The sequence below is a fragment of the Paenibacillus sp. Marseille-Q4541 genome, assembly GCF_018310695.1.
GTDB lineage: Bacteria > Bacillota > Bacilli > Paenibacillales > Paenibacillaceae > Paenibacillus.
In genome coordinates this window covers 17,671-75,341 of sequence record NZ_JAGXCY010000008.1, presented here as the reverse complement: position 1 = coordinate 75,341, position 57,671 = coordinate 17,671, and the positions used below count along the sequence as shown (strand labels likewise).

General features: G+C 44.8%; 49 protein-coding genes (1 of these 49 running past the window's edge). 15 read left to right on the top strand and 34 right to left on the bottom strand.

All coding sequences use genetic code 11. From position 1 onward, the window contains the following. Nucleotides 1-111 carry the 3' end of a hypothetical protein gene (locus KFT32_RS11505; RefSeq protein ID WP_211747350.1) on the top strand. Its footprint begins 171 nt before the window's first position, so 111 of the gene's 282 nt are visible here — the last part of the coding sequence; its start codon lies off the left edge, out of view; the stop codon is at nucleotides 109-111. 84 nt (nucleotides 112-195) lie between these two features. Here KFT32_RS11505 and KFT32_RS11500 read toward each other — a convergent pair whose 3' ends face one another. The 17 genes from KFT32_RS11500 to KFT32_RS11420 form a co-directional block, all read right to left on the bottom strand. After that, nucleotides 196-1,467, bottom strand: a complete 1,272-nt coding sequence (locus KFT32_RS11500) for a Gfo/Idh/MocA family protein (protein ID WP_211747349.1) — start codon at nucleotides 1,465-1,467, stop codon at nucleotides 196-198. Nucleotides 1,468-1,500: 33 nt separating this feature from the next. After that, the gene (locus tag KFT32_RS11495; protein WP_211747348.1) at nucleotides 1,501-3,114 is read right to left on the bottom strand and encodes an extracellular solute-binding protein; all 1,614 of its coding nucleotides are present in this window, start codon (nucleotides 3,112-3,114) and stop codon (nucleotides 1,501-1,503) included. 44 nt (nucleotides 3,115-3,158) lie between these two features. Further along, nucleotides 3,159-4,043 carry a carbohydrate ABC transporter permease gene (locus KFT32_RS11490; protein ID WP_211747347.1) on the bottom strand — a complete coding sequence of 295 codons (885 nt, stop codon included), beginning with the start codon at nucleotides 4,041-4,043 and terminating at the stop codon, nucleotides 3,159-3,161. Nucleotides 4,044-4,058: 15 nt separating this feature from the next. Continuing rightward, a complete protein-coding gene (locus KFT32_RS11485; protein WP_211747346.1) occupies nucleotides 4,059-5,018 on the bottom strand; it encodes an ABC transporter permease in 960 nt (319 codons plus the stop codon). A gap of 681 nt (nucleotides 5,019-5,699) precedes the next feature. Next, a complete protein-coding gene (locus KFT32_RS11480; protein WP_211747345.1) occupies nucleotides 5,700-6,734 on the bottom strand; it encodes a LacI family DNA-binding transcriptional regulator in 1,035 nt (344 codons plus the stop codon). Between the two features lie 132 nt (nucleotides 6,735-6,866). Next, on the bottom strand, nucleotides 6,867-7,493 hold the full coding sequence (locus KFT32_RS11475) for a nitroreductase family protein (protein WP_211747344.1): 627 nt from the start codon (nucleotides 7,491-7,493) through the stop codon (nucleotides 6,867-6,869). 250 nt (nucleotides 7,494-7,743) lie between these two features. After that, complete coding sequence (locus tag KFT32_RS11470) at nucleotides 7,744-8,814, bottom strand: ABC transporter substrate-binding protein (RefSeq protein WP_211747343.1); 1,071 nt, start codon at nucleotides 8,812-8,814, stop codon at nucleotides 7,744-7,746. Beyond that, nucleotides 8,811-9,614, bottom strand: a complete 804-nt coding sequence (locus KFT32_RS11465; RefSeq protein ID WP_211747342.1) for an ABC transporter permease — start codon at nucleotides 9,612-9,614, stop codon at nucleotides 8,811-8,813. The genes KFT32_RS11470 and KFT32_RS11465 overlap by 4 nt, the downstream gene beginning before the upstream one ends. Further along, nucleotides 9,601-10,422, bottom strand: a complete 822-nt coding sequence (locus KFT32_RS11460; protein WP_249435823.1) for an ABC transporter permease — start codon at nucleotides 10,420-10,422, stop codon at nucleotides 9,601-9,603. The genes KFT32_RS11465 and KFT32_RS11460 overlap by 14 nt, the downstream gene beginning before the upstream one ends. Further along, nucleotides 10,412-11,566 (bottom strand): ABC transporter ATP-binding protein, encoded by a 1,155-nt coding sequence (locus KFT32_RS11455; RefSeq protein WP_211747341.1) that lies wholly within the window; start codon nucleotides 11,564-11,566, stop codon nucleotides 10,412-10,414. The genes KFT32_RS11460 and KFT32_RS11455 overlap by 11 nt, the downstream gene beginning before the upstream one ends. A 374-nt stretch (nucleotides 11,567-11,940) precedes the next feature. Continuing rightward, a complete protein-coding gene (locus tag KFT32_RS11450) occupies nucleotides 11,941-13,122 on the bottom strand; it encodes a nitric oxide synthase oxygenase (RefSeq protein ID WP_211747340.1) in 1,182 nt (393 codons plus the stop codon). A 159-nt stretch (nucleotides 13,123-13,281) separates the two neighbouring features. Next, complete coding sequence (locus KFT32_RS11445) at nucleotides 13,282-13,758, bottom strand: Dps family protein (protein WP_211747339.1); 477 nt, start codon at nucleotides 13,756-13,758, stop codon at nucleotides 13,282-13,284. Between the two features lie 304 nt (nucleotides 13,759-14,062). Continuing rightward, nucleotides 14,063-14,800 carry an HAD family hydrolase gene (locus tag KFT32_RS11440; RefSeq protein WP_211747338.1) on the bottom strand — a complete coding sequence of 246 codons (738 nt, stop codon included), beginning with the start codon at nucleotides 14,798-14,800 and terminating at the stop codon, nucleotides 14,063-14,065. A gap of 10 nt (nucleotides 14,801-14,810) precedes the next feature. Then, the gene (locus KFT32_RS11435; protein WP_211747337.1) at nucleotides 14,811-15,533 is read right to left on the bottom strand and encodes a hypothetical protein; all 723 of its coding nucleotides are present in this window, start codon (nucleotides 15,531-15,533) and stop codon (nucleotides 14,811-14,813) included. Between the two features lie 153 nt (nucleotides 15,534-15,686). Beyond that, nucleotides 15,687-16,637 carry a nucleoside hydrolase gene (locus KFT32_RS11430; RefSeq protein ID WP_211747336.1) on the bottom strand — a complete coding sequence of 317 codons (951 nt, stop codon included), beginning with the start codon at nucleotides 16,635-16,637 and terminating at the stop codon, nucleotides 15,687-15,689. Nucleotides 16,638-16,821: 184 nt separating this feature from the next. Then, nucleotides 16,822-19,050, bottom strand: a complete 2,229-nt coding sequence (locus tag KFT32_RS11425) for an MMPL family transporter (protein WP_211747335.1) — start codon at nucleotides 19,048-19,050, stop codon at nucleotides 16,822-16,824. A gap of 244 nt (nucleotides 19,051-19,294) precedes the next feature. Next, nucleotides 19,295-20,194 carry a diacylglycerol/lipid kinase family protein gene (locus tag KFT32_RS11420; RefSeq protein WP_211747334.1) on the bottom strand — a complete coding sequence of 300 codons (900 nt, stop codon included), beginning with the start codon at nucleotides 20,192-20,194 and terminating at the stop codon, nucleotides 19,295-19,297. Nucleotides 20,195-20,482: 288 nt separating this feature from the next. On the opposite strand from KFT32_RS11420, the gene KFT32_RS11415 reads away from it, so the two are divergent. Then, nucleotides 20,483-21,064 (top strand): hypothetical protein, encoded by a 582-nt coding sequence (locus tag KFT32_RS11415; RefSeq protein ID WP_211747333.1) that lies wholly within the window; start codon nucleotides 20,483-20,485, stop codon nucleotides 21,062-21,064. Nucleotides 21,065-21,163: 99 nt separating this feature from the next. Here the strand turns inward: KFT32_RS11415 and KFT32_RS11410 are convergent, their stop codons facing one another. The 4 genes from KFT32_RS11410 to uxaC all read right to left on the bottom strand — a co-directional run bounded on the left by KFT32_RS11410 (nucleotide 21,164) and on the right by uxaC (nucleotide 27,035). Further along, nucleotides 21,164-23,017, bottom strand: a complete 1,854-nt coding sequence (locus KFT32_RS11410; RefSeq protein WP_211747332.1) for an ABC transporter ATP-binding protein — start codon at nucleotides 23,015-23,017, stop codon at nucleotides 21,164-21,166. Then, on the bottom strand, nucleotides 23,014-24,741 hold the full coding sequence (locus KFT32_RS11405; RefSeq protein ID WP_211747331.1) for an ABC transporter ATP-binding protein: 1,728 nt from the start codon (nucleotides 24,739-24,741) through the stop codon (nucleotides 23,014-23,016). Before KFT32_RS11405 ends, KFT32_RS11410 begins: the two co-directional genes overlap by 4 nt. Further along, nucleotides 24,735-25,301: a MarR family winged helix-turn-helix transcriptional regulator gene (locus tag KFT32_RS11400; RefSeq protein ID WP_211747330.1), complete on the bottom strand. Its 567-nt coding sequence runs from the start codon at nucleotides 25,299-25,301 to the stop codon at nucleotides 24,735-24,737. The genes KFT32_RS11405 and KFT32_RS11400 overlap by 7 nt, the downstream gene beginning before the upstream one ends. Before the next feature lie 303 nt (nucleotides 25,302-25,604). Further along, on the bottom strand, nucleotides 25,605-27,035 hold the full coding sequence (gene uxaC, locus KFT32_RS11395; RefSeq protein WP_211747449.1) for a glucuronate isomerase: 1,431 nt from the start codon (nucleotides 27,033-27,035) through the stop codon (nucleotides 25,605-25,607). Between the two features lie 291 nt (nucleotides 27,036-27,326). Here uxaC and KFT32_RS11390 point away from each other — a divergent pair, with 291 nt between their 5' ends. The 3 genes from KFT32_RS11390 to KFT32_RS11380 all read left to right on the top strand — a co-directional run bounded on the left by KFT32_RS11390 (nucleotide 27,327) and on the right by KFT32_RS11380 (nucleotide 29,821). Further along, the gene (locus KFT32_RS11390) at nucleotides 27,327-28,019 is read left to right on the top strand and encodes a dihydroorotate dehydrogenase electron transfer subunit (protein WP_211747329.1); all 693 of its coding nucleotides are present in this window, start codon (nucleotides 27,327-27,329) and stop codon (nucleotides 28,017-28,019) included. After that, nucleotides 28,016-28,951 (top strand): dihydroorotate dehydrogenase, encoded by a 936-nt coding sequence (locus KFT32_RS11385; RefSeq protein WP_211747328.1) that lies wholly within the window; start codon nucleotides 28,016-28,018, stop codon nucleotides 28,949-28,951. Before KFT32_RS11390 ends, KFT32_RS11385 begins: the two co-directional genes overlap by 4 nt. Nucleotides 28,952-29,080: 129 nt before the next feature. Beyond that, a complete protein-coding gene (locus KFT32_RS11380; RefSeq protein WP_211747327.1) occupies nucleotides 29,081-29,821 on the top strand; it encodes an MBL fold metallo-hydrolase in 741 nt (246 codons plus the stop codon). A 290-nt stretch (nucleotides 29,822-30,111) separates the two neighbouring features. On the opposite strand, the gene KFT32_RS11375 is transcribed toward KFT32_RS11380, so the two are convergent. Further along, on the bottom strand, nucleotides 30,112-32,436 hold the full coding sequence (locus KFT32_RS11375; RefSeq protein WP_211747326.1) for an ATP-dependent DNA helicase: 2,325 nt from the start codon (nucleotides 32,434-32,436) through the stop codon (nucleotides 30,112-30,114). Between the two features lie 224 nt (nucleotides 32,437-32,660). Here KFT32_RS11375 and KFT32_RS11370 point away from each other — a divergent pair, with 224 nt between their 5' ends. Continuing rightward, nucleotides 32,661-33,149, top strand: coding sequence for an antibiotic biosynthesis monooxygenase family protein (locus tag KFT32_RS11370; RefSeq protein ID WP_211747325.1), 489 nt, complete (start codon nucleotides 32,661-32,663; stop codon nucleotides 33,147-33,149). Between the two features lie 345 nt (nucleotides 33,150-33,494). Next, nucleotides 33,495-35,375, top strand: coding sequence for an LTA synthase family protein (locus KFT32_RS11365; protein ID WP_211747448.1), 1,881 nt, complete (start codon nucleotides 33,495-33,497; stop codon nucleotides 35,373-35,375). Nucleotides 35,376-35,504: 129 nt separating this feature from the next. Here KFT32_RS11365 and KFT32_RS11360 read toward each other — a convergent pair whose 3' ends face one another. The 4 genes from KFT32_RS11360 to cidR form a co-directional block, all read right to left on the bottom strand. Continuing rightward, nucleotides 35,505-36,176, bottom strand: coding sequence for a GNAT family N-acetyltransferase (locus KFT32_RS11360; RefSeq protein WP_211747324.1), 672 nt, complete (start codon nucleotides 36,174-36,176; stop codon nucleotides 35,505-35,507). A 23-nt stretch (nucleotides 36,177-36,199) separates the two neighbouring features. Then, nucleotides 36,200-36,853 (bottom strand): GNAT family N-acetyltransferase, encoded by a 654-nt coding sequence (locus KFT32_RS11355; RefSeq protein ID WP_211747447.1) that lies wholly within the window; start codon nucleotides 36,851-36,853, stop codon nucleotides 36,200-36,202. A 48-nt stretch (nucleotides 36,854-36,901) separates the two neighbouring features. Beyond that, a complete protein-coding gene (locus KFT32_RS11350; protein ID WP_211747323.1) occupies nucleotides 36,902-37,765 on the bottom strand; it encodes a carbon-nitrogen hydrolase family protein in 864 nt (287 codons plus the stop codon). A gap of 75 nt (nucleotides 37,766-37,840) precedes the next feature. Then, nucleotides 37,841-38,728 (bottom strand): cidABC operon transcriptional activator CidR, encoded by an 888-nt coding sequence (cidR, locus tag KFT32_RS11345; protein ID WP_211747322.1) that lies wholly within the window; start codon nucleotides 38,726-38,728, stop codon nucleotides 37,841-37,843. Between the two features lie 174 nt (nucleotides 38,729-38,902). Here cidR and KFT32_RS11340 point away from each other — a divergent pair, with 174 nt between their 5' ends. The 3 genes from KFT32_RS11340 to KFT32_RS11330 all read left to right on the top strand — a co-directional run bounded on the left by KFT32_RS11340 (nucleotide 38,903) and on the right by KFT32_RS11330 (nucleotide 40,591). Beyond that, nucleotides 38,903-39,334, top strand: coding sequence for a CidA/LrgA family protein (locus KFT32_RS11340; RefSeq protein ID WP_211747321.1), 432 nt, complete (start codon nucleotides 38,903-38,905; stop codon nucleotides 39,332-39,334). Further along, nucleotides 39,270-39,950, top strand: coding sequence for a CidB/LrgB family autolysis modulator (locus KFT32_RS11335; RefSeq protein ID WP_211747320.1), 681 nt, complete (start codon nucleotides 39,270-39,272; stop codon nucleotides 39,948-39,950). Before KFT32_RS11340 ends, KFT32_RS11335 begins: the two co-directional genes overlap by 65 nt. A gap of 104 nt (nucleotides 39,951-40,054) precedes the next feature. Further along, nucleotides 40,055-40,591: an AbrB/MazE/SpoVT family DNA-binding domain-containing protein gene (locus KFT32_RS11330; protein WP_211747319.1), complete on the top strand. Its 537-nt coding sequence runs from the start codon at nucleotides 40,055-40,057 to the stop codon at nucleotides 40,589-40,591. Between the two features lie 174 nt (nucleotides 40,592-40,765). On the opposite strand, the gene KFT32_RS11325 is transcribed toward KFT32_RS11330, so the two are convergent. The 4 genes from KFT32_RS11325 to KFT32_RS11310 all read right to left on the bottom strand — a co-directional run bounded on the left by KFT32_RS11325 (nucleotide 40,766) and on the right by KFT32_RS11310 (nucleotide 45,756). Continuing rightward, on the bottom strand, nucleotides 40,766-41,758 hold the full coding sequence (locus KFT32_RS11325; RefSeq protein ID WP_211747318.1) for a Gfo/Idh/MocA family protein: 993 nt from the start codon (nucleotides 41,756-41,758) through the stop codon (nucleotides 40,766-40,768). 36 nt (nucleotides 41,759-41,794) lie between these two features. Continuing rightward, nucleotides 41,795-43,459: a glycerol-3-phosphate dehydrogenase/oxidase gene (locus KFT32_RS11320; protein ID WP_211747317.1), complete on the bottom strand. Its 1,665-nt coding sequence runs from the start codon at nucleotides 43,457-43,459 to the stop codon at nucleotides 41,795-41,797. A gap of 211 nt (nucleotides 43,460-43,670) precedes the next feature. Continuing rightward, nucleotides 43,671-45,164, bottom strand: a complete 1,494-nt coding sequence (glpK, locus tag KFT32_RS11315) for a glycerol kinase GlpK (protein ID WP_211747316.1) — start codon at nucleotides 45,162-45,164, stop codon at nucleotides 43,671-43,673. A 37-nt stretch (nucleotides 45,165-45,201) separates the two neighbouring features. Continuing rightward, complete coding sequence (locus KFT32_RS11310) at nucleotides 45,202-45,756, bottom strand: glycerol-3-phosphate responsive antiterminator (RefSeq protein WP_211747315.1); 555 nt, start codon at nucleotides 45,754-45,756, stop codon at nucleotides 45,202-45,204. 265 nt (nucleotides 45,757-46,021) lie between these two features. Here KFT32_RS11310 and nagE point away from each other — a divergent pair, with 265 nt between their 5' ends. The 5 genes from nagE (at nucleotide 46,022) to gntK (ending at nucleotide 52,502) form a co-directional block, all read left to right on the top strand. After that, nucleotides 46,022-47,485: an N-acetylglucosamine-specific PTS transporter subunit IIBC gene (gene nagE, locus KFT32_RS11305; RefSeq protein WP_211747314.1), complete on the top strand. Its 1,464-nt coding sequence runs from the start codon at nucleotides 46,022-46,024 to the stop codon at nucleotides 47,483-47,485. A 184-nt stretch (nucleotides 47,486-47,669) separates the two neighbouring features. Further along, a complete protein-coding gene (locus KFT32_RS11300) occupies nucleotides 47,670-48,929 on the top strand; it encodes an ABC transporter substrate-binding protein (protein ID WP_211747313.1) in 1,260 nt (419 codons plus the stop codon). Between the two features lie 61 nt (nucleotides 48,930-48,990). Further along, nucleotides 48,991-49,935, top strand: coding sequence for a carbohydrate ABC transporter permease (locus KFT32_RS11295; protein WP_211747312.1), 945 nt, complete (start codon nucleotides 48,991-48,993; stop codon nucleotides 49,933-49,935). 14 nt (nucleotides 49,936-49,949) lie between these two features. Then, on the top strand, nucleotides 49,950-50,777 hold the full coding sequence (locus tag KFT32_RS11290; protein WP_211747311.1) for a carbohydrate ABC transporter permease: 828 nt from the start codon (nucleotides 49,950-49,952) through the stop codon (nucleotides 50,775-50,777). A 156-nt stretch (nucleotides 50,778-50,933) separates the two neighbouring features. Next, nucleotides 50,934-52,502, top strand: coding sequence for a gluconokinase (gene gntK, locus KFT32_RS11285; RefSeq protein ID WP_211747310.1), 1,569 nt, complete (start codon nucleotides 50,934-50,936; stop codon nucleotides 52,500-52,502). Between the two features lie 58 nt (nucleotides 52,503-52,560). Here the strand turns inward: gntK and KFT32_RS11280 are convergent, their stop codons facing one another. From KFT32_RS11280 to KFT32_RS11265, 4 genes are read right to left on the bottom strand one after another with little or no spacing between them, the layout of a single operon-like run. Then, nucleotides 52,561-54,150 (bottom strand): FAD-dependent oxidoreductase, encoded by a 1,590-nt coding sequence (locus tag KFT32_RS11280; RefSeq protein WP_211747309.1) that lies wholly within the window; start codon nucleotides 54,148-54,150, stop codon nucleotides 52,561-52,563. A gap of 49 nt (nucleotides 54,151-54,199) precedes the next feature. Then, nucleotides 54,200-55,024, bottom strand: a complete 825-nt coding sequence (locus tag KFT32_RS11275) for a MurR/RpiR family transcriptional regulator (RefSeq protein WP_211747308.1) — start codon at nucleotides 55,022-55,024, stop codon at nucleotides 54,200-54,202. Next, complete coding sequence (locus KFT32_RS11270) at nucleotides 55,011-55,715, bottom strand: N-acetylmannosamine-6-phosphate 2-epimerase (protein ID WP_211747307.1); 705 nt, start codon at nucleotides 55,713-55,715, stop codon at nucleotides 55,011-55,013. The genes KFT32_RS11275 and KFT32_RS11270 overlap by 14 nt, the downstream gene beginning before the upstream one ends. A 55-nt stretch (nucleotides 55,716-55,770) precedes the next feature. Then, nucleotides 55,771-57,294, bottom strand: coding sequence for a DUF4127 family protein (locus KFT32_RS11265; protein WP_211747306.1), 1,524 nt, complete (start codon nucleotides 57,292-57,294; stop codon nucleotides 55,771-55,773). Between the last annotated feature and the right edge of the window lie 377 nt (nucleotides 57,295-57,671).

The window sequence follows — 57,671 nt, the reverse complement described above, 5'->3', positions numbered from 1 at the left end:
GGGAGTCCCGGTGTCAGTACTGGAACGAGTACTCTTTATGAGATTTACGTCAAGAAAATTGATTATTCCCATGCAGAGCTTGCCATGAACACAACAGCACATCGATCATAAAACAGCCGATCAGGGTCATCCCTGATCGGCTGTTTCCTAATTATTCCTACATATAATAACGAAATTCTTAATCTCATACTCGATTTAATTTACACTCTCTTCTTTTGCCATCAGTTCCTGGGCGTATTCATTCAGGTTAATGGATTGCCCCTTATTTAAACGTGACTTTTCAGCCGCGAACGCAATGAGATGGCTTCGTACGGAGGCACTGGCCGAGGTTAGACTCTCCTGACCAGTGTAGTTACGGACCTCATTCAGGAAGCTAGCTACAATACCACTGTCTCCCCCACCATGTCCGCTTGCTTGCGATGGAATGGAAATCTCCGTTTTTTGACCAGTTAAGAAATCAAATATCGTGATTTTACCTTCCTCTCCCCGAAGCTCTCCGCCGGTCCCCATGATCTGAATTCTGCGCTCCTGCTCATACGTAAACCCACACATGCTGAACATCGCTGTAGCGCCGCCCTCGAACTCCATACTCACGACCTGATGATCGACCACATTATTATCGCTGCGATACACACAGCGACCATAATCTGTTTCGCGAAGACCTTGAATAATATTCGGCTTGGTCAGCTCCTGAGTAAAGTGACCCGCCCATCCTTTATATTGATCGCTTAAATAAAATCGGGGTGCCGAGTAGGCGCAGGTAGATTCCACTTTGCAGTCTAGACAGCGATCAGCTGATCCTTCAGGTGCCTGCTCCTCACGGAAATGCATCAGGGAGCCGAAAGAGCTGACTTGTGTACATTGCCTATCCATTAACCAAGACAAAACATCCATATCATGACATGATTTAGCCAAAATCATCGGACTTGCCTTTTCTGAATTGTTCCAATTCCCTCTTACAAAGCTGTGAGCAATATGCCAATACCCCACATTCTCGTTCAGCTGGATCGAAGCAACCTCTCCAATGGTTCCCTCCTGTATCAACCGTTTGATCGTACTCCAAAAAGGGGTATACCTCAGAACATGGCATATGGTGAGCAACCGATTATTTTGGATAGCCGCTTGCTCCATTTCTAAACATTCCTTCGGATCTGGAGACATTGGCTTCTCCAAAAGCACATGGTACTTTTGCTTTAAAGCCTGCATCGTTGGACCATAATGCATCCGATCCTGCGTACAAATGACGGCAATATCGGCAATCCGCGTCTCTGCCAGTAGCGGTTCCCAAGTTTCATAACACCGTTCAGGTGGAATACCATGCTTCTCGGCAAATCGACTTCTCCGAATAGGATCAGCCTCGGCTACGGCTACAAAGGTAAGCTCATGCGGGTAATCGAGCGCATAAGGTGCATATCCCCCAGCACCACGTGCTCCTGCCCCAATCAATATGGCATTCATTTGAGTCATCTCTTATCACTCCCTTATGTCGAACACTAATCATTATTTCGCGTATCGTTCAGCCGCTGACTGGTAAATAGCTAGGTACCGTTCCAATCCCATCTTTTGGAGAGTGGCTACATACTGGTCCCAATTATCAAAGGACTCATTGCCTGAAATAAATTTATCTCTCATCTCATCTACGTATGTGTTTATATCTGTCTGAATACTGGTAAGCTCGGACTGTTCATCAGCCGTAAAGTTAAACGGTGGCCAGATCTTATCTGCGGGCACCACATATGGCTCGGCTTTTTTTGCATTTTCTACAGACGTTGGGAGTCCTTCTGCTCCTTTAAAATACTTCTGTGTTACAAAGCCTGGATAGTATCCTCCTGGCCAAATGAGATATTGCCCAACAGCTTGATCTAGACTAAGCCCGTCCGGATTGTTCTTGATATCATCCACATAATCGACGTTGCCGTCCGCATCTTCCTTATACGTGTCATCTTTCCAGCCCATAAAGAACATTCGGACGCCTTCGTCACTGTAGAAATAATCCATCCAACGTATCATCGCTTCCGGGTTCTTCGCTTTATCCGTCAGGACAAACATCCCAATATTGCCAAGCGGAGATCCAGTAGCGCTGAACATCTGATCTCCGTGTGGTCCCTTAAGTACCGGTAGTCCAACATAACCCTTTTGGTTGTAGATGGCGATCGGATCCACGCTATCAATCACACCTAGCAGTCCTTCCACCCCTTTGGCGTCAATCTCGGTGCTCTTAACGGACATGATGTCTTGTTCCAGCAAACCATCTTTATACAACTTGTTAACGTACTGGAGAAGTTCTTTGTAACGTGGGTCGGACGCTATGAAGCGAACTTTTCCGCTTGCCGGATCGGTATCGACGTTAATATTTGCGGTTCCGTTATAGTTAAGACCAAATGAACCGCGCAAATAGTTCACAATACCGGCAGTTCCAACGCTACCCCAGGCGTATTCATCCTTCTGTCCGTTCCCGTTTGGATCCTTCTCTTTAAATGCTTTTAACATGTTATAAAAATCATCCAGCGTCTGCGGCTCTGAAAGACCAAGCTTATCAAGCCACTCTTCCTTCACCCATGGCGTTCCATAAAACACCGATTTGAATTCCGGATCATACAGCGTCGGGAGACCATATATATTACCGTCCGGCATCGTAATCCCCTTTTCTATAACCGGGTACTTCTCCATCAACGCTTTAAAATTCGGCGCGTATTTATCAATCAGATCATTAAGGGAGATAAATGCACCCTGTTTCCCATACTTGAGTAAGTCCGCTCTAGGAAATGCAGAAGCATAGAACAACTCCGGATAATCTCCACCGGCAAGTAGTAGATTACGTTTCTCCGCTAGACTGTCTTTCTGAACTGTATCCCACTGGACATGGATGTTCGTCATTTTTTCATATTCCTGCCAAATCTTAATGTTGTTCCAGTCGGCGTTGGCAAAAAGCTTGCCGGCAAAACCCGTGATGGTAATTTTGTCATTCACAATTGGAAATCCCGTCTCGTTAATCTTGGCTTCTCCTGATGAATCTGTATCATTTCCCTCTGAACCTTTTGAACTGCACCCGGCTATCAGTGATACCGACAAAACACTGATTAATAGAAGACTCCCCCATTGTTTCAGCTTCATCCGATTCCCTCCCCTTTTTGTATTCACTATATCCATACAAGGAATTATCCTTTGATGGCCCCAATCATAACGCCTTTGACAAAATACCTTTGTAGGAACGGATAGAGTACAAGCACCGGGATATTGGCTACAACGAGCACCGCGTATTTAATGCCCTCCACTTCCCTTTGCTGTTTAATGGCAGATTCCGTTGACATCTTGACCATGTCACTCGTTTGCCCTTGAATCAGGATTTCGCGAAGGACAAGTTGCAACGGAAACTTTTCTTTATCTGACAGATATAACAATGCATTAAAAAACGCATTCCAATGACCGACTGCATAAAACAAGATGGTCACCGCGATAATTGGCATGGATAAAGGTAAGATAATTCGAGTCAGCGTTTTTATATTTGAGCAACCGTCAATCGTCGCTGCCTCCTGCAGCTCGCCTGGTATAGACTGCTGGAAGAAAGTCCGCATAATGATGATGTTCCAGATGGATACTGCGTTCGGAATAATCATGACCCACATCGAATTTAACATCCCAAGGTTCTTGATCAGTAAATACGTTGGAATCAAGCCACCGCTGAAGAACATAGTGAAAACAAACAGAGCCATAAAGGCATTGCGCCCGACAAAATCTTTCCGGGACAGCGGATAAGCTGCCAGAATTGTCATCACGAGGTTAATAAATGTACCTAGCGATGTATATAACAGCGTGTTCGTAAATCCATTAATGATATCCTTGTTCTGAAAAATCTTTACGTAAGAGTTCACATTGATTCCCTTTGGCCACAGCAGCATTTCCCCGCGGAGAACCGCCTGCGGATCGCTAAACGATGCACTGAGCACAAAGAGCAGCGGATAAATGACGACGATGGTGACCAAGATCAGAATCGAATAATTAACAATGTTAAAAATCCGGTCGCCTCTAGATTCAATTTGCATGACTCAAGCTCCCCCTTACCAAAGACTTGTCTGGCTCACACGCCTGGAAATAAAGTTCACACTAACCAGCAGGACAAAATTGATCACCGAATTAAATAATCCGATCGCTGCCGAGAAACTATATTCGGCATTCTGAATCCCCATTCGGTACACATAAGTCGCAATAATGTCAGAGCTCTCCATGTTTAGGTTGTTCTGCATCAGGAGCACTTTTTCGAAACCTACCCCCATGATGCTACCTATATTCAAAATCAAAAGGATAATAATCGTAGGCATAATGCCGGGAATGTTAATATGCCATATGCGCTGAAGCCGAGTCGCACCATCTACACGCGCCGCCTCATGGAGCTGATTATCAATACCGGCAAGGGCAGCCAGATAAATAATGGAGCTCCACCCCATCGTCTGCCATACATCCGATAGAACGTACAATGACTTAAACCACGAAGGCTCGGTCAAGAAATTGATCGGCTTCCCTCCAAACATTTCTATGAAATGATTAATCATGCCATAGCGGGGTGATAGAAAAATCATCATCATCCCAACCACTACGACGGTGGACAGAAAATGCGGGGCATAAGTAATCGTCTGTACGAACTTTTTAAATCTTTCAGCACGTACTTCATTCATGAGCAAGGCTAAAATAATAGGAATGGGAAAACCAAGAGCAAGGCTGTATATCCCGATTCCGAGTGTGTTCTTGATCAGACGCCAGAAGTAATAGCTGTTGAAGAACCGTTCAAAATGCTCAACCCCAATCCATGGACTCCCCCAAATTCCTTTCGTCGCTATGAAGTCCTTGAATGCAATCTGAATTCCATACATCGGAACGTACTGGAACAGAATGTAATAGGCAACGACAGGAGAAATAAGCAAATAAAGCTGCCAATTCCGTAAAACCCGATTCCACTTGAAGCGCTTACGTTTCGGTTCAGGTGTCGCATTTACTGCGTTTTGTACGGTCGTATTAGCCAATGAATATCACCCCAGTAGGTATTAGTTGACTTCATTAGGCCGGCAGATGTCATGCTGGGGATCTACAGGTGAATTCATCCTAAGCCTTTTAGCGTAGAACTCTCTCTTACATGCTCTTCACGATCCTGTTATGTAATGATTGCCCATGCCCCCTTATGTTCTTCAATTGCCACTAGACGCGGTGTTACTTCAAACAATTATGTTAGATATAATAACGTTAGATTAATATATAAATAAAACCCGATTAGTTCGGATTGTATTTCAAGAGTTAGGATTTATTTTGGATAGGAATAGGAGGTGAAGTTGGATTATATTTGGAGTTTAATCGGTATACAAAATCTTGATCAGAACCTGTTACTATTCTTGGTGTGGAGTATACAAGTTCAATAAAACCCTTTAATTATAAGGAATTTGTATGAAAAACGATTGAAGTAATTAAAACGAAGAGTAAAAATATACGACGCCAAAATTTATGAAAATAATTCCAAATTCTTACTGATTTCATTCATAATAATATAGCCTTTTTGGATTGTCAAACATTTTTTGGATTGATTTGGTACGAGTAAATCTAAAATCATAGTTGAGAAATCAAAAAACAGCTACCGGATTTTATACCGAAAGCTGCTATTCAAGAATGATATTATCAATTTATGTAAAATAAAGTTACATTGGTTGTTGTTTTTATTTCCTTAAAAAATTGGATGATTCTCGGATGATAAGTGAGCAAGGCAGTGCTATTTTGGTCGCCATTGGATAATGTCCATCTATATAATCAACGATAGATTTTGCCGCTACCCTGCCGATTTCGAACTTCGGCACCGAAACTGAGCTTAAAGGGGGTGTCGTGTATTGGGCAACATCAATATTGTCCATACCCATAATCGCAACGTCCTCAGGTATGCGGCCATCATTCTCAACAACGGCACGCATGGCGGGAATAGCAAGCATATCACTTGCACAAAAAACAGCTGTCGGCCATTCAGCTTTTGGAAGCCGGCTCAGAAGACTCGACATCAAATGGAAACTTTGATCCACTCTCCATTTCGTATTCATCAACCAATCCTCTCGTAATTGTAAATTGGCTTCCAACATCGCAAATTTATATCCAACGAACCTCTCTTCGCTCTCCATCTGCTTCGAATACGCGGGGCCTCCGATAAAAGCGATTCGTTTATGTCCTTGGTCAATCAAGTGACGCACCGCTGCTCGTGCAGAAAGGATACGGTCACAATCCACAACAGGTACCGACAATTTTTCATCATTCAGGCTTACTCCCATAATGGCAATACGTTCATTCTGTATCAGTTCAAATAGCTCCTTGTCATACCAACTAATGGCGACAACTCCTTGAGCCTTCGTCTCTAGTAACATCTTTCGCATTTTGTCCGGATCACTAAATTCCTCGCATGTGCGCACTATAGCGGGAGGCTGTCCTAGTTCCTCCATCTTCTTGTGAAAGCCGGCTAGAACCTTAGAGAAATAAGGATGGTCATCCATCAGGAGCTGTGGAACAATACAGATGATCCGTTTTGTCGATGTACTGTCATTTGGGTTTCTGGATGGTTCATATAGTTTGTAACCAAGTTCAAGAGCCGCTTCCCGGATTCTCCGCTTGGTTTCTTCACTGACTGGACGGCTCGCATCGTTATTAAAGGCCCTTGAAACCGTAGATATGGATACTCCAACCCGTTCAGCGATATCTTTAAGCTTAGCCAATCACATCTCCTCCTTCGCAGAGATTTGGAGCCAAATTTTGCGCTCGCCCATCGATCATAGCATAAAATTTGTCATTTTAGGACGTGAAATGACATGAATTATGCGTAGACCAACGCTGCTCTTCACTGCGGACTACTGAATCGAATTCCAAGTCACAAACTCATCTACCGGCTTTCGATATCCACGCGGTCTCATTTTGCTCTCATCCATTTTTCCCAACGTGATCATCATGACGGGAACAAGGTTTGCGGGGAGCTCTAACAGCGAGGCTATTCGTGCTTCATCGTATCCGATCATCGGGCAGGTATCCCAACCCATATCCTTTGCAATTAGCATAAGCTGCATGGCAGACAGACTGGCATTACGAATTGCCTCTTCGCGTTGAAATACAGGTCCTTTTGATTCATACATCTCCGTTACACTTCTAGTCTCTAAATCATATTCAATTTGAGACATCATACCGAGTGACAGCATCCCCTCATTGATCCGTCCTACATGTTTGTAGGCCATCATATCACCCAGCACGATAATGACAGCAGAAGCGGTTTGAACTTTGTATTGGCCAGAGGCTTCATACGCTTTCGCTTTTTCTTCAGGCGTAGTTAATACAACGTAGTGAGTATGCTGCAAATTAAATGCGGAAGGAACATGTTTATTCATAGCAAATATTTGGGATAGCTCCTCTTTACTGATCGTCACGTCTTCCTGAAACTTCATCGCCGAACGTCGCTCTTTAACAACAGATTGCAATTCTCCCATAGTAATCTTCCTCTCTTTTTGTATGAACTGGAAATTATAAACCCCTAGTGGTAAAGCAGTCTAATATGTATGTCACACTCTTTTTTCTAACTTAAAGTAAGTATATATAAAATTAGTATATAATATAAATAATATAATTAAAAGTAGATATGTCAATTTGGGGATTAAGAAAACCGTAAGACAAAAAACCTTATCCACATGTGGATAAGGTTTTTTGAATATCTATCTATACACAGGTTATCCCCAGTATTCACTTCGGATGCATTTTAAAAATCAAAAACAAATCATTGTAATGAGACAACATCCGTTTGCCAAGGTTATCATACACCTCTAGTTTTTCGGTCAATCCCTCATCAGGATAGAAACGCTCATCACTTGAAATTTCCTCTGGAAGCAGTTTAAGCGCATCTTTGTTTGGTGTCGAATAACCAACATACTCTGCATTACGTGCTGCATGTTCCGGGTCTAACATGAAATTGATAAACTGATGGGCTCCTTCTACATTGCTCGCTGTCTTAGGGATGACCATATTATCAAACCACAAATTAGAACCTTCCTCCGGAACTACATAATCCAGCTTCTCATTCTCATCCATAATCTCGGAAGCATCACCAGACCAGACAAGACCGACAGCGCCTTCTTCACCGGCAAGCAGCATCTTAATCTCATCCCCAACGATCGCTTTAACGTTAGGCGTTAGCTTAGACAACTTCGCTAGTGCTTCTTGTAGATGCTCTTCGTTCGTATCGTTAAGAGAGTAATGTAAGCTGTTCAGGCCCATTCCAATAACCTCACGAGCTCCGTCTAGCAGCAAAATCTGATTTTTTAAACTCGGGTCCCACAGATCGTCCCAACTTTTAAACGTAAGGTCAGTTAGTTCCGGATTAAACACAATCCCGACCGTGCCCCAGAAATACGGAGTTGAATACTTGTTACCTTCATCAAAAGAAAGATTCAAGAATCGCTCATCGATATATTTGAGGTTCGGGAGCTTGGAATGATCGAGAGGAATGAGCAGATCTTCCTCTTTCATTTTGCTAATCGCATATTCGGAAGGAATCACGACATCATATGTCGTTCCGCCTTGCTCAATTTTGGTCATCATCGCCTCGTTGGAGTCGAACGTCTGATAAACGACCTTCATCCCGCTCTCTTCTTCAAACTCGGAAATGAGCTCTGGATCAATGTAATCTCCCCAGTTATAGATGGTAAGGGTATTTCCGCCTGAATATCCTGCACTGGAGTTCAGGACCGAGGAAAAATACATGAGGCCGAAGGCCACGATCAGCACAAGACTGAACGTCTGTACCAGCTGCTTCATGGTCTCAGCCCCTTTCCTTGAAGCTTGGAATTACGTGTATTAATAAAGTAGTATCCTACAACCAAGATGATGGTCAGCAGGAATAGAAGCGTCGATAACGCATTAATTGATAACGATACCCCTTGTCTCGCCCTAGAGTAAATTTCAACAGATAACGTTGAGAAGCCATTTCCAGTGACGAAGAAAGTTACGGCAAAATCATCTAGTGAGTAGGTCAGCGCCATAAAGAAACCAGCAAAAATACCAGGCTTCACAAACGGTAGAATGACTTTCATCAGTACATGCCAGCTCGATGCACCTAAGTCACGTGCTGCATCGATCAGCGTCGGGCTCATCTCCTGCAGTTTTGGTAGTACCATAATCACCACAATCGGTACACTAAACGCAATATGAGACAGGAGCACCGAGCTGAATCCAAGCTGGATGCCAAGCATCGTGAAGAAGATAAGGAACGAAGCACCTATAATTACATCCGGGCTTACAATCAGCACATTGTTCAGAGATAACAGCGTGTTCTTCGTTCGTTTACGACGGACCTGATATATAGCAAGTGCACCAGCCACACCCAAAATGGTGGAAGCTACCGCAGACAACAGTGCAATAACAAAGGTGTTAAGCACAATGATAAGCAGCCGTGTATCGGCGAACACTTCCTCGTACCATTCTAGGGTAAAACCTTCGAAGTTCTGCATCGTTCCGCCACTGTTGAATGAATAGTAGATCAAATAAAGAATCGGCATGTACAAAATGGCGAAGACAATGAACAGATACACATTCGAGAGCTTACTATTTCTTCCCATGAGGTACACCCCGCTTTCCACGTCCACTAATAAACATAATGGCGATCATAATAATAATAAGGAAGACGGCAATGGTCGCTCCCATTCCCCAATCTTGTGTAACTAAAAAATGTTGTTCAATTGCTGTACCAAGCGTAATAACCCGGTTTCCGGCAATCAGTCTTGTAATCATAAACAGAGACAAAGCCGGAATAAATACAGCCTGAATACCAGAGCGTACCCCGCTTAATGTCAGCGGAAAAATAACACGCCGGAATGTCGTCCATGAGGATGCCCCAAGATCACGAGCTGCATAGACAAGTGACGGATTTAGTTCTTCAAGTGCGTTAAAGATCGGCAAGATCATAAACGGGATGAAGATATATACGGAGACTAACACAAAACTGAAATCCGTAAACAGAATTTGCTGGGTACCGATCCCTATCGTCTCCAGTATCGCATTAGCGAATCCATACGTGCCAAATAAACCAATGAAGGCGTAAGCTTTAAGCAAAAGATTAATCCAACTTGGCAAAATAACCAGCAGCAGCCACAACTGTTTATGTTTCGTCCGTGTCAGCAAATAAGCCGTCGGATACGAAATGAGCAGTGCAAACACCGTAATAAGCAGTGCGTACCAGAACGAGCTGAGCGTCATTTTTAGATAGACAGGCGTAAAGAATTTCACATAATTTTCAAACGTAAACTGACCTTCTACATTGAAGAAGGAGTAGTATACAATCAGTAGAATCGGAGCAACGACGAAGAGCAAGATCCACAGCATGTAGGGAATCAGATAAAAGTTGCGGGACCCCATACTACGATTCATGATTTAACCCTCGAACCTGAACCTCCGCGATCTCTTCCGCATCCTCATGATGGGATTCATAGGATTCCAGACGTTTGTCAAATTCCTCTTCTGTCTCACCAAAGCGCATTACGTGAATTGCTTCCGGGTCAAAATGAAGACCGATTCGTTCGCCTACCGTTGCACGTTTCGTGGAGTGTACAAGCCACTCGTTGCCCATATCATCGTAGCTTGAAATCTCATAATGCACACCGCGGAACAATTGGGAGTCCACACGTACCTGTAGTTTCCCGCGTTCTGGTGTAGTAATCTCCAGATCTTCGGGCCGAATCACGATCTCAATCGGTTCATCTGAACGAAGTCCTTGGTCAACACACTCATGCGTTTTACCAGCAAATTCGACTAAGAAATCTTCCTTCATCTTACCCGCTACAATATTCGATTCTCCGATAAAATCAGCCACGAAGCGGTTGATTGGCTCATCATAAATATCAAGCGGCGTTCCGCTTTGCTGAATAACACCCTCATTCAGTACAAAGATCTCATCAGACATAGCAAGTGCTTCTTCTTGATCATGCGTTACAAAAATAAAAGTAATACCCAGACGCTGCTGAAGTTCTCGAAGCTCATACTGCATTTCAGTACGAAGTTTGAGGTCTAGGGCAGATAAAGGCTCGTCCAGCAAAATGATTTCCGGCTCATTAACGATTGCCCGGGCAATCGCTACCCGTTGACGCTGTCCACCGGACATCTCTGTAATTTCCCGGTTTCCATACCCGGCTAGATTGACAAAACGAAGTGCATCTTCGACTTTCTCTTTGATCTGTGCGTTCTTCATCTTTTTGATCCGCAGACCAAATGCCACGTTCTCAAATACATTCAGATGTGGAAATAGTGCATAATCTTGAAACACCGTGTTTACCTGACGTTCATGCGCAGGGACGCGGTTAATAATTTTGCCGTTAAAATAAATATTTCCTTCGGAAGGCTCCGTAAAGCCTGCAATCAGCCGAAGGATCGTTGTTTTGCCGCATCCAGACGGACCCAGCAGTGTATAAAACTTGCCACGCTCGATTTCAAAGCTGACCGATTTGAGGATTGGCTCATCGTGATCATAGCGTTTCGTCACACTTTCAAACCGAATAATGGAATCTTGGTTATTCATATAATAGAAAAACCTCCTTTTTCGAGGATTACCTTGCGCCTACTAGTTAATTGAGCATGTTACTGCATATCCGTTCGGGCACACGTCGCAACTTATTATATAGAAATCATCTGATTGCGCAACCCATTTTTTCATCATTCTATGAAGTTTACTTCTTTCTTCGATATTTTATCCCATCATTTTGCAAAAATTGAGTTAACTCACCTAAAAAACGGTATAAAATAGACGGATTTGTCTATTTTTGAATCCATTTCTTCTACTCAGCAAAAAAGCATCTCTGCGGGTTCCTTGAACCTCGGAGATGCTCATATCTCTGCCCTATTGTAACATTTCATCGGACGCTTGAAGGTACAATGGACTCCCAAATCATCAATTTAGCTATGAAAAGGACATTTGCCTGCAACGGGGGCTGCTTCTTTCTCCTCTTCATGAGCTCCGTTCATAGCTTCAATTTCAGAGTCTTCTGTATAAGGGGCTTTCTGATGAAAGAAATTCGGCTTGTTCACTTTGTTATGATAAGGTTTGTGAAAAATATGCGTTGTCGCCGGCGACAACGGAGGAATGAGCCAGGTCCAATTTCCGGTCACCTCCCGTCCTGCTTCTGCTTCTCTCTCCTCAAATCTGGCAAGCTGGTTCGCTGCTGTGTGGTGATCGACGATGCTGACCCCATGCTTACGGAAGGAATGAAGAACAGCTACGTTTAGTTCCACCAGCGCCTTATCTCTCCACAAGCTCGCTTCACTTCTCGTATCCAGCTGCATGACCCGTGCCACCTCAGGAAGCATGTTATATCGAAATGTATCGGCAAGATTTCTTGCCCCAATCTCCGTACCCATGTACCACCCATTAAAAGGAGCTGCAGGATACACAATACCGCCAATTTCAAGTTTCATGTCAGAAATCATAGGCACTGCATACCATTTCATTCCGAGTTCTCTCATGGCAGAATATTCAGGATGTTCAATTGCTACTTCCATTACCAATTCTTCAGGAATCGGAACGTATACCGGTGCTTGTCCTGCCATTTCAATAACGAGTGGAAGTACATCATACGCAGAGCCTTTCCCCTTCCATCCCAGTTTCATTACCTGTTTTGTAAAAGAAACGGAGGCTGGATCGCCAACAATACCCGTTCCTTTTTCATACCCAGCATAACGAATCAGTTGATGGTTCCAGATGCGGACCGGATCTTGTCCTTCTGAATTCGACGGTGCAAACAAAGTAAGCATCGGAATAACTTTCCCGTTGTTTGTAGCAGCACGAATATGCTGAATTAAATAATGTGCAACTTCTTCAGCAGTTGTTGCATCCCTGGCATCTACTAGTCGTATAGACTGCCAGAACAATCTTCCTATGCATCTGTTACTGTTGCGCCAAGCCAGCTTAATGCCATACTCCAGCTCCTGTACCGTATGCTCATACGTTCCCGATTGATCAATCTGCTGCCGAACGTCAAGAAGCCGAGCTTCTGCCGCTTCACGGCGAAGACCCAGCTCCTCATAGCAGGTATATATAAATGTTTTAGCTTCTTCCCAAATTTCGGTTGTATTGGTCATACCGGATAATCTCCTCATGTCTAGACGTCATACCAGAGAATCACTTTCTTAATCAAAGCATGACTTATGGAATAGTTCCATTATACGGTTACACGTCATACAAAACCATCATTTCGGACAGATGTTCACCTTATATTCACCACACCTGTTTTCGGTTACTTATTTACCAAGAAAAGCATTAAACATCCAAATGTGTTTTTGAAGCGCTTCTTGATTACCAATCATAATATCAGCAGTACTGTCATCGCCGAGTTCTTCCGCAGCTTCTTTTCCTTCTTCGAGTACTTCCACCATTGTTGTGAAGTCTTCAACAAGTGCCTGTACCATTTGTTCTGCAGATTTACCATCCGTCGCTTCTTGAATTGGAGAAAGGTTTAGGTGCTCTTTGAGCGTAGCAACTGGGTGGCCACCAATAGCAAGTAAGCGTTCTGCTACAACGTCCATCTGCTCCGTTACTTCATTGTAAAGTTCTTCGAACTTCTCATGCAGACTGAAGAAATGCGTACCTTTCACATACCAATGGAAGTTATGAAGTTTGGTGTACAGTACAGACCATCCGGAAATTTGTCGATTTAATGCATCATGTAATTTTTGAACACCTTGCGTTTGATTGGCTTGATTCGTTTGAGTCGTCATTTTTCAGATCTCCTTTATTATTTAGATGTAATTGATAAATAGCGGTTATTGTGATGTTTGTTATAGACTTTTAAATCTTTTTTTAATTTAGACTTAATCTAAATCCTAATATCATTATAGCATGTATTTCTAAAAAGTGAAGCTTTATTTCCTCGTTTGATAAATGAAGATTTCATGAACAGGAAAAAGAGCAACTGCTCTCTCATCGACAAGGATAGAATGCCCCGTTTGAGCATAAAAAAACATGGAAGAGATATCAGGATACAATCTGATATCTCTTCCATGTTATAAACTCCTGTTATAGCTATGCATACTGACTCGCCAGAAGCAGTCTCTCTGCTATCTCATCATAGTTATGTACGGTGAAATGAGGCGTATGGTCTGACTCTGGAAGAGCGTCACGGTGATTAAACCACAGCACCGTCCACCCCGCATCAATTGCACCCACAACATCATTCCTCCACGAATCTCCAACATAATAGCTATGCTCAGGTGTTGTTCCTGTTATCTTATTTGCGTGCTCAAAAAGCCTCACATCTGGTTTCGCGTAGCCCACTCCGCCAGAAACAAAAATATGATGTTTAGGAATATATCGCTCCACCTGCAATGCCTCTAGCTTTTTCTGCTGATGCTCCTCTGGTCCGTTAGTAATTAACCCTACCTTTACTCCTAAACGAGTCAAATTCTCCATCAGATCCATTGCCCCTGGAAAAGGCTGAATCAGAAACTGACTGTTCACATAGGCAGCCTGAGCTGCTTCAGCTTCATTTTCAGTGATGAATACACCAAACTCCGCCAAAGCAAGCATAAAGCGCCGTCTTCGCATATCAGCGAGTGCTGCATCTTCCGGAACCGCAGACAGATTCTTCTCTTCCGACAACAGATCGCTGTAGTACCGAAAACGATGATAGATTTCGCCATAAGGCATATCCTCTGGTAGAGAAAGCACATCCTGAAGGGCTTTACGAAGAGGAGCTAAATGATCATAAAGTGTATCATCGACATCAAAAAAAACGGCTTTTTGTACGGTTTCGGTCAACATTGTCCTCCTCCTACTGCTCCTCGTTTAACACATAAATACCATTTGGATTGCTCAAAAAAGAATTTTCCTCATGGAAGAAGCCTTCTTGATGATTATAAAGGTAAGTGGCTCCATACAATTTGAACTCATCCTGCTTTTCTTCCGTTCCTTCGCCTGCATTCATTATACGATATAGAAACTGAGACATCACTTGCATAGAGGCATCTGGATCTGTCTCTTTGCTCAGCGCTACATCAGGTAGCCCAAACATATGCATACCACAGGAGTAAAAATAATGTTCATCTTGCATATAGCTGATCATCGTATTCAGTAACTGATCCAGTCTAGCTTCCTCACCGATGGCATTCCATTCCTCTGGAGTAAACGCTTTGCCTGAATTCTCAATTTTGACTGCAATTCCGCCTGCTTCAAGCAGCGTTTGTACAGGAGCAATGATGCGCTGAACCGATTCAGGGGATCCCATGTAACCCGACAAATAAATTACCTTCGTATGCTTTTCGACCTTTTGACTAGTCTTATCTGAAAAATCACCTTTGGAAGCATAGTAAAAAGCCTCTGTCAGTTGTGGATCATGTTCTTCTATCTGGATTTCAAAAGCTCGGTTCCGCTTGGTATCAAGCAATAACCCCCCAGTAATCGCATATTCCCCGCGGCTCTTCCTCGTCAGTTTTCGTACCAGTTTCTCTTCATCTTTCCACTGTCCTGGAATACATAGGACGAGCTTGTCATTCATCTTTTGGTTCCCCTTCTTCCTTGCTTAGCGCTCTATAAAAACAAACCACTGCCTTCTTCTAAGCGCTCAGCAGCAGCTTAAATGAACGGCAGTGGTTAATGGTGAAAAGGGATCGTTACTTTATTTTGATTCCCTTGCTTCTATAGGTTAAGCCTAGTATCTTTTTGGTGCCGCTTTTTTCGCCAGTTCTACAAGATAGGAGAAAAATGCATCCGGATCCGTATCATATACGAGATTCACAGATTTTCCTTCTGGATCTAAAATTGTACGACCTTGGCTTGGACCATCTGGGATGACGCTGCATTGTACAACTTTACGTTTCACAAGCTCTTCCCGTCCTAAAGCTGCCGTTGTGAGTACATCCCACAGATAATACGTTGAATTGGTCTCGCTGTATACAAGCGGAGGTACACCGGCATAACAATTACCAAGGAAGTCTACACCTTCGTAACGACGTTCTTTGGCCCAGAAGTTACGAACTGCTGGCGTAAGTGGTACTTTGTTTGTACTCTCAAGAGCAACAAGATCAATTTCGATACCGGTCTGCCAAATTTGGTGAGCCGCTTCTGGATCCCAGTATACATTCCATTCTGCCGTTCCGTCATGTTCCGGCTCCTGAACGTTACCTTTTTCAAAGGTTCCACCCATCCACACCAGCTTCTCAATCTTCTCTTCAATCTCAGGTGCTTCTTCGAGAGCTCGGGACAGATCCGTTAGGGGTCCTGTGAATACAAGAATCGTTTTCTCTTCTGTTTTGCGTACGGTTTCAATCAGGTGTTTATGTGCAGGTAGATCCGACAATGGAGCTTCCATCGTTCCCGATTCATTCAGTACAGGCAGAGCATCAACAAAGAATGAATGAATGCGCCAGTCGCTAGGGAATGGGTTTTTACCACGGGAATTCGATTTTGACACTTCTGCTGTGTACGTGCTGAAACGATCAATGATTTTGCGGCTTGCATCCGTTGCCGGTTCCAGATAACCATCTGCTGGAATGACAGATACACCTGTTACTTCAACATCTTCCATTTGCAGCAACATAAACAGTGATACCAGATCGTCTACTCCGCCATCATGATTAAAATAAACTTTTCTCTTTGTCATGTGTGTGAATCCCCCTGCTTGTCTGATCTATTATGTGTGTAATCTTAGCTCATATCTATCCATCTTAAGTCTTACCAAAGAGCAATTGCAACCATTCTTCTCTTGAAAAATCAGATACACAATAAAAAGGCGTGTCAGCAATCCCATCTTTGCTAACACGCACCTAATTATCAAATTTTTTACATTAGTATTTTAGTTCCTCCGCCTTGCCTTCCCGAGCTAACTTCCTTTTCCCTGGCCAAAAGGCGGCCTCCCCAAGTACTGCTGTAATCGCAGGAACAAGAAAAGGTCTAACTATAAACGTATCGAGCATGACACCGATAGCAGTAATAATACCGAATTGAACCAACACCTGAATCGGTAAAGTAGCAAGTACTGCAAACGTTCCGGCAAGGATTAGTCCAGCAGATGTAATAACAGAACTGGTCTCCCCTACTCCTTCTTTAATCGCTTGTTTCAAAGGCATGGATTTGCTCTTTTGCCATATGCTCGAAATCATAAAGATATTATAATCCTCACCCAGCGCAACCAAGAATACAAACGAATATAGAGGAATGGCCCCTTGGATTGCTTCTGCGCCAAGCCCGTAGTGAATAATGAGCCAACCGAGACCTAATGCCGAGAAATACGACAAAATAACGGTAGCCATCAGATACACCATCGCTACGATCGAACGGAGATATAGCAATAACAGCAAACTTATAAGCCCTATAACAACGGGAATAATCAGTCTGGCATCATGTTCACCAGCGATTTCGGTATCATATTGGGTAGCGGTTTGACCACTAATCCATACTTTATTCTCTGGAGAAGTAACTCCTGCTTCTTGGAGGGAAGCTTCTGCTTCAGACCTTACATCCGGAATATGCTGCATCGCTTCCATGGAATACGGATTCATCGCAAACTGAACATCATAAGCAAGAATGTTCGAATTCTCTGCACCTTCCTTTGGATCCGAAACGATGTTCACATAATCTAAGGCCTCAAGGCGCGCTTTCAGATCTGTTTCCTTACCTTCCGCATCCAGCATGATTTGAACAGGGGCAAGTTGTCCTTCCGAGAATTGTTCTCCAATGAGCGTAAAACCTTCCCGAGAAGGAACATCCTCAGGGAAAGAAGATAACAGATCGTAAGTAAACTTGATCTGTGACGATACGGAAGCGAGAACGCCAAGCAGCAATACTGTCGTTACAATAATGGTCCAAGGACGCTTAGTAACGAGGCTACCGATCCAGCTTTCTTTTTCCTTACGCGGAGCGGGCTCAGGTTTCCCTTTCTTGCGCGCACGCTCAGCCTGCATTTCGGCAGTTCTTGGAACAAACGGATAGAATGACGCACGTCCGAAGATCGCCAGCAGAGCTGGAACTAGGGTGAGACTCGCAATGAACATAATGAGAATCGATAAGCTAAAAGGTACCGCAAATCGTTCATAAGCACCGTATTCAGCAAGCAGAAGCGCAAAAAGAGAAATGACAACGGTAAATCCACTCATTGCTATCGCTCCAGATGAACTTGTAATGGCCTGAAACAAAGCTTTACGTTTATCTGCTTCGTGCCATAAGAGCTGACGGAACTTGGAAATTAGAAATAGACAATAGTCTGTACCTGCTCCAAACAGCAGAACGGTCATGATCGCAATGGACTGTGAGTCGACTGTAATTACGCCCTGCTTGGCTAGATAGCCCAAGATTGGACTCGTTACGAGATAAGCGAATCCAACAGCAACGAGAGGAATGACTGCAAGCAGAGGTGAACGGTAAATCAGTAGCAAAAAGATAAGTACAAGCATCACAGTCCCGATCAGAAGCGATACATCGGCATCTTCGAATAACCCTGTGGCATCAATTGAGATACCTACAGGTCCTGTCACACGAGCACTCAGCTCTTCCCCATTTCCCAATTCAGCATCAAAAGGATTCGCTCCAAATAGAGTTACTGCTTGTGACTCCAGCTTCGCAAGCCCTTGCTGAAGCTCTTCTGTATCTGCCTCCTCTTCAAAGAACACAGGCAGTACCAGTGTGCTTCCATCTTCAGATAGCTGAGCAGTCAGTGCCTGTGGCGGTAATTTATGTAGAGGGATTACTGCAGTCTGGTACGGTACAGGCTGTTCCTCAAGCTCACGAGTTAGTTCCTGGAGCTTCATCAGGTCCTCTGACTTCAGCCCAGCCTCTTTATGCCATACGATGAGTGCCGGAACACCTGAGTCATTCGGAAATTCACGTTCAGCCACCATCTGAGCAACGACAGATGGTTCACTTTCCTTAAGATTGGGAGCATTATTATCTTCCTGTCCTCCAACAGCTGGCCAGGTTAAGTTTAGTACGATCGCCAGAACAACCCACACCAAGACGGTGATCCATTTGGTTCTTTTACCGGCAACCCACTTTCCGTAATCAGGTCCTGTTTCATGCATTGTTTACGTTCACATCCCTTTTATGTATTGAAATGAACCATGGGTCATTTTATGATTAAAATAAATTATATATACCGGTAGGTTAATTATCAAGATCTATTTTTGAAATTAACTGTAGATTCCCTTATACTGCTCATCAGGAGGAATCAAGATGACAGGTGCCGCAACTTAGTACAAGCGCATTTTCAGTTCATAAAAAGGGGCCCTATGGGCTCTCTTTTTTATATATAAATTGAGCACATCTTTATATCGCCTCCGGACCGCCCACCAAAAAGGTCAATTTATGATCAAGTAGCTTAATATCGACAGGGGTGGTAAGGTAGACCTCCCCATCGGTGTCCGCCTGTTTCTCCTCATCGGTTCGAAGCTTTATATCCCGAGCCTGGAAATAAAGGATACTGTCATTTTTCGGCTGCCATTCGCCCTCCGGTTTGCGAGATAGCACTTCTTTTAACAGCGGTAAGCCAGTCTGCCGAATAATCAGAACATCAAACTTTCCATCAATTAATGCATTTGGAGCAAAAGGGAGCGTACTTGATCCGAGTGATCGGCCATTTCCGATATAAATCATAACGGCTTCATCCTTAATCTGTTTACCGTCTGCTTCCATTTCAAAAACAAAGGGTTCTGCCGAACGAATGGTCTGCAGTGTGCTGATAAAATAACTGAGCTTACCGAGTGAATTTTTCAAATCAGCATCAATATTTTCAGATGTCTCCGTGATGAGACCCACACCAAAAAAGTTAGTAAATACGCGTCCGTTTGCTAGGCCTAGATCAATTTTTTTTGTTTTTCCTTCCAGCATCATACGGGCGGATTGCGTAACGTCAACAGGCATACCCAGCGATCTCACAAAGTCGTTGCAGGTTCCGCCTGGCAGAACGCCAACCATCGGCGGATGATCGAGCTGTGATAACCCATTGATGCATTCATGCACGGTACCATCCCCGCCAAGAATAAATACCACTTCTACCTCACTGCCACGCTCCATACAAATTTTCTCTCCATCACCAGGAGCCGAAGTCTGAATGATGCAGAGTTCTTTTATTGAAGGTGCTAACACTGCAACTGCAGAGCTTACCAAGCTTCCTGCTGCCGATCCTGCCGCATCATTATGTATGAGCAGCGCTTTGGAAATATCCATGTATGAATCCCCCTAACCTCTATAATTCATTGTTATCTTATTACCCGAAATGTCCAAGCATTTAACAGTCCATAGCCTACCATTCAATTTGCTGTTTTTGCTTGTATAGCAAGCTATAGATCCTATAAAAACTTAATCCGCACCTGTTCTCAACAGAGTCACTCTTCGAAGTGTAGTGTACCCAAATCCATCTCATTCCAAATTTTGTTGAAATAGAATGTTATCCTTCTCCTTCGTTCAGGTTAATAACATACAAAAGTTCATTTTATCCCTAGGAGGGACATCGATATGATTCCTGCAACACTCACAGAACTAGAAGCGGTTCGAAACGAATGCCGGTCCATGGTAAAGTCGCGGGCATTTGCCTCGGGAGGCACTTCTCTAATTCCCATTCCCGGTACGGATGTCGTTGCCGACGTAGGAATTCTTATGCAATTGCTCCCTGCAATCAATGAAAAATTCGGGTTGTCTCAAGACGATATTGAAGGAATGGATGCGGAGACCAAAGCAGCCGTTTATGGTCTCATTCTGTCCATGGGTAGTGCTGTCATTGGGAAACTCGTCACTCGGGAACTGGTAATTAAGCTTCTGCAAAAGGTCGGTGTACGTATGGCAGCCAAGCAAGCGACACGATTTGTTCCTTTTGCAGGGCAAGCCTTGTCAGCTGTACTCAGTTTCACTGCGATGCGTTATGTCGGTAACAAACATGTAGAGGACTGTTACGAGGTAGCGCGGAAACTAATCGAGGACCGTAGAGCGAAGGAGACCCACCTCCCTGACGATTCTGAAATCCTTGGCAGAATTACAGAGTCTGTACCTATAGACAGCCATGTTCAAGACCCAGGGCCGGATACGTTACCGAAAGAATAAACAGACAGATTCTATTTTTAAAAAAAACAAAAAACACCGTATCCTTCTTCCAAACCTGTAGAGTCTGGCAAGAAAGATACGGTGTTTTCTTTTATAAGTTTATCCTGCTTCCGAGAACTGGCTGTTATAGAGATCGGCGTAGAATCCGCCTTGAGCTAGCAGTTCTACATGTGTGCCTTTTTCAATCACATCACCATGATTCATGACCAAAATAACATCGGCATCACGAATCGTTGATAAACGGTGAGCAATGACAAAGCTGGTCCGGTCTTTCATCAGCTCGTTCATCGCTTGCTGGATAGCAATCTCGGTCCGAGTATCCACGGAACTTGTTGCTTCATCCAGAATAAGGATGGACGGATCAGCCAGGATCGCACGGGCAATGGTAAGCAATTGTTTTTGCCCCTGCGAAATGTTAGAAGCTTCCTCGTTGAGGACGGTATCGTAACCGTCCGGTAAGGTCCGAATGAAATGGTCTGCCCGAGCAGCAACGGCAGCCTGTCTGATCTCCGTTTCGGTAGCTCCTTCTCTTCCGTAAGCGATATTCTCACGAATGGTACCATTAAACAGCCATGTATCCTGCAGTACCATACCAAACATTTCCCGAAGAGCACCTCGCGGCAGATCCGTGATATTCACGCCATCAATTCGAATCTCCCCGTCCTGAATCTCATAAAAACGCATGAGAAGATTGATGAGCGTCGTTTTACCAGCACCCGTAGGTCCAACAATAGCCACGGTCTGACCAGGTTTTACATCAAGGTTCATATCAGAAATGAGCGTCTGTCCGCCTTCATATCCGAATTTCACATGTTCAAAGGTAACTGCACCATGAACCTCTTTTAGTACTTTCTCACTTCCTGATTCTTTTACTTCTTCCTCTTCATCCAGCAGCTCGAATACGCGTTCTGCAGAAGCTACTGTAGACTGAATGACGTTTGCAATATTAGCCAGCTGAGTTATCGGCTGCGTGAACTGACGAGAATACTGAATAAAAGCAAGAATACCACCTACACTCAGTGTTCCTCTGGTTACAAAAACCCCACCTATGATACAAATCAGCACATATCCGAGGTTTCCTATAAACTGCATCAGCGGCATAATCATTCCGGAAATAAACTGCGCCTTCCAGCCCGTATGGTATAGCTTCTCATTAATTTCATCAAAATCACGGATCGATCTTTCTTCACGTCCAAAAGCCTTAACTACATTGTGACCCGTATACATCTCTTCTACATGTCCATTCAGTTCACCAAGTTTTTTCTGCTGTCCGACAAAATATCCTTGTGAACGCTTGGCAATCAGTGTTACCACAATGACACTAAGCGGTAAGGTAAGGAATGTAATCAGTGTCATCCACGGACTGATCGTCAGCATCATAACGATAACCCCAATGACAGTGACAAGAGAAGTAATAAACTGAGTCAAACTCTGTTGCAGTGTATTACTGATGTTGTCCACGTCATTCGTAGCACGACTGAGTGTTTCACCATGTGTTCGTCCATCAAAATATTTGAGCGGCAAACGTGACAGTTTCTGACTGATCTGCTCCCTCATCTGGAACACGATTCTCTGTGCAACGCCTGACATAAAATATTGCTGTCCATAGTTGAACAGAGAACTTAAGAGATATAAGCCACCAAGCAGCATTAAGATTCTATAAATGGCTGGAAAATCAATCGGCAATACCGGTTGCCCAGTCATTTTAGCAATTACAGGACCCGATAAAATATTGGTGGCACGTTCCATAATCTTAGGTGCAACAATGGTAAATACCGTACTCAGGATTGCCATAATAAAGACGAGCACCAGCATTTTGTTCTCTGGCTTCAAATATCTGACAAGCCGTTTCATCGTTCCTTTAAAATCTTTTGCCTTTTCTACAGGACCACGGCCCGGATGTCCCCCGGGATGACCCGGTCCTACAGGTTTGGATTTATGTTTGTCACTCATGCGATCTCCTCCTCTGATAACTGTGAGGATACAATTTCACGGTAAACTTCGTTATTAGCTAGCAATTCGCTGTGAGTACCGCTACCCACAATCTTTCCTTCATCCATAACAAGGATACGATCTGCGTCACGTACTGTACTGACGCGCTGGGCTACAATAATGACGGTAGAATCCGAAGTTTCCCCTTTTAGTGCCGCTCTCAAGCGACTGTCTGTCTTAAAGTCCAGCGCAGAAAAACTGTCATCAAACACATATATTTCGGGTCTGCGTACGAGGGCTCTGGCAATGGACAACCGCTGCTTCTGCCCCCCAGAAACGTTGTTCCCACCTTGTGCGATGACACTTTCATATCCATTTTCCATCTCACTGATAAAATCGGCGGCTTGTGCCACGGCAGCAGCATGCTCGATTTCCTCTTGCGTCGCATCCTCTTTACCATAGCGAAGGTTATCCGCGATACTTCCAGTGAAGAGGACTGCCTTCTGCGGCACATAACCAATCTTCGCCCGAAGATCATCCTGTGTCATATCTCTGACATCCACACCATCCACACGGACACTGCCTTCCGTCACTTCATAGAAACGAGGGATGAGACTGAGCAGCGTTGTTTTGCCTGATCCTGTACCGCCAATGATCGCTGTGGTCTCGCCTGGTTTCGCCGTAAAACTGATATCCTGAAGTGCATATTCTTCTGCTCCTGGATATTTAAACGATACTTTATCAAACTCAAGCGTCCCATAAAGTTTGCTAGAACGGACTGGGGAATCTGGATTCGTAAGCTCCGGTTTCATATCTAGCACTTCGTTAATCCGAGCTGCAGATGCTGAAGCTCTTGGCAGCATAACGAAGATAATGGAAACCATAATAAGTGAGAACATAATTTGCATGGCATATTGAATAAATGCCATCATATTACCGACTTGAATGTCCCCTGAATCAATACGAAGACCGCCAAATCCAATGATCGCAATAATCGTGAAGTTCATGATCAGCATCATCGATGGCATCATAAACGCCATAATTTTGTTCACGCGAATCGCCGTTTGTGTAAGGTCCTGATTCGCCTCAGTAAACCGTTCTTTTTCGAACTGGCCACGGTTGAAAGACCGAATGACCCGAATCCCCGTAAGCTGCTCACGTAGCACGAGATTCAGACGGTCGAGCTTTTTCTGAATGGCTTTGAATAAAGGTAATCCTTTAAATGCAATAAGAGCTACCGTTCCAGCTAGTATTGGCAAGGATACCATCAGCACAATGGATAACTTAGAATCTTGGGAAATGGCCATAATGACCCCACCGATGAACATAATCGGTGCCCCAATCATCATCCGCATCATCATGAGCAGAACATTCTGCACTTGTGTAATGTCATTCGTTGTACGAGTGATGAGTGACGCTGTACCGATCTTGTCAAATTCCTGCAGAGAGAAGTTCTCTACATGTCTAAATACTCGGCTGCGTAAATCTCGGGCAAACTTCCCAGAAACTTGGGAGGCCAGAAAGCTGACTAAAATGGAACACAACGCTCCCAAGAGGGCGATGACCAGCATGATCCCACCAATTTTCCAGATATAAGGAACGTCCCCATTCTGTATGCCCACGTTAACAATGTCCGACATCAAAGTTGGCAAATATAGATCTGACATGGATTGTAGAAAAACAAAGATAATGACAAGGATAACTGCAAGTTTATATACATTCAGCATCCTTAGCAGTTTCAACATGGTTTTTCACTTCCTTCTTTTTTCTTGCATTCTTCTCTCTCTTCGCGCTTGATTTCATGGTACTCGTGAACTCGATTCAGAAGCAGGGTAAGTTGCTTCGTATCCTTCTCCCCAAGGAACTCGACAAGTCCGTGCATCGTATTCATCATTTCACGGTGTACTTCTCTAAGTACCTGCTGACCTTTCTCTGTGATCCTGATACGAACCACACGGCGGTCTTCAGGATCAACTTTCCGCTCCACAAGACCCTCCTCTTCGAGCGAACGGATAACAGGTGTAATTGTTGGTGACTTTACACGAAGAATTCCACTCAGTTCAGAAGCTTTTAGCCCTTCCAACTGCTCTGTAGTTGTAGGTCCATTTTCCAAATATTCGCTGATTTTACGCACGACCGTGATAGGGTCCATACGCGTCTGATCTGTCTCCTTACCTCTGATGAGTGCCGTTAACATCATAATTTCGCTAGGGTTACGTCCTTCTGTTTTCCTCTGTTTCCATAATCCTCGATTAAACTTCATGAATGTGTAGAGCAAACTCTGTGCTATTGTATCTTCATTCATTTTAGACACCCCCTCTTTAGTCCCCCGATTACCTTAGAATCCATATAAAAATAAACATATGCCCCTAATTGTTAGGCATCCTAATTAAATATAAGCAAGCAAAATTATATGCCTCGTTTTCGGTAATGTCAACACGGGGTCCCAGTAAGACGATAGGGTACTTACATGTCTATCGGTACATATGAGGCTTATTAGAATAAAATTCCCCTTACAGCTTCTTTTTATGATGCTCTGTTCACCAACAGCATCTGGAAAAAAATAAAGCGATAGCATCTACGCCACCGCTTTATTTTTTATATTGCTTTATAATATCTTGCTATAAGCACCTTCGAATTGAAAGTATTTTTGAGCATTCCGGTAAGAAATATCCTGCACCATATTCCCGAGCAGCTCCAGATCGTGAGGAACTTCCCCTTGCTCCACCCATTCTCCAAGAAGGCTGCACAGTAGCCTGCGGAAATACTCATGTCTTGGATAAGAGAGGAAGCTTCTCGAGTCAGTAAGCATCCCTACAAATCGGCTTATCAGACCTACATTCGCTAGTGACCTCATCTGTGCTAGCATCCCGTCTTTCGTATCGTTAAACCACCATGCAGCTCCCAGTTGAACTTTCCCAGGAATACCATCTCCCTGAAAACTTCCGGTTATTGCAGCCAGCACTTCATTATCCTTTGGATTAAGCGAATAAAGGATCGTTCTAGGCAGTGAGTCTTCGCTTGCAAGAGCATCCAGCAACTTAACAAGAGGACCTGCGATCAGGCTGTCATTCATAGCGTCATATCCCGTATCGGGTCCAAGCAGATTATGCATTCTTGTATTATTATTACGGGCAGCGTTCATGTGGAACTGCATCGCCCAGCCGCGTGCCGCATACAGCTTTCCTAGAAAAGTAAGAGTGAACGTTTTGTATTTCTGTTCATCGTTTAAGCTGACTTTCTCACCTTTTCGAGCTTGTTCAAAAATGGCAACAACCTCTTCCAGCGTTGTTTCTGCGTATGGGACATAATCGAGCGCATGATCAGAGACCCGTCCACCTACGCTATGAAAATAGTCCACCCTTGCTTCAAGCACTTCAAGAAAGGTTCCATAATTCTCAATCGTTCGCTCTGCGACCTGTTCCAGTTGAGTTAGCCAGGAGCGGAAGCCATCTCGATTAATTTCCAGACCCTTGTCCGGACGGAAGGAAGGTAATACTGCCGTATGAAAGTCTGGAATGTTCTTGATCAGAACATGATACTCCAGCGTATCAGCCGGATCATCTGTTGTACAAATCACGGTAACGTTCGATTTGGCGATAAGATCACGTGCCCCGAATTCTCCGCTGTTCAGCTTCGCATTCACTTTCTCCCAGATCACGGGTGCATTCTTTTCGTTAATCAATTCGTATACACCAAAATATCTTTGCAGTTCCAGATGAGACCACGCGTAAACCGGATTACCTATCGCCATAGGTATTGTCTTAGCCCAGGCCATAAATCGGTCATAGTCACTGACCGTCTTATCTCCAGTTATGTATTTCTCTTCTACTCCATTTGCACGAAGTAATCTCCATTTGTAGTGATCTCCATATAACCAAGCTTCCGTCAGGTTACTGAATGTTTTATTCTCGTAAATTTCCTTAGGACTTAGGTGACAGTGATAATCGATGATTGGCATATCCTTTGCATAGTTCTCAAACAGCGTAATTGCAGTGTCGTTCGTCAACAAAAACTGTTCATCCAGAAAAGATTTCATCTTACGTTTCACGCTCCCTTTAAGTTCCTTTTCGTTCATTTAGGTTTATTTACATCCTTACGCTACACTGTTTTCTGCAAAAGTTCAATACAAATTGATAACGCTAACAAAATAATTTTCGGTAATTTTCCCACCACATAATTGTTACCTCTTCTAGTAACTATCCAGTTCGCTCTCCCCACTGTAATAGTAGGTTCTGTCTTGGACATCTCCATTTGTGATCTCTCTCACTGAAAAAACGGCTGTTTTCATGCACAGTAAATCGGAATGTATCAACGGGGGGCGAGTCAAATGGCAAAAGTAATATCCAATGTGCACCTGAATGAACAAGTGGGTCTGCTTGAGGTAGAGTGTGATCGTACCGGTAAGCCGGGACAGTTTTATATGCTACGTGCTTGGGACACCTTTCCCCTCCTCCCTAGGCCCATTAGTATTTTTGACATCACGGATCGTGGCATCCGTTTTTTATATCAAGTGGTTGGAGAAGGAACCCTTCGTCTGTATCAATTGCGAGTAGGAGATAACCTAACGCTTGAAGGACCTTTTGGCAACGGATTCCCTGAACTGAACGGAAAAATAGCACTTGTAGGTGGTGGAATAGGAATTGCGCCCTTCTACTACGCGGCAAAAAGCTATGAGAATGCTGATGTATATCTCGGTTTTAGCGACAAGCCTTATCTGGTAGATGAATTCAGACAAGTATCCCCTTCTGTTACGGTTGACGTCGGTGGCACGATTTTGGACTATGTAAGGTTTGAAGATTATGACCATGTCATCGCATGCGGCCCGCAAGGAATGCTGAAGGCCATACAAGCCAAACAAGCAGCCGAGCAAACAGGTACGAATATCTATGTTTCTCTAGAGAATAAAATGGCTTGCGGGGTAGGTGCCTGCCTTGCATGCAGCATAAAACATAAATCAGGACGCAAGAAATCATGTACGGACGGTCCTGTATTTCGAGCAGAGGAGGTTTCTTTCATATGATCGATCTCTCATGCAACATAGCGGGAATATCATTCAAGAATCCGATCGTTATGGCTTCAGGCACCTTCGGCTTTGGACGGGAATATAGCCGGTTCTACGATGTGAACAAGCTTGGCGGTTTTGTAGGTAAAGGTCTTACGCTCCATCCCAAAGAAGGCAACAACGGGACACGTATGGCAGAAACAGCTGCCGGAATGATGAATAGCATTGGCCTGGAGAACCCAGGAATTCAAGCTTTTCTTGCAGAGGAATGTACTCACTGGCAGTCGTTAGATACCGTGCGTATTGTGAATCTAGGCGGCGGAACGCTTGAAGATTATATCGAAGGAGCCGAGTTCATTGAAGATCATGAACAACGGATTCGAAAAGAAACCGGCCGTCCATCCATTGATATGGTTGAACTTAATATTTCTTGTCCAAACGTGAAAGAAGGCGGGATGGCTTTCGGTGTCCAGACGGTGGCAGCCCGAAGTGTTGTACGGGCTGTTCGGGAAAAGGTGTCTTTGCCGCTGATTGTGAAGTTGTCGCCCGGGGCAGAGAATCTTGGTGAGATGGCTGTCATGTGTGAATATGAAGGCGCGGATGCCCTCTCACTCATTAATACGATCTCCGCGATGAAGATTGATATTCGAAATCGCAAAAGTGTGTTTGAACATGGCTATGCCGGATTGTCAGGTCCAGCAATTAAGCCGATCGCTCTTCGGATGGTCCATCAAGTTGCTCAGGCGGTCCCCCTCCCTATTTTGGGAATGGGCGGTATTACGACTGCGGAAGATGTGATCGAATTTATTATGGCTGGTGCAAATAGCGTTCAGATTGGGACTGCTAATTTTATCAATCCTCGTACAGGTCCCGATTTGATAGAAGGCGTCGCGAACTGGATGGAACGAGAAGGTGTGCGTTCACTAGACGAAATACGCGGCATTATCTAATAAAATGAAAATAAAATGGCCTTTATCTAACGAATTAAATATTGATTTTATTTCCAACCTCTCTTTCGTTTTATGCGTCCTTTCTATACAAGGGCGGTTATAATAAACAAGAAAGAGAGGTGTTTTATTATGCAAATTAAGTTTCTAGGAACCGGCGACATGTTTAGTTTCGAGCAGGACCATAACAGTGCCATGGTCGAGTATGCGAATACGAGGCTCATCATTGATTTTCCCGAATCCAATAGCAAGGTGCTTCATAAACTAGGGATTCCTCTTAGCGATGTGCGGGATGTGTTCATTACCCATTTACATGACGATCATATTAACGGTTTGCAGCAGCTTGGCTACTACGCACAAGTATTTGGTAACCATAAACCAACCTTGTACATTCATGAACAACTCGTTGAGCCGCTATGGTGTACGCTTGAGCCTGGGATGAAATACACGGTTAGCGGCGAAAAGTCTCTGGAAGATTATTTCGATATTGTTCCTCTACAAGAAGGAGTTCTCTTCTCAATAGGCGGCATTTCGTATGAGATGACAAGAACCCAGCATGTACCGGGCATGATTAGCTGTGGTTTGCTCGCTAGAGGTTATTTCTATTATAGCGGAGACTCGGTAATGGACAGGGAACTGCTACTGGACACGCATGAAGACGTAAAGCTCATTCTGCACGAATGCCACATGCAGGACGTCACCATTAACTCACATACCTCATTATCTGATATCGAAGCACTGCCTGAATCGATCCAAGAAAAAATTCTGCTTATGCATTATCATGATGGTTTTGCAAATAGGGAAGTAAGAGAGCAGTTTAATAATGAATCCATAGCGAAGCTAGTTCATCCTCTAGAGGTGATTGAATTATGACGGAGGATAAAAGCCAGCATAGCAAAAAGGCCTCTCCGCTGGAGGGGCCCCACTGATGATGGAATGATGTTGATTTTGAGCCAAATCAAAATCAACATCATCCATCCAATTCGGCGATTACATCAACTGCAAAAAAATCACTCTACTTCGGTATCGCAATCTGCTCAAAATAGGGTTAGGTTTAGATGTGTTCTCATTATCCCTGTACCTTGCCTCCCTTATTGAGTGGGCTACCTCGAACATCCTGCCGTGGATTTTTCTCTACTACTTTATCCTGTTCGTGAGAAGCTTTATAAAAGGGAAGCAGGGTTAACCGATTGGTAATCTCTCCACTCTTCAGGCAGTAAGGAGCGATAGGGCTCCTGGGTAAAGCGATCATCAATCAGCACGAGCACCCCTTCATCTTCTTCGGTTCGAATGAGCCGCCCGCCTGCCTGAAGCACTTTATTCATTCCTGGGAATACATACGCATAATTAAATCCATTACGTCCTGTTTTATTGAAATAATCCTTCAGCATGTTGTTCTCCATGCCAATCTGCGGCAAACCAGTACCTACCACAATTACCCCGTTCAGACGATCCCCAGGCAAATCCACACCCTCGGAGAACACACCGCCCAGAACTGCAAAAGCAAGCCTTGTCTGCTCAGGATGCGGCTGAAAAGCTTGCAAGAACGCATCCCGCTCCTCTTCGGTCATAAAAGACTGCTGAATGACCGTGTCGATTCCCTTGCCCTGCTCCTGAGTAAACGTATCGTATACTTCCTGCATGTAAGCATAGGAGGGGAAAAAGACGAGCAGATTGGTATGGGGCCGCTCTTCAGCTACCTGTTGGAGAAGCTTTGCAATGACCTGTTTCGACCGCTCACGGTCATTGTAGCGGACCGATACAGGAACAAGCCTTACATCAAGCTGATCTTTGCTAAACGGAGATGGAATACTCAGCGTGTAATCCTCTTCTCCTGCCCCGAGCATATCCCGGTAATAATTCATCGGAGACAAGGTCGCCGAGAAATGAATGATCGAACGGTATCCTTTTCCTGCTTGCCGGAGGAGTTCGGAAGGATCAAGACAGAACAATTTGATTTTGAAATCACTGCGAATGATCTCAGCATAGGTAAGATAACGTTCGTCATAAAACTTCGCCATCCGAATGAAATTCTGCGCTGCGAAATAGGTACTGAGCAGTTCCTCTTGTGCCTCCACACTAACCTTGGATGCAGCAGTCCCCGTCACAAGTTCCATCTCGGCCGTCTCTACAAACTTCTCGAGTCGCTCAATCAGCTCTTCCGGCAGCTCGGACTGAATGATCCGACCATCTGCATTGCAATTATTTTTGACCGCAAGCAGAAATGAATTCACCTCTCCTGCCGCACGAGATACACCTTCGTTTGCTGTCTTGTATTCACTCTTAATACCTAGAAATACCGATTTAACGAGCTCTGCCGAGAACATGTTTCTACCCCGGTCTACCAGGTTATGTGCCTCATCGACGAGTACTGCCGTCTTTTTCTTCTGCTCTTCCATCAAACGTTTCAGGGATACCCGAGGGTCAAAAATATAATTGTAGTCACAGACAACTGCATCTGCTGCATATGCAATATCCAAGGAGTACTCAAACGGACATACCCTGTGCTTACGTGCATACTGCTCGATGACCGGTCTTGTCATAATCGTCTCATTCTCCATAATGTCGAGAACAGCTCCATTAATCCGGTCATAATATCCTTCACATAGCGAGCACTGCCCGGTATCACAAGCTTCCTCTGCTTTAAAACAAATCTTATCTTTGGCTGTAATCGTTACGCTGCTAACATGAAGACCCTGCGCCTGCATCCTTGCAAAAGCTTCTTCTGCGGTTGCTCGGGTTGTCGTCCGTGCGGTTAAGTAAAATATTTTGCTGATGTGTTCTGCTCCCATTGCTTTGACAGCAGGAAATAAAGTGGACATAGTCTTCCCAATTCCGGTAGGGGCTTTGGCCATAAGTCCTGCGCCTTCTTGAATGGTTTTGAACACGGCGCCCGCAAATTTTCGCTGACCCGCCCGGTAATTCGGAAAAGGAAACGGCAGTTCATCAATGGAGCGATTCCGCTCTTCTTCATGCACTCGAAGCATGTCCGCATAAGGAGCATAGGCGGCAACCACTTCATGTGCGTAAGCCTCCAGTTCCTCATAGGTATAGCTTTCTACCAATTTTCTCTGCTCTCCGCTTCCAGTACGTACATAAGTCAGTTGGACCTGCATACTGGTAAGGTTTTGTGCTTTGGCATGCATATAAGCATACATTTTGCCCTGGGCCCAGTGGACTTGCAGTCCATCTCCCAGATCCATAAGAGGTGCCGCTGTTGATTTAATCTCGTCAATCGTCCACTGACCATTGAGCTGAATGAGCCCATCACAGCGCCCCTCAATGTGAAATAGCAATTCACCATATGTAATGTCTGCCGTAAGGAATACTTCTTTTTGATCCGTTTCCGCATAGGTTTTCTGGACACTCTGATGAATTCGGGTCCCTTCGTGCATCGTTGCGTTCGTCCGAAATCCACTTGTAATACTGCCGCTGCGATAGACGTACTCTACCAGCGGTCTTACTGATATGGAAATATCGTAGCTCATATATCAAATCACCCGTCCCTGGTCTTATTCGTCTTTCCACTGTAACAGAACAGGATGGCAGAAACCAGTTACCCTTGAAGCCGTGTAGAAACGAAATAATACGGGTACAAATAGTAGACAAGCCTTCCGACAGGGAAAACCGAGATTTAGAAAGTTACCTTGTTATATGCTATATTTTGATGGTAAGACTTGTTATCTAATTCAGTGTACAGGAGGTTGTTATTATGTATCTTTATATTTTCTCTTCACCGATTACAGATGCACGCAAAGAACACCGCTACTTCACGCTCCAAGGAGAAGAGGGTACACACTACGTTGTCGAAATGGACAACCCGATTGAAGAAGATGTGGCAGTTCCCGGTTATGAAGCCATTGATGCAAGTGGGACGATCGAGGATAGCAAATTCATCGTTATGAATAACATCCCTGTTACCGAAGAAGGACGAGCCGCGTTTGAAGAAAGGTTCATGAACCGTGCACGTAAAGTAGAGGGTGAATCCGGTTTTTCTGGCATCCGTGTACTTCGTCCATTAAACAGTGATACTTATGTCATTTTGACCGCATGGGATTCGAAAGACAGCTTTGAGGCATGGCAAAAATCTCAAGCATTTTCTCACGCACATGCAAAACGGGATACAAGCGAAGGGATTAAAGTACAGGCACCATCGATCTTCGCCCGCCCATCCTTTGTAACCACGTATGCTGTGGAATAGTATATAAAAATCAACCGTCTGTTTCGTTCAATAGAACGAGCAGACGGTTTTTTATTTTCCCTTTCTTTTTCGTAACTTCTGTTTCGCACTCCATTATCTGTTGTTTTATATCATATGTGGTATCTCTGCTCACAATAATGAATAGATTGTCTTTTGACATCCCCTAGGAAGCATAGGATAATATTTTTTATGGTTAAGGGTGTAACACACGCTCGGAATTATTATATAATAAGACCATTATTTTACAATTAAATTACTTGGAATTGAAGTGAAGGAGGGAACCTGTTGGAACGTCCAACATGGAGCAGATTTATTACGAAACCATTTGTATTCTTCACCTTAATTATGATTGTCAAAAGCTATCTTACTTGGTATGCCATCTTTGACAACATTCCTCTTTGGCAACCTTTACTGACCGAGGTCCCTTTTGTATGGCTTATTTTTTGTTTTATTGAACGGTTTTCTCACAAAAGAAAGATCGGTTACTACATGATTGCTAATCTGACGATTACGATTGTTTTCTTCGCCGCAATTATGTACTACAAATATTATGGAGTAATTGTGACCTATCACGCTTTAGCACAAGTCAATCAAGTTACTTCTGTAAACAGCAGCGTCTTCTCTCTGCTTGCACCTTATTACCTGCTCATCTTCGTCGACATCATCGTCCTTTGCGTTTATTTTATTCGGCGCAGAATTCAAAGGAGCAAGTTGGTCTTCCAGACAACTAGATCTCTTCCACGCATAGGTAAGAAAACGGCTGTCGCTATCTTTGCTTTTTCTGCACTGTTGACTATTTTTAACGTTTGGCCTAACCGTGCGAGTATGAATGAGCTGACTCAAGCGGAATCCATGGGGATATTGAATTATGAAGCTTATATGATTGCAGCAGATAAACCGGGGAAACCGGTACCCAAGGAGCAGATCACACAGCACAAAATTAACACAATGAAAGGCTTCACTCCTGATCAGCCTGCCATCTCCACTTACTGGGATGCAGCCAAAGGTCGTAACGTCATCATTGTTCAAATGGAATCATTCCAAAATTTTTTAATTGGACTTCATATCGATGGTAAAGAAATAACACCTAATCTAAATAAACTTGCTAAAGAAAGCTTGTATTTCCCGCATTTTTATCAGCAAGTAGGTCAAGGAAATACATCGGATGCCGAATTTGTCGTGAATTCGTCGTATTACATTCCAGCAAGAGGTGCTGCCTCTCAGGAATACGCTGGTTTTCAAGTGCCTAGTTTAGCAAAATTACTAGATAAATACGGATATAACACAACAACTTTTCATACCAACAAGGTAGAGTTCTGGAACCGCAAAGAGATGTATGCTGCGCTCGGTTTCGGTAAGTATTACGATATGGACTTCTTCGGAAATGAAGATGCCGTTGCATTTGCTGCTTCTGATGAAGTGCTCTACAAGAAGACTTCTAAGGAGCTCAAAGCACTCCAGGACACGGGCAAACCTTTTTATTCTCAGGTTATCTCCATGTCCGCACACCATCCATATCATCTGCCGGAAAGCAAATACAAAATGGAGCTTCCTGCCCGCTATGAAAATACGCTCGTAGGTGATTACATCCGATCCCAAAACTATGCCGATTATGAACTCGGTACGTTTATCCAGCAGCTTAAAGATAACGGGGTATGGGATAACAGCCTGATCGTTCTTTACGGAGATCATCTGGGACTACCTCTCTATTCACTGGAAGAAAAGGATCGTACCCTTATGAAAGAGATCTTTGGACGCGACTATACGCGAGCAGATATGATGAATATCCCGCTCATCATATCTGCTCCAGGTGCGGTTGATCCGGCACGTATCGATCAGCTTGGGGGTCAGTCGGATATCGTACCGACCGTTGCAAGTTTGCTTGGCGTATCCATGGATGGATATATTCATTTTGGTCAAGACCTGCTTAACGGGCACTCTAATCTCCTGCCAGAGCGATATTATCTTCCTTCAGGATCGCTCATTACGGAAGAAGGAATGTTTGTCCCAGGCAGTGGATATGAAGATGGCACACAGTACCCTTTACCTTCCATAGAAGAGACGGCTGATCCATCGTTCATCTCCTCCTTGGACCCACCTCCTGATAGTCTGAAGGAAACGGGTAAGAACTTAAATAAAGGAAAAGTAAGCAAAGAACAGTATGAACGTGCTCTGAATCTTCTTCACTATTCCGACAGCTATGTAAGTCAGCTGCCAATGCGGTAACGCTGCACTCATCTTAGTATGAAAATATAAAAAATCCCTCTGTACATGTACAGAGGGATTTTCCTTTTAAACATATGAAACAATGCAAGCAAATACAATGAGACTCTGCTGCATCTCGTCACATTTCTGTTACAGCCGTTTCAAATCGAGTTCTTCCCTGGACTCCAAATCCTCTACCATGGAGGTCCACTGAGCCGGTTTTACAGGAAGCACCATGTAATACCGCTTCAGGAAATCTGCTACCAGTCTGCTGGAAATACTAGTGACAGAAGCATCGGATGGCATAAAGCACAGATCGAGTCCGCTCACCGCTTCGCCATCCCCTTGCCAGGAAGGATGCACATATGGGAAATCAATCCGCTTGTACCCAAGATGAGATAATACTTCCCGCCGTACATATGGATTCATCGACTTGATTCCTCCAAAGTCATGCTCATCCGAAAGATACGGGTTATAAATTTCAGCAAACATACCAAAGAGCTCTTTACCCGCGGTTTCGGCTAGACGGTTCAGATCTCTTTTACGTTCAGCAGCAAGGAATGGTCCAATGCCAAGCCCGTCTTGTCCAATAATCGTAAAATCCGTCATCGCTACATTCCAGTCCTCATAATATCGGTACTCGGTAGCACCTACTACTTTATCATCGGAGACAGCCACGAACACGCGGATACCTGGATCTTTTAACGGCTCTTCCCATAGAGGGAAATCAAGTACTTCTTCCGGAGGAAACACCTGCTGCATCAGTTGATGCATTTCTACAAATAGCGGGTTTTCAATTGAAACGATACGAATGTATTCCATTTCTCGTAAACCTCCTGATCAAATTATAAACTGCAAAAAGGGTTGCGCCACTCCATCAGGGCGCCATAGTTACAGGACTCTTCATCTTCAAGATAATCCTTCACTACCGTTACAGGAGTACGACCGCATCGAAGTAGAAAAGAAATGACAGGGTCATGCAGCTCACCCTTCACTACGGTATCCAGATATTCCTTCCCATTCATCTTCGAAGCAACTTTATGGTAGCCGGGCATTCTTCCACCCCCAAGCAGACGAACCATCCCTTCCTGGATCACTACATGATACATCGACTGCATGAGTAACTGTCCCATTCCAAGCTTTCGAAACTTAGGACGAACACTAATATCTACAATGTACAAGGTATCTCCATCAGGACGATGATTGCGAATATACCCGTCATCCGTTGCCTCAGACCAAGTATGATCGGGATGAGCAGGATCAAAGTTTGTACCCAGTCCTGTCATGGAGCCAGCTATTTCTCCCTCCACCTCTACGCACAAGGCTCCCTTTGGAAAACGTGTGACATGGCTGAGCAACTGTTCCTTATTCCACCATAGATCCTTGGGAAAAGGGGGAGGAAAACATTCTGCCTGAATCGCAATGAGTTCCTCAAAATCCTCTTGTGTATAACTGCGAATGACAACTGGGACAGGCTTACTGTCTGATACAATGTACATTTCCTTGTAATATGAGCCGTTCTGCAAGGTCACACAACCTCCGGTCTTCTAAGACGTTGGCCAGTCTGGATACAGGTCCACTCTGCGATCACGCCAAGTCGTTACTGAACCACGTTCCCTTACTTCATAAAGTAAATCCAGATCAAGGTCCGCCGTTACGATCATATCATCATTAATTTCCCCTTCAGCCATAATGCCTCGCGGAGGAAACGGAATATCGTTAGGTGTAATAATCGCTGCCTGACCATAGTTTGCACGCATGAAATCCACCGTTGGCAGACTGCCAACCGTACCTGTAAGTACTACATATACTTGGTTTTCCACAGCTCTTGCATGACTCGTATACCGAACACGGTAGAAACCATGACGATCATCCGTACAAGAAGGACAGAAAATAACATCTGCTCCTTTGGCTTTTGCCATACGTACAATTTCGGGAAATTCGATATCGTAGCAAGTGAGTACAGCAATGGTCCCCTTGTCAGTCTCAAATACTTGTAGGTCCTCTCCTGCTTCCATATTCCACTCTGTCACTTCTGTAGGGGTAATATGTAACTTAGGCTGACGGCCAATGCGTCCATCTGGGTAGAAAAGATGCGCTGTGTTCAGCAGCTTGTCCTCTTTACGAATGACGTGTGTACCCGCCACGATATGGATGTTATATTTTTGGGCCATTTTCATAAACAGCTCTTCATACGCGTCTGTAAAATCAGGTAAATCTTCAATACCAAGTGCTTTGCCTTCTTCATCTCCGATAGACATGAGCTGAGTCGTCATAAATTCCGGGAATAATACGAACTCTGCACTAAATTCCTCGGCCGTTTTTATATAATGCTCGACCTGAGCAGCAAATTGTTCAAAACTACTGATCGTTTGTAGCATATATTGCACTGCGGATACGCGAAGTTTCATGGGCAAATCCTCCTTGGTCCCTTTACCTTGAGATAAAGATGTTACGGCTATTGTATCAGGGAACGGACATGATGTTTAGCCCTTTTGTTTTAGCATTTGTTCTGTGAATGCAATCCATTCACGTACAGCAAACGATTGATAACGTTCTTTACGCCATACCATTCCAAGTTCCCAAGGAATTCGTTCTTGCAGTGGCAAAATGCATACCTCTTCCACATCAAGCTCCCTACAAATGGTCTCCGGCATGAGAGCCACACCGAGCCCCGCTGCCACCATATTGCTAATAAGATCCCACTGTGCGCTTTCATAAATAATCCGCGGCTGATAGCCTGCTTTCTGACATGCACCAATAATTCGGTCATGCAGCGTGAAGTCTTCCCTGAACAGAATAAATGCATCCTCGCGCAGATCCGATAAATCAATTTCCTTCTCTCCTGCGAGCAGATGAGTAGGGTGAAGAACGACCTTAAGTGATTCTGTAACAAAAACATATCCATCTAGTAAGGACTCATCAGCTGGCAAAACCGTGACTCCAATATCAAGAGCTCCGGATGCGACATCCGACTCTACTTTCTTACCGCCGTCCTCAAACAGCTGAATCGTTATATTGGGATATTGCTTATAAAATTCTCCAATGACCTTAGGAAAAAAGCTAGAACCGATCATGGGTGGAAGTCCAATACGGATATGGCCCTTTTGAAGATTCATTAAATCATCCAGCTCGGAAGATAAGTTATGAAAAGAAGTGACAATCTCCTGAGCTTGTCTTGCAAAAACTTCGCCTGCGTCAGTAAGTTCTACCTTTTTACCATATCGGTCAAGCAGAGTTACTCCCAGTTCTTCCTCCAGACTTTTCACCGTCTTGCTGATTGTCGGCTGCGTTATATAAAGTGCCTGAGCAGCTTTAGTAAAACTCTTTTGCCGGGCTACTTCCAGAAAATAATGTAGATGCCTTATATCCATAGATCAAACTCCTTTCCTTCTATAGAAAAAAGGAATAGTACAAATACTTAATATGCATTTTACTCATGAAAGAATTTCTTGTAAAATTTTCAGTAACAAAACATTCACATTTCACAAAATTTCAGTTACTTATCTCACATTCTGTTCTATCTATTCTTTAAGGAGGTCCATCTCATGAAACAAACAGGAAAGATCTTATTTCAGGTCCTGCTCCTGCTTTTGTTCGCTCTGCTTATGAACGGGATGACGAATCTCCTGCACCTCCCCATTCCTGGATCTATTATTGGTATGGTGGTGCTGTTTATCCTCCTGCAAACCGGCGTCATTAAACTCAGCTGGATTGAAGCAGGCGCAAGTTGGTTACTAGCAGAACTTTTATTGTTCTTTATTCCATCCGCCGTTGGGATCATGAACTATTTCGATATGATGAAGCAGGATGGCCTAAGTATTTTACTTGTCATTCTCATTAGTACATTCCTTGTTATGGCCGTATCTGGACTCGTTGCAACCGCCATGGCGAAAAGAAAGGAGAAAAAACAAAATGACCGCAGTACTTTGTCTCATGTTCACACTGGCCATCTACCTGCTAGCCAAAAAAATGTATAAAAAGTTGCCTAAAGTGTACCTATCCCCGCTGATTATTGTACCCTTGGTCATTATTGTTGTTCTCCTGGCAACAAATACATCTTATACCTCATACAACAAAGGCGGGAGCGTGCTGACTCTTCTGTTGCAACCTGCAACCGTTGCATTCGCTATCCCGCTTTATAAATATTTAAAAGAGCTGAAGCAGTATTGGCGTGAAATCGTTACCGGTGTGTCACTGGGCTCTATCGTAGCTATCTCTTCCTCGATTCTCGTTGCCAAAGGTTTGCAGCTTGATCCCGGGCTAGAGTCGAGTCTACTGCCTCACTCCATCACTACACCGATTGCTATGAACGTGTCTTCCATGATCGGTGGTGTCCCTCAGATCACTGCAGTCTTTGTTGTCATGACTGGACTGATGGGCCTTTTGATTGGACCTTACACACTGAAATTGTTGAAAATTGACGGAGAAATTGCACGCGGAATTTTGTTTGGTACAAGTGCGCACGGTACCGGGACTTCCAAAGCATTCGAATTTAGTCCTCTTACTGGGACCATTTCTAGCATCTCTATGGTACTCTCCGCAGTGATTACTCTGGCAATTTCTCCCGTTATATCGATGTTCTTGTTCTCTTAACACGCCTTCTCTACCTTTTTTTTCAAAAAGTTATTGTATTGCAGGACACTCTTACCTTAAAATGAAGGAACGATAATATCGCTGATTAGCGGGGGAGATTACCCATGAAGAGAACCGGTATGAAAAGAGCGCTCGACCGCCTTGGCCGCATAGTTCTTCCGAAAGAGATGCGTGACACCATGGAGATTGATATCGGCGATCCGCTTGAGTTCTTTATTGAAGGTAAGGAGTTGATTCTTCGTAAATACAAGTCTACTTTATGCATTTTTTGCGGAAATGTAGACACTGAAATGTATTTCAAGGAACAATTTATCTGCAAAAGTTGTGCAAAAGAGTTGAAATATGCTGAAAATGTAGTCGATATTCCTGCAGGCGAACGACAAGACACGACACTTTCTGAGCATGAACGACGTGCAACCTACTTTATCAAGCCAGAATTGTCAGTAAAACCTAATGTACATAGACATCCGTTCGCGACCAGCTCAGACGAATTTGCTCGTGATGTAAGACCAAAGACAGCACAAATGCTGCGCAAAATGAAAGAAATTTTGGATACTCACCCTGGCATCTCTCAAAATCAAGTTGCTGAGAAACTAGGCATTAGCCAAGGTCGTGTATCTCAACTCAAGAAACTTCTTTAGTAAACGGTATCATTTGATGTAAGTTTTCTCAGACGACATGACATGAATCATTCCGTAATAGCCCCAGCAATAGGTACGTTAAAGTTATACAATGCAAACAAGCCCTTCTCCTGTTTTGGAGAAGGGCTTGTTTCTCGTTATCCATCTTTAGAATATAGATGGGAAGTCTCTTTGTTATGTTTGGTTAGCCGGCTCTGAAATAAACAAGCGCTCTCCTGAACGAGCAGACTGTAGCGCAGCTACCGTGACCGCCTGAGTGCGGAGTGCATCATGATAATCAGATCGAATCAAGCTGCGATCCCCCGTCCGAAGTGCGTGAAGAAAAGCTTCCGTTTCACTCTTATAAGGATTATTGTCATTAGCAGTCGTACGCTGGCCATCCGTCAGGGATACAGCAAGCTGTTCTGGATTCCAGTCCCATATGCCCTCTGATGTATATAGAGTGAGTCCTGCTCTTCCTGCAACTCCATCTGGAAGTAGACAGGTATTCATGATGTTAGCAACGGCGCCATTTTGCAACTTCAAGTTTACGGTTCCCACATCAGGAACAGTCACTCCTTCATGAAGTTTATGCATGCTGCGTCCAGCATACATGGCCTGCACTTCCACCACTTCTCCGGCGACATAACGGAGTAGATCTACAATATGAGTCGTCTGTTCAATGAACTGACCGCCCGAACCCTCCTGGTCCCTCCACCACGCTACTCCCGGCATGCCTCCATTCCAGCAACCGCTGGCCATACCGATCGTTTGTCCCGACAGCTCCCGTTTTAACTTCTCGGCATTCTTCTGATAGCGTAAGTGGTACCCGACCGCCGTAAGTAACCCCGTTTCACGAACGGCTGCTTCAATACGCATTGGCAGATCAAGATCCACTGACAGAGGTTTCTCAACAAAAAAAGGAATGCCCCGCTCAATGAGTGCAAACTCAATTTCTCCATGGGCCATTGGAGGAACACAGACATACACCGCATCTAAATGCTCCTGCTCAAGCATCGTGGTGACATCCTCATAACTGACAGCTCCGTATTTTACAGCCATCGTCTGCGCCTTTTCCTTACTTGTGCCGAGAATCGCTTGTATCTTCACATCCTTTATCTGTTGCAGCAGATCTGCGTGCACTTTGCTAAACCATCCCGTGCCAATAATTCCAATGTGTAATGTCATTCTAATATCCCCCTTATGTTCTACATATCTTTATCTTTATGCCAGCTGCGGCTTCGCCTCTAAAATCAACTGCTCCAGCTCTTGGCTATAAATCTCTCTCTCCATATCAGTCCATCCATTCACTTGCGCCATATACGCAATAACAGCGGATTTATATTGCTCAACCTGCTGAATCCGGAAAAACAAATTGCCCGTACGTCGTACGAAGAAATCAGCAGGAGTCACAACCATCTCTTCCTCCATAGCGTAGACAAGCTGAATGAATAGCGGCTTGGGTAGTCCATATTCTGGGCTCAGCTTATGCTCTACACGATCTGAAATTTGAAACAGCCGCTGGGTGTTAGAACCGTACATCTTTGCAAGGGATATCGCTTCTTCCCGTGTAAACCCGTGACGTTCTCCCTCTTCTGCCATGGATTTCACGAATGCGGGATATCCGCTGCTTCCACCCACATGACCTCCTGAAATAGGCATTCGTTTGGTCTTGCAGAGCGAGATGCTTCTTTGATCTGACGAAAGGAGTAACTTTGCCACCAGGTCCACCACCGTCTCCGCCATTTTCCGGTAACCGGTCAGTTTGCCACCAGCAATGGTGATCAGTCCCGTCTCGGACTGCCAAATTTCGTCCTTACGTGAAATTTCGGATGCACTTTTCCCTTCTTCATAGATCAGCGGACGAACTCCTGCCCAGCTGGACTCTATATCATTCTTTGTTATCTTTGCATCTGGGAACATATAATGAATCGCCTCAATTACATACTCCAGATCTTCAGATTCTACTTGAGGATGGGCCAGGTCATCCCGGTAGACCGTATCGGTAGTACCTACGTATGCTTTTCCATCCCGAGGAATGGCAAATACCATCCGTCCGTCGGGGGTATCAAAATAGACCGCCTGCTTCAGTGGGAAACGGCTTTGATCAATGACCAGATGTACACCCTTCGTGTGCTGCAATACTTTCCCTTTTTTAGAATGATCCAGCTCGCGAAGTTCATCTACCCAAGGACCGGTTGCATTCACAACCTTCGCTGCTCGCACCGTAAATTCCTTTCCTGACACAAGATCTCGTGCCTCGATACCTTTAACTTGCTTGTTCTCATATAGAAATTGATTCGCCTTCACATAATTAACCGTATGCGCTCCATGCTTGACTGCTTCCTTCATAACTTCAATCGTCAGTCTCGCATCATCCGTACGGTATTCCACGTAGTAGCCCCCACCAGACATGTCCTTATCGTTCAGCAGCGGCTCTTTCTGTAGCGTCTTTTCTTTGCTCAGCATCATTCTTCGCTCGTTTTTCTTCACACCTGCCAAGAAGTCATAAACTCTGAGTCCAATAGAGGTCATGAATTTCCCATACGTCCCCCCTTTGTAAAAAGGAAGTAGCATCCACTCTGGTGTCGTCACATGTGGACCATTCTCATAGACGATCGCTCTTTCTTTGCCAACTTCGGCAACGACGTCGACCTGAAATTGCTTGAGATATCGTAATCCGCCATGAACTAGCTTCGTTGAGCGGCTAGAAGTCCCTGCTGCATAATCCTGCATCTCTACAAGGGCAACCTTCATTCCTCGTGTTGCTGCATCCAAAGCAATACCTGCTCCCGTAATGCCGCCCCCAATAATGAGCAGGTCATACGTATCCTTCTCCATCATTTCTATCGCCTGTTGCCTTGTTAACTCTGCAAATCCTGCTGCCATATGGATAACCTCCGTTTTATTGAGTTCTCTTGTCTATGTCTATTTAACAAAAAAAGACCACGAAACAACACATGGGCATGTGGCCCATGTGGATTCGCAGTCTCTCCTCGTCTCCTGACAGATATTAACTTGTTACTAATTATTTTACCACGTGGCCCCACACATGAAAACACGTTTCCCCTTTTTCCACGTTTGTCTACTCATGGAAGTTCTACATTTTGAAAGCCATTGCCGCATGGACAGCCTTCTGCCAGCCGCCATACAACCGTTCCCGCTCTTCCTCTCCCATAACCGGCTCGAAAATTTGTTCCGAAACCCATTGCTCACTAATCTCTTCACGGCTGCTCCAGAAACCAACCGCCAAGCCAGCTAGATATGCAGCGCCAAGTGCTGTCGTTTCACTAATGATGGGCCTTTCCACCGGACAACCGAGAATATCACTCTGAAATTGCATGAGTAGATTGTTCCTCACGGCACCCCCATCTACCCTCATCTTAGCCAGTGTATTCCCAGAGTCGTGCTGCATGGCGGTTAACACATCTCTCGTCTGATAAGCCAGCGACTCCAAGGTCGCGCGAATGAAGTGTTCCTTCGTCGTTCCTCGTGTAAGACCAAACATTGCCCCGCGTACGTCACTGTCCCAATAAGGGCTGCCCAGCCCTACAAAAGCAGGCACAAGATACACCCCATCCGTAGACTCCACCCGGGAGGCATACAGCTCACTATCACTAGCGTCTCGAATCATTCGAAGTCCGTCCCGCAGCCACTGTACGGCAGATCCAGCTACAAAAATACTGCCTTCCAGGGCGTATTCCACTTTTCCGCCAATTCCCCATGCAATCGTCGTGATGAGCCCATGTTTCGAGCGGATCGCTTTCTCCCCGGTATTCATGAGCATAAAGCAGCCTGTGCCATATGTATTTTTAATGTCCCCTTCTCGGTAACAAGCCTGCCCGAATAAAGCAGCCTGCTGATCGCCTGCCGCTCCAGCAATCGGAATTTCTGAACCAAAGAAATGATAAGGTACGGTATAGGCGTATATTTCTGATGATCCTTTAACTTCAGGCAGCATCGCTGCAGGAATTTGCAAACAATCTAAAATTTCTTGATCCCACTTCAGCTCATGAATGTTGTACATCATCGTACGGGAAGCATTGGAATAATCCGTGACATGCGCCTTTCCACCTGACAGATTCCAAATGAGCCAACTGTCAATCGTACCAAAGAGTAACTCTCCTCTTTCTGCTCTCTCCCGAGACCCTTCCACATGATCCAAAAGCCATTTTACTTTCGTGGCAGAAAAATAAGGATCGATAATAAGGCCTGTCTTGTCATGAATCCAATCCTCAAGCCCGTCATCCTTCATACTTGTGCAAATATCAGAGGTCTGCCTTGATTGCCAGACAATCGCATTGTAGATCGGATGTCCTGTATCTTTCTCCCACACCACCGTCGTTTCTCGCTGATTGGTAATACCAATCCCAGCAATCTGGGCAGGATTCACCTCAGATTCAGCTAAACAATTCGCAATGACAGCTAGGACAGAGCTCCAGATTTCACTCGCGTTATGTTCAACCCAGCCCGGTTTCGGAAAATACTGTGTAAATTCACGTTGTGCGCTGTATACGATATCACCCTTTTGATTGAATAAAATGGCTCTTGAACTGGTCGTCCCCTGATCCAAAGACATAATATATTGTTCCATTGTTTACCTCCTTGCAGTAAATTATTTCTATTTTATCTTATATATAGTGCCGAATGAGTTCCTCATTGGACGTGGTTACAGCGACTGCACCGGCATTTGTTGCATTCTCTACATCTTCAACCGTTCGAATGAGTCCACCAGCAATTAATTTTATTCCTGTTTTTTCTGAAACTTCTGAGATGATTCGAGGCATAATACCTGGTAATACTTCTATATAGTCAGGTTTGGTTTTCTGAAGCAAGGCGTAGCTCTTGTCCAGAGCGATAGTGTCGAGCAAAAAAATACGCTGAATAGCCACAAGGCCTTTCTGCTTCGCAACCCGGATGACATCGGCTCTGGTCGAGATGAGTCCTTCAGGCCTGATTTCCTGACACAGAAACTCGGCTGCATACTCATCATTCTTCAAGCCTTGAATTAGATCTGCATGCAGAAATACTTGTTTTCCGTGTTGTCTAGCCAGTTCAACAATGTTCTTTATCTGCGCTACATGAGAGTCAAGCAGAATAATGTATTCAACGGGTCTACTTAGTAAAAACTCTAGCTGTTTCATGCTTTTTACTGCAGGTAACAAAGGTTGTGTAAGAAAGGTCATCGGATTCATTTCCCTTCCAGTTATTGTTTGTTGCACAATCTGATATGAAGCGCTTACAATAGCGAAGCGCATTGGATTATTTTTGTATAGTTAATCTATATGCTAGCTATCCAGAAGTCAACACAATGTGCAAAATTGGGATGCTAAAAGTCCTATTCCATAATAAGTGCTTATCTATTAGAATCTATTAAGCAAAAACAATTTTTATAAAGGGAGCTTGTTTAACGAAAATTATTTTCATTTAAATTAAGGAGTGTAATGAATTATGCTAAAAGGTTTACAGAAACTCGGCAAGTCACTGATGCTGCCAGTTGCAACGCTTCCTGCTGCGGGGATACTGCAAGGCTTCGCACTAATTGACTATCAGAAGGATATTCCACTCGGCGCAGTTGGCGGATTCATCAACCAGTACATTACCCCGTTTCTGAACGCAGGTGCCGGAACGATCTTCGGTAATCTGGCCATTATTTTCGCTGTCGGTGTTGCCATAGGTTTGGCTGGAGATGCAGTTGCCGCATTATCTGCAGTGATCTCCTACTTGATTCTTGTGAAAGTTCTTGAGCAGGTACCTCTTGTATTTGACTATATTCCGGACGATGTGAAGCTGGACACCGGTGTTCTCGGCGGATTTATTACGGGTATTCTTGCTGCCTATCTCTACAAACGCTTCCATAATATGAAACTTCCAGAATGGCTCGGTTTTTTCTCAGGGAAACGCTTTGTTCCCATTATCACTTCCATTTCTACCATTATTCTAGCGGCCCTGTTAGGTATGATCTGGAGCCCAGTTCAAGATGCTATCGCTTTATTTGGTAATTGGGTCGTAGGTCTAGGCGGAATTGGCGCCTTCATCTTCGGTACAGCCAACCGTTTGCTCGTTCCGATTGGACTTCACCACGTACTGAATTCCATCGCTTGGTTCCAAATCGGCGACTTTACGAATGCAGCTGGCGAAGTTGTTCATGGTGACCTTACTCGCTACTTCGCGGGTGACAAGACAGCAGGTATGTTTATGTCTGGCTTCTTCCCGATTATGATGTTCGCCATGCCAGCAGCAGCACTTGCACTGATTCACACAGCCAAACCTGCAAAACGTAAGATGGTTGCTTCAATCTTCATCGGTTCGGCACTAGCTTCTTTCTTTACAGGGATTACAGAGCCGCTTGAATTCTCGTTCATGTTCCTAGCTCCTGTTCTTTATGTAATTCACGCGGTACTTACGGGTCTCTCCGGTCTCGTCATGTACATGCTTGATGTGAAGCTTGGATTTGCTTTCTCTGCAGGTCTGATTGACTACTTACTAAATATGAAGCTGTCAACGAATGCGCTTCTGCTCATTCCGATCGGTCTCGCTTTCGGAGTTGTCTACTACTTCCTGTTCCGCTTCGTAATCTTGAAGTTTAACTTAAAAACTCCAGGCCGAGAAGACGATGACGAATTGGTAGAAGGAACCGTAACAGATGCTGATACTGCTGCAGGTGCCTCCACTTCGGGAGATACCAAGGCAGACAAAGTACTGAGACACATTGGTGGTACCGACAATATCGAAAGTATTGACGCTTGTATTACCCGCCTCCGCCTCGTTGTACGCGATGAGAAAGCCGTAAATGATGCAGAGCTCAAAAAACTGGGTGCTTCAGGTGTTATGCGTCTTGGTCAAGGTGCCGTCCAAATTATTTTCGGTACTTCATCCGAAGCTTTAAAAGATGAAATCAAGAAAAAAATGTAGAAAAAATGAACTAGCCAGCCGCTTTAGCGGTTGGCTTTTTTATTGCTTTTTTATTCATTCACTTTGTTTCATTATATAAATATTTGGGTATAGCAAGTTAGTGAGGAGGATACATATCATCACATATCGAACATAAACTGGAAGTAAGGCCAGTCTAATTACAACTAAAGGGGGAATCGTCATTATGAAACGGAGAACCTGGACAATCGTAACACTGATTTTGGTTCTTGTTTTGAGCGGCTGCAGCTTTCCATCAACTGCTGATCCATCGTCGTCCAACAAAAAGATAACGCTTACATTGTGGTATTGGAACCGAAGTATTGATGATCAGCTGCTTCAAAAAGCCAAAGAACAATTTCCCAATATCAACCTAGTTACACAGAAGATTGGCGGGGACTTCAAATCCAAATTAAAAACGACCCTCGCTGCTAAGTCGGGTGAACCCGATATCGTCGCAATGAACGACTGGGTTATGGAGCTATTTCCAAGTCAGGATCGTTTTTATGATTTGTATGAACTGGGAGCAGCTGAGGTAGAGGATCAATATCTAGATTGGAAGTGGAAGCAAGGGGTCACACCCGAAGGCCATATGATCGGTTTCCCCATGGATACAGGACCGACCGCCTTATTTTATCGGGAAGATTTATTTAAAGAAGCTGGACTTCCAACAGATCCCGAAGAGGTTCATCAGCTGATGAGCACTTGGGAGGATTACAGAAAGGCAGGACTTACGCTGAAGGAAGCATTCGGTGGGAAAGTTTTTATGTACGACAATATTGAAAACGTATACAATCAGATAATTTCACAGAGTGACAAGAAGTATTTTACTCCCGAAGGAGATTTTATAGGGGACAGCAACAAGGCCATTCGTGAGGCCTGGGATATGGCCGTTGCTTTTAACAAAGATGGACTGATTGCCAATGCAGACGGCTGGTCACCGGAGTGGAACGCAGGTGTGAACAAAGGGAAAATAGCCGCTTTTGTAGGGGCTGTGTGGATGAAGCAACCGCTCCAGGAAGCAGCACCGGATACCGCGGGGAAATGGCGCGTGACTCGAGCTCCTGGCGGTGATGGGAACGTAGGTGGTTCCTTTATGGCGATTCCGAAATCGAGTGAGCACCCGCAGGAAGCATTTGAGGTCATCAAATGGCTGCAAAATCCGGAGAACCAGCTCACCATGCTCAAAACAACAAACTTATTCCCATCCACTATAAGTGCTTTTGATAGTTCCACAATTCGGGAAAGCGAACCCTTCTTTGGAGGACAGGCGACTGGGGAAATCTTTGCTGAATCTGCTAAAAATGTAAAAGTATCTTACTTTGGAGAACGTTATCCTTCCGTACACGGCATTATGTCGCGCTGGCTTAATAATATTAATAGTCTAAATCCGGACACCGCCTTCGATGAAGCTATGCAACGGGTTGAGCGGGAACTGAAGAGATAGGAAAACGAATAAGAGCAAAAAGCAGACCCCATTTTCGCCCAAATGAAAAGGAGGCACCTTTATGCAGCAGCCTGTAAAGTCCAAACCAACAGAAGCTTATTTGCCAGTCCCACCAAAGCGCCAATTAGGAAGAGAGATTTGGAAAAACCGGGCAGTGTATACCGCCATCTCCCCTTTTTATCTTTTGTTTGCCATCTTTGGCCTGTTTCCTATCGGGTTCTCTCTCTACCTTGCCTTTCATAAATGGGATGGCATTGGCGAAATGACATATAACGGGTTCAATAATTTCAGCTATATGCTGACTGATCCCGAGTTCTGGCAAGCCGTAGGCAATACCTTTATGATCTGGATCTATTCCACCATTCCCATGCTCTTTTTTGCGCTCGTCGTAGCTTTTTTACTCCATGCACCGTTTGTCCGCTTCAAAACCTTTTTTCGAATCGGTTTCTTTCTTCCGAATGTTACATCGATTGTAGCCGTGTCGATTATTTTTGCGGCCTTGTTCTCCAACAATTACGGGGTACTGAACTATGTGCTAGGTTTGTTCAACATCCCTTTAGTCGCTTGGCTCGATGTGCCTTGGGGAATCAAAGTAGCCATTTCATCCATGGTCATCTGGCGCTGGACCGGATATAACGCAGTCATTTATCTCGCCGGTTTACAGAGCATCCCAACCACTCTATATGAAGCAGCCAAAATCGACGGTGCTACCGGGATTCAGTCCTTTTTCCGTATCACGATTCCACTGCTACGTCCCGTTATTCTCTTTACCGTTATTACCTCTACGATCGGCGGTATGCAGCTCTTTACAGAGCCGCAAATTTTGCTTGGCAATGACGGTGGAACGGGCGGAGCTGGAATGACCATTGTGCTCTATCTATACCGTGAATCGTTCATTAATAACTATTTCGGTTATGGTGCAACGGTCGGCTGGGGAATGTTCCTCATCATTGCCCTGTTCTCGTTCATTAACTGGAAGGTTGTCCAAGGCACATCATCCAAATAGAAGGAGTGAGTTCCATGAAGCAGTCAAAGCTTAAATCGATCATTCTCTATCTTGGTTTAGCCATCGGGCTCATGATCTCCATGTTTCCCTTCTATTGGCTACTGGTTATGTCAACAAGAACCACATCGGATATTTATCAGTTTCCTCCCAAGCTGTGGTTTGGCGGAGAATTGTGGAACAACATTTCGAGGGTAATGACTCAGATCGATTTTTTCGGGGCTTTTTTGAACACTTTATTTGTAGCCACTGCCGTAACGGTGCTCGTCCTATTTTTTGATTCACTGGCCGGGTTTGCCTTTGCTAAGTTCGAATTCCCAGGGAAAAACATACTGTTCATCATTCTGCTTACGACGATGATGGTGCCTTCCCAGCTATCCCTTGTCCCATCCTTTGTTATTATGGCGGAACTCGGCTGGGTAGGTTCTTACAAAGCACTCATTATTCCCGGCATGGTCAATGCCTTCGGTATTTTCTGGATTCGGCAATACGCCGAAGGATCGATTCCAGGCGAGCTGCTCGATGCCGGCCGAATGGACGGAGCGGGTTTCTTCCGGCTCTATTTCAACGTAGCTCTGCCAATCCTTCGACCGGCCTTTGCCTTTCTCGGCGCCTTTACTTTTATCGGGGTATGGAATGATTATCTCTGGCCGCTCATTGTGCTCACAGACGAAAAGAAATACACGCTCCAAATTGCCTTGTCCCAGCTAAACGGTCTCTATAATACGGACTATTCTATGATTATCGCGGGTACCTTACTTGCCATCGTGCCGCTAATCATTATGTTCCTGTTCGTGAGCAAACAGTTTATTTCGGATATTGCTGCCGGTGCCATTAAAGACTGAGCTAGTAAGCAATGTAGGGAGCAACATAAAAAAGAAAGATTAGCGAGTACCAATAACGGTTAATGCAGAATACTAGCTTTGTACGTAAAAAGAATGCGGAAAGGGCCGCTCTTGCTGCGGTCCTTTCCTATTTTTCAGGAAGAAGGTGTATTCAAGATGGCAGACCATTCCGTTTCTTACATGATTGGGGTAGATATTGGAACGACCAGCACCAAAGCCGTACTGTTCGAAGAAGACGGAACGATTATCTCTGAAGCAAGTAAAGGCTATCCCTTACATACCGAAGGCGCAGTGAAAGCAGAACAGGACCCTGACCTCATTGTAGAAGCTGTCGTCTATACGATTCAGCAGGTCATGATAAACAGTAAGACTCCTGCTGGTGAAGTCCGTTTTGTCTCCTTCAGCTCAGCTATGCACAGTGTTATTGCCATGGATCGTTCTGGTACAAGGTTAACTCCGGCTCTAACCTGGGCAGATAACCGAAGTGCACCCTACGCTGCCCTACTAAAAAAAGATAAGACTGGCCACGACATTTACACAAGAACAGGTACACCGATCCATCCCATGTCGCCACTGACAAAGATCATGTGGTTCACCCGGGAGCAGCAGGAGCTGATGCCACAGGTTGATAAATTCATTTCTATTAAAGAATATGTTTTCTTTAAGCTCTTTGGCGTTTACATCGTAGACCATTCCATTGCTTCGGCTACAGGGCTCCTTCGTATGGAGACCCTAGAATGGGATGAAGAGGCACTGCGCATCGCAGGCATTACGGCGGATCACTTATCGAGCCTTGTACCTACAACCCACGTCATTCATGATCTGGATACCTCCTATGCTGAACAAATGCAGCTTACTCCTTCTACTCCCTTTATCGTTGGTGCAAGTGATGGCGTGTTGTCCAATCTCGGGGTGGGAGCGATTGATCCAGGTGTTGTAGCCATTACTATCGGCACCAGCGGTGCCATACGTACAGTGGTAGACCACCCGATTACCGATCCGAAAGGCCGATATTTCTGTTATGCACTGACGGAGCAGAAATGGGTCATTGGCGGAGCCGTGAATAACGGAGGGGTTATTTTCCGCTGGATTCGTGATGAACTTGCTTCTTCTGAAGTGGAAACTGCCAAGCGTCTTGGAAAAGATCCTTATGAAGTTCTTGCCGATATTGCCGAGCAAGTACGACCGGGTTCAGACGGACTTTTATTCCATCCTTATATGATGGGTGAGCGTGCTCCCCTGTGGAATTCCGATGCCCGGGGTTCCTTTTTTGGCCTTACGTTACAGCATAAAAAAGAACATTTGGTACGCGCTGCCCTTGAAGGAGTGCTGTTTAATCTGTATACCGTCATGCTCGCCATTGAGGAACAGATCGGAACACCCAAATATATTCATGCAACCGGCGGATTTGCTCGCTCCGAATTGTGGAGACAGATGATGGCCGATATTTTCGATCAAAAAGTTATTTTCCCGGAAAGTATTGAAAGCTCCTGTCTTGGCGCCGCTATTCTTGGCTTATATGCGACAGGACGAACCGACTCCCTAGACACTGCCAAAGAAATGATTGGATCTACTTATCATCATGATCCGAAACCAGAAACGGTCCCTATCTACCGGGAGCTGCTGCCTATCTTTATTCGCCTCTCCCGTAAGTTTGAGGAAGAGTATGCTGCCATTGCTGCGTTTCAGGTGAAGATAGGGGAACGTTCTCCGAAGAAGATATAAAAATAAAAAGCAGCCGATTATCCCCTCCTATGCGGAGAAAATAGGCTGCTTCTTCCGTCTAATATAAAGAATCGTATACTTCATCAGGCCAGTGCAATTCCACTCCTTGCTCCTCTAGAAGCTGCTGGAAGGAGGCTACATGTTCCGCTGAATCGTATACCTGTTTTGGGCGGATGCCATGTGTAATGCTGTACGCAGCAAGGTATCCGGCAGCCTCCCCTATATTCCATTCGGTCGGATGCAGACGATAACATCCATTGGCTATCTGGGTCATTCCGATATTTTTACAGGCCGGAAGGAAGTTGGACATCCGAATGGGAATCAGCGATCCCAGCGGAATTTCGTAAGGATAATTAGGTATGTAAAAAGCTCGCTGAGACTTCGTTGTTGGATGCAAATCCAGATGATAACTCCCTACGCCCACGCTGTCTGAATATCGTTTAATGCCCTGCTCTCCGCGTAGCTCCTTACTTACATCATGCTCGCTAATCGTGTACATTGCCTTCAGTCTTCTTGATTCTCGGATATAGGCTGTCTTGGCCAGACCATCCGAAGTCCCAAGTATATCTCCGCGCAGTCTTAGACCTGGATACCCCTTTCCCCCATCTAATCTTGGGGCTTCCGTCTGCAGCCAGTACACGAGTGACCTTGTCAGTTCCTTCGCTTGCTCTTCGTGTATCTTTTTCTGTTCCGGCGTTACGCCAATTACGGGAGCTAGATAATAATCATTTTGTGCCCAGTTGAGTAAAGTGACCTCGCCCGAAGGAAGGGGTTCACGCCATATAGATGGATCAACGATACGACGATACGTCCAAAGCGGGACAATGCCTTGATCATTGGGAAACATCGTATACTGCTTCAGTTTAGCTGTGTCCTTTACATCTGCAGTGAACCAGCTGAGGAGAGGGATGTCAGCGAACAACGGTGTGTAGGATTTCCAGAATTCATAACTCGCTGGGCGTTCGATTGTAAAATCTCCACCTTCAATATACTCTGCTGCTGCCACGTGGGTAATGGACTGAATATCTTCCGGATCAGCTTCATCCAGTGCATGGGGTTCACCCGTTTGTTGTGCCGATTCACTACCGATCAGGTACTCTGTACCCGTTAATGGTAGGAGATCCCCGTTATCTGTACCGTCCAGGAAGTATTGCCCGGTCAGCAGGTACTCTACTCCACTCTTCTCATTTCTCACTTGTATGGAAACAATCTCCGGTCCTTGCGTTTCTGCAGATATAGGTACAGTATGATATAAAATTTGAATTTGCCCTGTATTCACATAAGGAGCTAGCATATCTTCTAATACACGGAGCGCTACTTTCGGTTCATGTGCAATCCGGCTTACCCACCCGTTTCCCGGGTTTAACAAAGGGTCAGCCATAGCCTCTTCGGTCAGTGGATAATTGCTTTTATAGTAAGCCCTCACCCGATCCCGAAATTCGCGATAACCTGCAGTACAGCCAAATGATTCAATCCACCTGTGTTCGTCTGGCGGAACGGCCTGCGAAGTAAGCTGACCTCCGATCCAATCGGTCTCCTCCGTCATAATGACACGTTTCCCCGCTTTGGCTGCGGCTCGTGCTGCAGCGGTACCCCCTAGACTTGCACCAATGATAACGATATCTGCCTCCATAAACTGTGTATGCATAGTGCCTCCTCATTTAAGTGCAGTTAGTTACCCAGCAATCGATAGGTTCTTAATAGCTGCGGTCTATTACTGCCCTCGCTGTTTTTTCTTTCATCTGTTTCGTTTGAATGACATTTCGGTGTGCCAATCCTTCACAGATGAGATCGATAATAAACAGTTGTGAAATTTTAGCTCCGATCGAACCACCCTCAAGCGGCATTTCTTTACCTGCGGTCAGCAGCACAATATCCGCAATGGCTGTAATAGGAGATTTGGCATAGTTGGTAATGGCTATCACTTTGGCACCGCTCTGTTTGGCTTTCATGAGCATGTCATTCGTGTCAAACGTGCTTCCTGAAACGCTAATCCCGAAAGCTACATCCCCTTCTGACATACTGACAGCCATCATAGCTTGAATATGACTGTCCGCTGCCGCCTCAGATCTTCTTCCAATTCGAAGTAATCGGTTTTTAGCGTCAAGTGCCGTAATACCAGAGGCACCGACCCCAAAAAATTGTACATATCTCGCTTCATCAATCCATTCGATCGCCTGCATGAGCTTATCTTTTGCAAGCAAACTCATACTCGATTTCAGAATGTTAACATTCGTCTCGTAGATCATCCTCACAAAATCACTATTATCTTCTTCCTGATCATCCGACTTTTTCGAGCCGGCATTCTGGGCAAGAGACAATTTGAAATCCTGATAACCCTTAAATCCGATCTTCCTGCAAAAACGCATAACTGTCGTCTCCCCAACGCAAGCAAAATCAGCAAGTTCGGTAACCGAGTAATACATCATTTCATCGGTGTTGGCGAGAACACATTCCGCTACTTTTTGCTCGGACTTAGTGAGGGAAGGGAAATACGTATGGATACGATCATTCATTTCCATCGATTGAGATCACTGCCTTCCGTGCGGCATCTGCAAACCGCTTTGTTATTAGCTGCGGCCTGGAAATGGCTGAACCCACCACAACGGCATAAGCCCCCAGTTTCAGAACCTCTTCCACTTGCGCAGGCTCATGAATCCTTCCTTCTGCTATGACAGGTACCGTAAGCCTTTCGGCTGCCTCTTTTACAAGTTGCAAATGCGGTCCATTCAGATTCGGAGAATACGGCGTATATCCGGAAAGGGTAGTTGATACGCAAGTAACGCCGAGGGAAGCCGCATACAAGCTCTCCTCCAGTGTCGAGATGTCTGCCATGATCGGCATGTTCCGGGACTGCATATACGCGACCATCGTTTCCAGTGTGACTTGGCCAGGCCTTTTACGCCTTGTTGCATCAAGTGCAATCATATCGGCACCTGCAGCAATCAGTTCATCTACTTCTCTTGTTGTAGGCGTGATGTACACATCAGAATCCGGGTAATCTCGCTTCACGATTCCGATGACAGGCAGCTCGACCATCTGCTTAATTGCTCGCACATCATCGGCACTATTCGCCCGAATTGCTATGGCTCCTCCTTCCTCGGCTGCTTTTGCCATCTTCGCCATGGTGTCTGCACCGAAAAGAGGCTCCCCCGGCAAAGCCTGACACGATGCAATCAGTCCATGACGTATCTGCTTCATAATCGTATTCATACCTGATGCCACCTTCTTCCTTCATCCTTCTCCCTAGTTCCAGCTGTTGTCTACATCAATCCGTCTGTGCAGCGTGATACGTAACTTTCAGCCCGACTTCAAAAGTACGATTCCACGGCATATAGCAATCCGTAATCGTTACCTCGCCTTCCGGCCCATTGATCTTCTCTTGTAACACTTCGGCCAACCGGTGTCGCACATATTCTGCGACCCTGCCCCTAGGTCCATCGAGCAAAAATTTGTTATACCCCATCTGGTCTACCAGCCCTGCGTTCAGTTCTTTCCGTACTACAGCACAGTAACCCGCATCCTCAGCATACCGAAGCGCAAGAAAATCCAGATGTTCCTGAGTACGTCCATAATGGGTATACAGAAGAGCCTGAGATATCACTGTACCTAGTGTGTTGGAACTTGTATTCCAAGCGGCATAACCAGCCAGCTGAAACAGCATTCCCTTTTGGCGCAACATCTTAACGAGCTTCAGATCTCCCCCGTTAGCATATCCTACATCCGCTACGGCTACGGCCTTTCCTTGCTTTATCAAGTAACTTCCGTACTCGACCAGTTCCATCAAATTTCGATAGACATCGTAGCTAAAAAAAGGATGCTCCTGCGATACGGCTTCCATCATCGTTTCTCCCGGTGTACTTGCCAGTAAGACAATGTCGGCTTCGGCAATACTTGAGGCGATGAGTGCACCTGCAGCTGTAATCTGATATTTTAACGTCTCATAGAAAAATCGATCCTCGTACACCGGGGTAACAAAAGCACCCTGGATCGAAGAGAGCCTTGGATATACAAGAGGCTGTACTCCTTTCCATTCGTTAATCAGCCTCGCCATCAGCGTACAGCCAACTTCATCTGCTCCCGGATACATATAAGCAGTCAGCTCTAGATCAAGCTCCCCGATTCGCTGCCTTGCCACCTGCTGGTCCTTGGCTGTATAACCATATGGGGCCGAATCATCTTGAGGAAAAATGAGAAAATCGATGATACCGTCTTTAACAAGATCCAGTACTGCTTTGTTCGCTTCCATATTTATTTTTCTTCGACCTAGATAGTCATTCAGCACGTCATCCGGTAAGCGCTTCTCTATATCGCTGAGTTCCTGTAACTCGTCGTGGGTTGCAATGTTCAGTTCTTTACGGTGACGAATGTAACCCTTTCGAAAAATTTCACGTCCCCAGTCAGCATAATAATCCGGTTCTTCATCGGAAATAGAGTACTGCGGGCAACGCATAATTAACTGGAAGGCTAGTAGTTTTAGTTCCGGACGCTTCTCTTTTATTTTCCGCAGACGGTTCAGCCGTTCGAGCAGGACTGATTCGCTAAAATAGTGCAGCCTGGACGGGATAATCCCTCCGTACAGTAAAGTATCCAGGGCAATTACTGCCCCATCTGCCGTTTCTATTTTTTCTTCAAGCCAAGTCCATAGCTGGTCCCAATCGCCAGGTGTTTTTTTCTGTCCCATCATGGATAGTGGGGGCCGATCTACTTGGTGCTCTGTCCCTTGGACGAGCATGTACGGGAATTCATAGTTACATGGTCTTTCATCCAAGGGGATAAAGGTAATTTTCATAGTTAGATCCTCACTCCTGTTCTGGCTTCTTCGCTCCGACTTGTTTTGAATGCGGAGTATTTCTTCGTAGATGAGTCGTCTGCATTCAAAGCCAAAAGTCGCTCAGAATCCAGAACACTCGCTCTACATGGGGGACTGGGTGTCGGGTGTGTTTCACTCCACCCTCACCTTGATGTTAGTTAGTTTGATGCCTTCGGCATGAGGTCAGCCTGATATCAACTGGGCTGACGATGGGAGAACCTTTTTAGCCTTCGGCGTCTTTCTGCCTACTTCCATCGGCAGAATAGGCAGAGCAAAACCTCTGTAGCCTTCGGCGTCTGTCTGCCTGCTTCCATCAGCAGAATAGGTAGAGCAAAACCTCTGTAGCCTTCGGCGTG

Bases quoted from the DNA above. Each gene is read 5' to 3' on its own strand.
- KFT32_RS11500 (WP_211747349.1), bottom strand. From the start codon at position 1,467: ATGACTCAAATGAATGCCATATTGATTGGGGCAGGAGCACGTGGTGCT.
- KFT32_RS11495 (WP_211747348.1), bottom strand. From the start codon at position 3,114: ATGAAGCTGAAACAATGGGGGAGTCTTCTATTAATCAGTGTTTTGTCG.
- KFT32_RS11490 (WP_211747347.1), bottom strand. From the start codon at position 4,043: ATGCAAATTGAATCTAGAGGCGACCGGATTTTTAACATTGTTAATTAT.
- KFT32_RS11475 (WP_211747344.1), bottom strand. From the start codon at position 7,493: ATGGGAGAATTGCAATCTGTTGTTAAAGAGCGACGTTCGGCGATGAAG.
- KFT32_RS11470 (WP_211747343.1), bottom strand. From the start codon at position 8,814: ATGAAGCAGCTGGTACAGACGTTCAGTCTTGTGCTGATCGTGGCCTTC.
- KFT32_RS11465 (WP_211747342.1), bottom strand. From the start codon at position 9,614: ATGGGAAGAAATAGTAAGCTCTCGAATGTGTATCTGTTCATTGTCTTC.
- KFT32_RS11460 (WP_249435823.1), bottom strand. From the start codon at position 10,422: ATGAATCGTAGTATGGGGTCCCGCAACTTTTATCTGATTCCCTACATG.
- KFT32_RS11455 (WP_211747341.1), bottom strand. From the start codon at position 11,566: ATGAATAACCAAGATTCCATTATTCGGTTTGAAAGTGTGACGAAACGC.
- KFT32_RS11450 (WP_211747340.1), bottom strand. From the start codon at position 13,122: ATGACCAATACAACCGAAATTTGGGAAGAAGCTAAAACATTTATATAT.
- KFT32_RS11445 (WP_211747339.1), bottom strand. From the start codon at position 13,758: ATGACGACTCAAACGAATCAAGCCAATCAAACGCAAGGTGTTCAAAAA.
- KFT32_RS11440 (WP_211747338.1), bottom strand. From the start codon at position 14,800: ATGTTGACCGAAACCGTACAAAAAGCCGTTTTTTTTGATGTCGATGAT.
- KFT32_RS11435 (WP_211747337.1), bottom strand. From the start codon at position 15,533: ATGAATGACAAGCTCGTCCTATGTATTCCAGGACAGTGGAAAGATGAA.
- KFT32_RS11430 (WP_211747336.1), bottom strand. From the start codon at position 16,637: ATGACAAAGAGAAAAGTTTATTTTAATCATGATGGCGGAGTAGACGAT.
- KFT32_RS11425 (WP_211747335.1), bottom strand. From the start codon at position 19,050: ATGCATGAAACAGGACCTGATTACGGAAAGTGGGTTGCCGGTAAAAGA.
- KFT32_RS11420 (WP_211747334.1), bottom strand. From the start codon at position 20,194: ATGGATATTTCCAAAGCGCTGCTCATACATAATGATGCGGCAGGATCG.
- KFT32_RS11415 (WP_211747333.1), top strand. From the start codon at position 20,483: ATGATTCCTGCAACACTCACAGAACTAGAAGCGGTTCGAAACGAATGC.
- KFT32_RS11410 (WP_211747332.1), bottom strand. From the start codon at position 23,017: ATGAGTGACAAACATAAATCCAAACCTGTAGGACCGGGTCATCCCGGG.
- KFT32_RS11405 (WP_211747331.1), bottom strand. From the start codon at position 24,741: ATGTTGAAACTGCTAAGGATGCTGAATGTATATAAACTTGCAGTTATC.
- KFT32_RS11400 (WP_211747330.1), bottom strand. From the start codon at position 25,301: ATGAATGAAGATACAATAGCACAGAGTTTGCTCTACACATTCATGAAG.
- uxaC (WP_211747449.1), bottom strand. From the start codon at position 27,035: ATGAAATCTTTTCTGGATGAACAGTTTTTGTTGACGAACGACACTGCA.
- KFT32_RS11390 (WP_211747329.1), top strand. From the start codon at position 27,327: ATGGCAAAAGTAATATCCAATGTGCACCTGAATGAACAAGTGGGTCTG.
- KFT32_RS11385 (WP_211747328.1), top strand. From the start codon at position 28,016: ATGATCGATCTCTCATGCAACATAGCGGGAATATCATTCAAGAATCCG.
- KFT32_RS11380 (WP_211747327.1), top strand. From the start codon at position 29,081: ATGCAAATTAAGTTTCTAGGAACCGGCGACATGTTTAGTTTCGAGCAG.
- KFT32_RS11375 (WP_211747326.1), bottom strand. From the start codon at position 32,436: ATGAGCTACGATATTTCCATATCAGTAAGACCGCTGGTAGAGTACGTC.
- KFT32_RS11370 (WP_211747325.1), top strand. From the start codon at position 32,661: ATGTATCTTTATATTTTCTCTTCACCGATTACAGATGCACGCAAAGAA.
- KFT32_RS11365 (WP_211747448.1), top strand. From the start codon at position 33,495: ATGATTGTCAAAAGCTATCTTACTTGGTATGCCATCTTTGACAACATT.
- KFT32_RS11360 (WP_211747324.1), bottom strand. From the start codon at position 36,176: ATGGAATACATTCGTATCGTTTCAATTGAAAACCCGCTATTTGTAGAA.
- KFT32_RS11355 (WP_211747447.1), bottom strand. From the start codon at position 36,853: ATGTACATTGTATCAGACAGTAAGCCTGTCCCAGTTGTCATTCGCAGT.
- KFT32_RS11350 (WP_211747323.1), bottom strand. From the start codon at position 37,765: ATGAAACTTCGCGTATCCGCAGTGCAATATATGCTACAAACGATCAGT.
- cidR (WP_211747322.1), bottom strand. From the start codon at position 38,728: ATGGATATAAGGCATCTACATTATTTTCTGGAAGTAGCCCGGCAAAAG.
- KFT32_RS11340 (WP_211747321.1), top strand. From the start codon at position 38,903: ATGAAACAAACAGGAAAGATCTTATTTCAGGTCCTGCTCCTGCTTTTG.
- KFT32_RS11335 (WP_211747320.1), top strand. From the start codon at position 39,270: ATGACCGCAGTACTTTGTCTCATGTTCACACTGGCCATCTACCTGCTA.
- KFT32_RS11330 (WP_211747319.1), top strand. From the start codon at position 40,055: ATGAAGAGAACCGGTATGAAAAGAGCGCTCGACCGCCTTGGCCGCATA.
- KFT32_RS11325 (WP_211747318.1), bottom strand. From the start codon at position 41,758: ATGACATTACACATTGGAATTATTGGCACGGGATGGTTTAGCAAAGTG.
- KFT32_RS11320 (WP_211747317.1), bottom strand. From the start codon at position 43,459: ATGGCAGCAGGATTTGCAGAGTTAACAAGGCAACAGGCGATAGAAATG.
- glpK (WP_211747316.1), bottom strand. From the start codon at position 45,164: ATGGAACAATATATTATGTCTTTGGATCAGGGGACGACCAGTTCAAGA.
- KFT32_RS11310 (WP_211747315.1), bottom strand. From the start codon at position 45,756: ATGACCTTTCTTACACAACCTTTGTTACCTGCAGTAAAAAGCATGAAA.
- nagE (WP_211747314.1), top strand. From the start codon at position 46,022: ATGCTAAAAGGTTTACAGAAACTCGGCAAGTCACTGATGCTGCCAGTT.
- KFT32_RS11300 (WP_211747313.1), top strand. From the start codon at position 47,670: ATGAAACGGAGAACCTGGACAATCGTAACACTGATTTTGGTTCTTGTT.
- KFT32_RS11295 (WP_211747312.1), top strand. From the start codon at position 48,991: ATGCAGCAGCCTGTAAAGTCCAAACCAACAGAAGCTTATTTGCCAGTC.
- KFT32_RS11290 (WP_211747311.1), top strand. From the start codon at position 49,950: ATGAAGCAGTCAAAGCTTAAATCGATCATTCTCTATCTTGGTTTAGCC.
- gntK (WP_211747310.1), top strand. From the start codon at position 50,934: ATGGCAGACCATTCCGTTTCTTACATGATTGGGGTAGATATTGGAACG.
- KFT32_RS11280 (WP_211747309.1), bottom strand. From the start codon at position 54,150: ATGCATACACAGTTTATGGAGGCAGATATCGTTATCATTGGTGCAAGT.
- KFT32_RS11275 (WP_211747308.1), bottom strand. From the start codon at position 55,024: ATGGAAATGAATGATCGTATCCATACGTATTTCCCTTCCCTCACTAAG.
- KFT32_RS11270 (WP_211747307.1), bottom strand. From the start codon at position 55,715: ATGAATACGATTATGAAGCAGATACGTCATGGACTGATTGCATCGTGT.
- KFT32_RS11265 (WP_211747306.1), bottom strand. From the start codon at position 57,294: ATGAAAATTACCTTTATCCCCTTGGATGAAAGACCATGTAACTATGAA.